Annotated in this window: 47 protein-coding genes and 3 pseudogenes (2 of these 50 running past the window's edge); 31 read left to right on the top strand and 19 right to left on the bottom strand. The window is 67.1% G+C overall.

What is annotated here, in order from left to right; translation table 11 throughout:
- The 5 genes from ACRCUN_RS15400 to ACRCUN_RS15380 form a co-directional block, all read right to left on the bottom strand.
- On the bottom strand, nucleotides 1–170 hold the 5' end (the start) of the coding sequence (locus tag ACRCUN_RS15400) for a dipeptide ABC transporter ATP-binding protein (RefSeq protein ID WP_462142495.1). 1456 nt of this gene lie to the left of the window's left edge; the window shows 170 of its 1626 coding nt (coding positions 1–170); it begins with the start codon at nucleotides 168–170; the stop codon falls past the left edge of the window.
- A gap of 108 nt (nucleotides 171–278) precedes the next feature.
- Nucleotides 279–1496 carry a GNAT family N-acetyltransferase gene (locus ACRCUN_RS15395; RefSeq protein WP_462142494.1) on the bottom strand — a complete coding sequence of 406 codons (1218 nt, stop codon included), beginning with the start codon at nucleotides 1494–1496 and terminating at the stop codon, nucleotides 279–281.
- The gene (locus ACRCUN_RS15390; protein WP_462142638.1) at nucleotides 1496–2845 is read right to left on the bottom strand and encodes an LLM class flavin-dependent oxidoreductase; all 1350 of its coding nucleotides are present in this window, start codon (nucleotides 2843–2845) and stop codon (nucleotides 1496–1498) included. The genes ACRCUN_RS15395 and ACRCUN_RS15390 overlap by 1 nt, the downstream gene beginning before the upstream one ends.
- A gap of 50 nt (nucleotides 2846–2895) precedes the next feature.
- A complete protein-coding gene (locus ACRCUN_RS15385; RefSeq protein WP_462142493.1) occupies nucleotides 2896–3168 on the bottom strand; it encodes an ANTAR domain-containing protein in 273 nt (90 codons plus the stop codon).
- A gap of 135 nt (nucleotides 3169–3303) precedes the next feature.
- Nucleotides 3304–5319 carry a glycoside hydrolase family 15 protein gene (locus tag ACRCUN_RS15380; RefSeq protein WP_462142492.1) on the bottom strand — a complete coding sequence of 672 codons (2016 nt, stop codon included), beginning with the start codon at nucleotides 5317–5319 and terminating at the stop codon, nucleotides 3304–3306.
- Nucleotides 5320–5435: 116 nt separating this feature from the next.
- Between ACRCUN_RS15380 and ACRCUN_RS15375 the strand changes: the two genes are divergently transcribed.
- From ACRCUN_RS15375 to ACRCUN_RS15355, 5 genes are all read left to right on the top strand, one after another.
- Nucleotides 5436–5660: a hypothetical protein gene (locus tag ACRCUN_RS15375; protein WP_462142491.1), complete on the top strand. Its 225-nt coding sequence runs from the start codon at nucleotides 5436–5438 to the stop codon at nucleotides 5658–5660.
- A 345-nt stretch (nucleotides 5661–6005) separates the two neighbouring features.
- Nucleotides 6006–7061 (top strand): sulfate ABC transporter substrate-binding protein, encoded by a 1056-nt coding sequence (locus tag ACRCUN_RS15370; protein ID WP_462142490.1) that lies wholly within the window; start codon nucleotides 6006–6008, stop codon nucleotides 7059–7061.
- The gene (gene cysT / locus ACRCUN_RS15365) at nucleotides 7058–7924 is read left to right on the top strand and encodes a sulfate ABC transporter permease subunit CysT (RefSeq protein WP_462142489.1); all 867 of its coding nucleotides are present in this window, start codon (nucleotides 7058–7060) and stop codon (nucleotides 7922–7924) included. The genes ACRCUN_RS15370 and cysT overlap by 4 nt, the downstream gene beginning before the upstream one ends.
- Entirely contained in the window at nucleotides 7921–8745 is an 825-nt protein-coding gene (gene cysW / locus ACRCUN_RS15360; RefSeq protein ID WP_462142488.1) for a sulfate ABC transporter permease subunit CysW, read from the top strand. Before cysT ends, cysW begins: the two co-directional genes overlap by 4 nt.
- A gap of 14 nt (nucleotides 8746–8759) precedes the next feature.
- On the top strand, nucleotides 8760–9824 hold the full coding sequence (locus ACRCUN_RS15355; protein ID WP_462142487.1) for a sulfate/molybdate ABC transporter ATP-binding protein: 1065 nt from the start codon (nucleotides 8760–8762) through the stop codon (nucleotides 9822–9824).
- A gap of 9 nt (nucleotides 9825–9833) precedes the next feature.
- Here the strand turns inward: ACRCUN_RS15355 and ACRCUN_RS15350 are convergent, their stop codons facing one another.
- From ACRCUN_RS15350 to ACRCUN_RS15310, 9 genes are all read right to left on the bottom strand, one after another.
- The gene (locus ACRCUN_RS15350) at nucleotides 9834–10103 is read right to left on the bottom strand and encodes a metal-sensitive transcriptional regulator (RefSeq protein ID WP_462142486.1); all 270 of its coding nucleotides are present in this window, start codon (nucleotides 10101–10103) and stop codon (nucleotides 9834–9836) included.
- A gap of 66 nt (nucleotides 10104–10169) precedes the next feature.
- Nucleotides 10170–11027: a sulfite exporter TauE/SafE family protein gene (locus ACRCUN_RS15345; protein WP_462142485.1), complete on the bottom strand. Its 858-nt coding sequence runs from the start codon at nucleotides 11025–11027 to the stop codon at nucleotides 10170–10172.
- Between the two features lie 4 nt (nucleotides 11028–11031).
- A complete protein-coding gene (locus tag ACRCUN_RS15340; protein ID WP_462142637.1) occupies nucleotides 11032–11607 on the bottom strand; it encodes a rhodanese-like domain-containing protein in 576 nt (191 codons plus the stop codon).
- Between the two features lie 2 nt (nucleotides 11608–11609).
- The gene (locus ACRCUN_RS15335) at nucleotides 11610–12812 is read right to left on the bottom strand and encodes an NAD(P)/FAD-dependent oxidoreductase (RefSeq protein WP_462142484.1); all 1203 of its coding nucleotides are present in this window, start codon (nucleotides 12810–12812) and stop codon (nucleotides 11610–11612) included.
- Nucleotides 12813–12829: 17 nt separating this feature from the next.
- The gene (locus ACRCUN_RS15330) at nucleotides 12830–14209 is read right to left on the bottom strand and encodes an MBL fold metallo-hydrolase (protein ID WP_462142483.1); all 1380 of its coding nucleotides are present in this window, start codon (nucleotides 14207–14209) and stop codon (nucleotides 12830–12832) included.
- A gap of 219 nt (nucleotides 14210–14428) precedes the next feature.
- Complete coding sequence (locus ACRCUN_RS15325; protein ID WP_462142482.1) at nucleotides 14429–15142, bottom strand: sirohydrochlorin chelatase; 714 nt, start codon at nucleotides 15140–15142, stop codon at nucleotides 14429–14431.
- Nucleotides 15143–15149: 7 nt separating this feature from the next.
- Entirely contained in the window at nucleotides 15150–15842 is a 693-nt protein-coding gene (locus ACRCUN_RS15320; protein WP_462142636.1) for a phosphoadenylyl-sulfate reductase, read from the bottom strand.
- Between the two features lie 14 nt (nucleotides 15843–15856).
- Nucleotides 15857–17545 (bottom strand): nitrite/sulfite reductase, encoded by a 1689-nt coding sequence (locus ACRCUN_RS15315; protein WP_462142481.1) that lies wholly within the window; start codon nucleotides 17543–17545, stop codon nucleotides 15857–15859.
- 113 nt (nucleotides 17546–17658) lie between these two features.
- Nucleotides 17659–17715, bottom strand: coding sequence for an Ms4527A family Cys-rich leader peptide (locus ACRCUN_RS15310; protein ID WP_353612280.1), 57 nt, complete (start codon nucleotides 17713–17715; stop codon nucleotides 17659–17661).
- 140 nt (nucleotides 17716–17855) lie between these two features.
- Here ACRCUN_RS15310 and hemW point away from each other — a divergent pair, with 140 nt between their 5' ends.
- Together hemW and ACRCUN_RS15300 are read left to right on the top strand one after the other, a co-directional pair.
- Nucleotides 17856–19058, top strand: coding sequence for a radical SAM family heme chaperone HemW (gene hemW, locus ACRCUN_RS15305; protein ID WP_462142480.1), 1203 nt, complete (start codon nucleotides 17856–17858; stop codon nucleotides 19056–19058).
- Nucleotides 19059–19126: 68 nt separating this feature from the next.
- Complete coding sequence (locus ACRCUN_RS15300) at nucleotides 19127–20479, top strand: salicylate synthase (RefSeq protein ID WP_462142479.1); 1353 nt, start codon at nucleotides 19127–19129, stop codon at nucleotides 20477–20479.
- Nucleotides 20480–20545: 66 nt separating this feature from the next.
- Here ACRCUN_RS15300 and ACRCUN_RS15295 read toward each other — a convergent pair whose 3' ends face one another.
- Nucleotides 20546–21241, bottom strand: a complete 696-nt coding sequence (locus tag ACRCUN_RS15295; RefSeq protein WP_462142478.1) for a hypothetical protein — start codon at nucleotides 21239–21241, stop codon at nucleotides 20546–20548.
- Between the two features lie 21 nt (nucleotides 21242–21262).
- On the opposite strand from ACRCUN_RS15295, the gene ACRCUN_RS15290 reads away from it, so the two are divergent.
- Nucleotides 21263–21880, top strand: coding sequence for a TetR/AcrR family transcriptional regulator (locus ACRCUN_RS15290; RefSeq protein ID WP_462142477.1), 618 nt, complete (start codon nucleotides 21263–21265; stop codon nucleotides 21878–21880).
- Here the strand turns inward: ACRCUN_RS15290 and ACRCUN_RS15285 are convergent.
- A complete protein-coding gene (locus tag ACRCUN_RS15285) occupies nucleotides 21867–23534 on the bottom strand; it encodes a (2,3-dihydroxybenzoyl)adenylate synthase (RefSeq protein WP_462142476.1) in 1668 nt (555 codons plus the stop codon). The genes ACRCUN_RS15290 and ACRCUN_RS15285 overlap by 14 nt on opposite strands.
- A gap of 72 nt (nucleotides 23535–23606) precedes the next feature.
- On the opposite strand from ACRCUN_RS15285, the gene ACRCUN_RS15280 reads away from it, so the two are divergent.
- The 8 genes from ACRCUN_RS15280 to ACRCUN_RS15245 are packed head-to-tail and all read left to right on the top strand — an operon-like array spanning nucleotide 23607 to nucleotide 43534.
- Nucleotides 23607–27140 (top strand): non-ribosomal peptide synthetase, encoded by a 3534-nt coding sequence (locus tag ACRCUN_RS15280; RefSeq protein ID WP_462142475.1) that lies wholly within the window; start codon nucleotides 23607–23609, stop codon nucleotides 27138–27140.
- Nucleotides 27137–27886, top strand: a complete 750-nt coding sequence (locus tag ACRCUN_RS15275) for a thioesterase II family protein (protein WP_462142474.1) — start codon at nucleotides 27137–27139, stop codon at nucleotides 27884–27886. Before ACRCUN_RS15280 ends, ACRCUN_RS15275 begins: the two co-directional genes overlap by 4 nt.
- Nucleotides 27876–29210 carry a beta-ketoacyl [acyl carrier protein] synthase domain-containing protein gene (locus tag ACRCUN_RS15270; RefSeq protein ID WP_462142473.1) on the top strand — a complete coding sequence of 445 codons (1335 nt, stop codon included), beginning with the start codon at nucleotides 27876–27878 and terminating at the stop codon, nucleotides 29208–29210. Before ACRCUN_RS15275 ends, ACRCUN_RS15270 begins: the two co-directional genes overlap by 11 nt.
- A complete protein-coding gene (gene mbtD / locus ACRCUN_RS15265; RefSeq protein WP_462142635.1) occupies nucleotides 29210–32206 on the top strand; it encodes a mycobactin polyketide synthase MbtD in 2997 nt (998 codons plus the stop codon). The genes ACRCUN_RS15270 and mbtD overlap by 1 nt, the downstream gene beginning before the upstream one ends.
- A 55-nt stretch (nucleotides 32207–32261) precedes the next feature.
- The gene (locus ACRCUN_RS15260; RefSeq protein WP_462142634.1) at nucleotides 32262–37640 is read left to right on the top strand and encodes a non-ribosomal peptide synthetase; all 5379 of its coding nucleotides are present in this window, start codon (nucleotides 32262–32264) and stop codon (nucleotides 37638–37640) included.
- Nucleotides 37637–42028 (top strand): non-ribosomal peptide synthetase, encoded by a 4392-nt coding sequence (locus tag ACRCUN_RS15255; RefSeq protein WP_462142472.1) that lies wholly within the window; start codon nucleotides 37637–37639, stop codon nucleotides 42026–42028. Before ACRCUN_RS15260 ends, ACRCUN_RS15255 begins: the two co-directional genes overlap by 4 nt.
- A complete protein-coding gene (mbtG, locus tag ACRCUN_RS15250; protein WP_462142471.1) occupies nucleotides 42025–43344 on the top strand; it encodes an NADPH-dependent L-lysine N(6)-monooxygenase MbtG in 1320 nt (439 codons plus the stop codon). The genes ACRCUN_RS15255 and mbtG overlap by 4 nt, the downstream gene beginning before the upstream one ends.
- The gene (locus tag ACRCUN_RS15245; RefSeq protein ID WP_067852036.1) at nucleotides 43322–43534 is read left to right on the top strand and encodes an MbtH family protein; all 213 of its coding nucleotides are present in this window, start codon (nucleotides 43322–43324) and stop codon (nucleotides 43532–43534) included. The genes mbtG and ACRCUN_RS15245 overlap by 23 nt, the downstream gene beginning before the upstream one ends.
- A 7-nt stretch (nucleotides 43535–43541) precedes the next feature.
- Here the strand turns inward: ACRCUN_RS15245 and ACRCUN_RS15240 are convergent, their stop codons facing one another.
- Entirely contained in the window at nucleotides 43542–43856 is a 315-nt protein-coding gene (locus ACRCUN_RS15240) for a type II toxin-antitoxin system VapB family antitoxin (RefSeq protein WP_067852038.1), read from the bottom strand.
- A 191-nt stretch (nucleotides 43857–44047) separates the two neighbouring features.
- On the opposite strand from ACRCUN_RS15240, the gene hrcA reads away from it, so the two are divergent.
- The 12 genes and pseudogenes from hrcA (at nucleotide 44048) to era (ending at nucleotide 53416) form a co-directional block, all read left to right on the top strand.
- Complete coding sequence (gene hrcA / locus ACRCUN_RS15235) at nucleotides 44048–45079, top strand: heat-inducible transcriptional repressor HrcA (RefSeq protein WP_462142470.1); 1032 nt, start codon at nucleotides 44048–44050, stop codon at nucleotides 45077–45079.
- Between the two features lie 30 nt (nucleotides 45080–45109).
- Complete coding sequence (dnaJ, locus tag ACRCUN_RS15230; protein WP_462142469.1) at nucleotides 45110–46258, top strand: molecular chaperone DnaJ; 1149 nt, start codon at nucleotides 45110–45112, stop codon at nucleotides 46256–46258.
- Nucleotides 46259–46262: 4 nt separating this feature from the next.
- Complete coding sequence (locus ACRCUN_RS15225) at nucleotides 46263–47012, top strand: 16S rRNA (uracil(1498)-N(3))-methyltransferase (RefSeq protein WP_462142468.1); 750 nt, start codon at nucleotides 46263–46265, stop codon at nucleotides 47010–47012.
- A gap of 110 nt (nucleotides 47013–47122) precedes the next feature.
- Complete coding sequence (locus tag ACRCUN_RS15220) at nucleotides 47123–47872, top strand: hypothetical protein (RefSeq protein ID WP_462142467.1); 750 nt, start codon at nucleotides 47123–47125, stop codon at nucleotides 47870–47872.
- A 245-nt stretch (nucleotides 47873–48117) separates the two neighbouring features.
- A complete protein-coding gene (locus tag ACRCUN_RS15215) occupies nucleotides 48118–48294 on the top strand; it encodes a hypothetical protein (RefSeq protein WP_462142646.1) in 177 nt (58 codons plus the stop codon).
- A gap of 156 nt (nucleotides 48295–48450) precedes the next feature.
- Nucleotides 48451–49161: pseudogene (locus ACRCUN_RS15210) on the top strand (PhoH family protein); the annotation flags it as partial.
- A pseudogene (locus ACRCUN_RS15205) lies at nucleotides 49150–49770 on the top strand (LAGLIDADG family homing endonuclease); the annotation flags it as partial. The pseudogenes ACRCUN_RS15210 and ACRCUN_RS15205, both read left to right, overlap by 12 nt.
- A 255-nt stretch (nucleotides 49771–50025) precedes the next feature.
- Nucleotides 50026–50364, top strand: a pseudogene (locus tag ACRCUN_RS15200) (PhoH family protein); the annotation flags it as partial.
- The gene (gene ybeY / locus ACRCUN_RS15195; protein ID WP_085148784.1) at nucleotides 50361–50897 is read left to right on the top strand and encodes an rRNA maturation RNase YbeY; all 537 of its coding nucleotides are present in this window, start codon (nucleotides 50361–50363) and stop codon (nucleotides 50895–50897) included. The pseudogene ACRCUN_RS15200 and the gene ybeY, both read left to right, overlap by 4 nt.
- Nucleotides 50894–52210 carry a hemolysin family protein gene (locus ACRCUN_RS15190; protein WP_462142466.1) on the top strand — a complete coding sequence of 439 codons (1317 nt, stop codon included), beginning with the start codon at nucleotides 50894–50896 and terminating at the stop codon, nucleotides 52208–52210. Before ybeY ends, ACRCUN_RS15190 begins: the two co-directional genes overlap by 4 nt.
- Entirely contained in the window at nucleotides 52203–52520 is a 318-nt protein-coding gene (locus tag ACRCUN_RS15185) for a cytidine deaminase-like protein (RefSeq protein WP_462142465.1), read from the top strand. Before ACRCUN_RS15190 ends, ACRCUN_RS15185 begins: the two co-directional genes overlap by 8 nt.
- Nucleotides 52517–53416 carry a GTPase Era gene (era, locus tag ACRCUN_RS15180; protein ID WP_462142464.1) on the top strand — a complete coding sequence of 300 codons (900 nt, stop codon included), beginning with the start codon at nucleotides 52517–52519 and terminating at the stop codon, nucleotides 53414–53416. Before ACRCUN_RS15185 ends, era begins: the two co-directional genes overlap by 4 nt.
- Before the next feature lie 3 nt (nucleotides 53417–53419).
- Here era and ACRCUN_RS15175 read toward each other — a convergent pair whose 3' ends face one another.
- Complete coding sequence (locus tag ACRCUN_RS15175; protein WP_462142463.1) at nucleotides 53420–54076, bottom strand: MmpS family transport accessory protein; 657 nt, start codon at nucleotides 54074–54076, stop codon at nucleotides 53420–53422.
- Between the two features lie 90 nt (nucleotides 54077–54166).
- On the bottom strand, nucleotides 54167–55729 hold the full coding sequence (locus ACRCUN_RS15170) for an amidase (RefSeq protein WP_462142462.1): 1563 nt from the start codon (nucleotides 55727–55729) through the stop codon (nucleotides 54167–54169).
- Between the two features lie 63 nt (nucleotides 55730–55792).
- On the opposite strand from ACRCUN_RS15170, the gene recO reads away from it, so the two are divergent.
- The 3 genes in view from recO to ACRCUN_RS15155 are tightly spaced (each overlapping or abutting the next) and all read left to right on the top strand, a layout consistent with a single transcriptional unit that may run on beyond the window.
- The gene (recO, locus tag ACRCUN_RS15165) at nucleotides 55793–56647 is read left to right on the top strand and encodes a DNA repair protein RecO (protein ID WP_462142461.1); all 855 of its coding nucleotides are present in this window, start codon (nucleotides 55793–55795) and stop codon (nucleotides 56645–56647) included.
- Complete coding sequence (locus ACRCUN_RS15160; protein WP_462142633.1) at nucleotides 56589–57476, top strand: decaprenyl diphosphate synthase; 888 nt, start codon at nucleotides 56589–56591, stop codon at nucleotides 57474–57476. The genes recO and ACRCUN_RS15160 overlap by 59 nt, the downstream gene beginning before the upstream one ends.
- On the top strand, nucleotides 57476–57671 hold the start of the coding sequence (locus tag ACRCUN_RS15155) for a hypothetical protein (protein ID WP_462142460.1). The gene runs 251 nt beyond the window's last position; 196 of the gene's 447 nt are visible here — the first part of the coding sequence; the start codon lies at nucleotides 57476–57478; the stop codon falls past the right edge of the window. The genes ACRCUN_RS15160 and ACRCUN_RS15155 overlap by 1 nt, the downstream gene beginning before the upstream one ends.

The following is a 57671-nucleotide window of genomic DNA, read 5'->3' as shown; positions in this document are numbered from 1 at the left end:
GCGAGCAGTGAAACGCTTTTGCCGGAACCGGATTCGCCGACGATGGCTGCGGTCTGCCCGGGCTCGACCGCGAAACTGATCGACTCTACCGCCCGCACCACTCGCCGCCCGCGAGCGCGGTTCCCGGTGTGAATTGTGACGGCGAGATCGGTGACGTCAAACAGCGTCATCTTGTGTGTGTCGCCTGGACAGCACCGTTCTCATGTGACCATATTCGACCAGGAGTCGTTGCTGGACAACGATTTCGATCAGTCCGAAGTTTATCCCCAACCGCAACGTCAGAAGTAGATGCCGGTGTGTGGTTGCAGCGCAACCGAGAACAGCCGGTCGGCAGCGGTCAGCGCGTCGGCGTCGTTGACCCGGACGAGACCACTCAGCGCGAGGGTGCGCCAGGGCGTCGCGCCAAGTAGGGCCGCGGCGACCGCCTCGACTCCGGCTTCCAGCTGGGCACAACCGCCGACCGACTCCGCGCCGCCGGCCGAGATCGCGTAGGTGCCCGAATTCTCCTGCAACAGTGAATCATGCACCTTCAGTGTGACGGAACCGGCGTCGTTGTAGCTGCGTCCGCCGAGCGCGGCAGGCACGTCGACGATCCGCAGCCATGACTCGTCGCGCGTAGCGGCAATTCTGGCCGCGCGCCGGTCGTCGAGGAGCCAGGGGAGTGGATCGTCGACCGGCAGCATCTGGAAGATCAGCCGATCGATCAAGTCGAGATCGATCAGATAGCGCAACAATCCCAGATACGCCTCGTCGGTGGGAGCGAAGAAGTCATCGACTTGAACCGTGCGCTGCTCGCTCACGAACCACCCGTCGGTGTCGATGGGATGGTACCGGGCGAATCCCGTCTCCGACCCTGGATCACCATGGACAACAACGTAACTAGGACCGTTCGACGTCTCGGAGCGCAGTCGCTGCGATTCCCACCAGACCGGTGGGCGGTCAATGGTGCCCGGCCGCTCGGGCCGGTTGGCGGCATAGATCTGGGGCAGCAGCTGCCAGGACTCATCCGGGTCGATCAGCCGTGTCGGCCCGCCATGCCCGACACCGGATCGCAGAGTGGCCCGCCTGGTCAGCAGCTCGGCGGTGTTCGAGAAACTTGCGACCGCATACCCGAACCGGCCGTAGATGGTGGCTTCGGACGCCCGCAGGGTCGCCACGACCTCGCCCCGATCACGGATGTCGCGCAACTGGTGGCTCAGTAGCTCGGTGGCGACACCGCGTCGGGTGTGGGACGGCAGTACGCCGACATGGGTGACGGCGGCATGCCCGACGAGCTTGCCGCCGGGCAGGGTCAGCGAGCTGCTCGCAGAGTCCGTGGTGCCGGCCAACGTGCCGTCGACGAAGGCGCCGAACGTTCTTCCCGGTTCCAGAATTCGGCGGATCCGGCCCGCCGGCAAGCCGGACAGCCGGGGAAAGCCGACCATGGCGGCGCGAAACACGTTGAGCGCGGCCGTCAGCTCCTCCTCACTGTCGAGGACCCTGATGCCGGTGCTCATCACACGTTCACCCCGCGAGTCAGGCGCGCGTCGCGATACCGCGCGGCGAAGTGGTCGTCTCGAACCCGAGCGGTGCCCTGCACTCGCTCGCGCAGCGTCGTTGCAGTCGTGGGCCGGGGTCGCACGCGACCGCGCCGGTCCAGTTCGGGCACAACCAGCTCGGCGAAATCGCGGTAGCTGTCGGGATTGACGATGTGCAGAAGGTTGATTCCATGCGTCCCGGTGTCGGCCAACCACTGCTCCAGTTCGTCAGCCACCGAGACCGGCGTGCCGACCAGCGTGTGACTGCGTCCGAATCCGGAGGATGGCGCCAACGCCTGGCGCAGAGTCCACCGCCGGTCGGCATCGGCGAACATCGACAACAGGGAGCGGTTGGAGTCGGTCTGGTGACTGTCGATCACGCTGTCGAGATCCTGACCCGCGAAGTCGACGCCGGTGCTCGCCGAGTAGTGGGCCAGTGCACCTTCGACATCAAAATATTGTTGGTAGTCGGCAAGTTTGGCGCGGGCACCTGCGGTCGTATCGTCCACGACAACCGACAGGGCACTGATGAAGCTCAGCGAGTCCGGATCGCGACCGTAGTCAGCTGCCAGGGCCCTGATGGTCTCTACATTGCGCCGGATACCGCCGGCGTCGGCGCCGGCCACGAATATCACTTCGGCATGCTTGGCCGCGAACTGCAGACCGCGCGGCGATCCGCCGGCTTGCAGCAGCAGTGGTGTGCGCTGGGGGCTCGGCTCGGATAGATGTGCGTCCCTGACGGTGAAATACCGTCCGTTGTGGTCGATCTGGCGGACCTTGGCGGGATCGGTGTAGACGTTGCGCTCACGGTCGCGTACCACGGCCTCGTCTTCCCATGACGCCTCCCACAGTTTGTAGACGACCTCGAGGAATTCGTCGGCTCGCTCGTAGCGCTCGTCGTGGGGAATCTGTCGTTCCAGACCGAGATTTCTTGCAGCGCTGTCGAGTTGCGACGTCACGATGTTCCACGCCACCCGCCCCTCGGTCAGATGATCGAGCGTCGTGAACTTGCGCGCCAGTAGATACGGGTGCTCGTACGTCGTCGAGACCGTCACGCCGAATCCCAGGTGCGTGGTTGCCGCGGCCATGGCCGATACCAGCAGCAGCGGGTCGCTCACGGGGGACTGCGTGCCGGTGCGTAGCGAGACATCGGCGTTGCCGCCGTAGGTGTCGAGTAACCCGAGCGCGTCGGCCAGGAACAAGGTGTCGAAGCGCCCGCGGTCGAGGATCTGGGCCAGCTCGACCCAGTAGGCGATGGTGTTGTAGCGGTGGGTCTGATCTCGGGGATGACGCCACAACCCGTAGTTGACATGCGAAACCGCGTCCATCGAGAAACCGTTCAGGATGACCGGTTTGTCGACGGCGGAGTGCCGGCCCGTCACCGGGTGACGGCGGGTGTCCGCCGCGTCTGCGCCAGCAGTTCACCCCACGCGTTGAAGGCTTCGGCGTACTCGGCGGACGACCCAGACCGGCCGCCGGCCAGATCCACGAGACCCCGCGCGATGCTTCCTATTCCGATACCTGTGCGCTGCACCACCCGCACCAGCTCCCGGAACGCTTGATCGGGCGTGCAGCCACGTAACGCGACCAGGACGCCGATCGCGGTGTCGATCGTGGTGCGGGAGGTGTCCGCGGTGTGAGAGTGGATCATGCTCCGATGCTGCTTGTTCGGCAGACACAATCACAGATATTGGCGCACCGTGATTTTCCGCCGAGCAGCAGACGCGTAGGTACCCAAAAATGGCGATTTTCGGGTGCTTTGGCGTCTGCTCGCCGGAAAGCGGGGCTACATCGGGGCGTTCGCGGGCACGAATACGCCCGAGCTGTCGGCTTCTTCCTCGGCCCGGATCACGTGCACGACTGCGTTGATCAAGGCCAGGTGGGTGAACGCCTGCGGGAAGTTACCGAGATGGCGACCGGTGCGCGGCTCGATCTCCTCGGCGTACAGATGCAACGGGCTGGCGAACGACAGCAACCGCTCGCACAGGTGCTTGGCGCGGCTCACCTCGCCGATCTCGACCAGGGCCGAAACCAACCAGAACGAACAGATCGTGAACGTGCCCTCCTCGCCCGAAAGACCGTCGTCGGTCTCGTCGGTGCGGTAGCGCAGTACCAGCCCTTCCTCGCTGAGTTCGTCGGCGATTGCCAGCACGGTGGCCCGCACCCGCGGATCGTCGGGCGGGAGGAACCGCGTAAGCACGGCCAGCAACAGCGACGCGTCGAGTGCGTCGTCGCCGTACCGCTGGGTGAGCACGCCACGCGAATCGACACCGCGCGCCAGCACGTCGGCCTTGATCTCCTCGGCGATCGCTCGCCACTGTTGGGCGTAGCTCTTCTCGCCTTGCAGCTCGGCCAGCTTCGACCCGCGGTCCAATGCCACCCAGCACATGATCTTGCTCGAGGTGAAGTGCTGGGGCTCGCCCCGGACCTCCCAGATGCCGCGGTCGGGTTCCTTCCAGTGCTTGATGGCCTCCTCGACCTGATTCTTGAGCACCGGCCATAGCGCTTCGGGAATCTGCTCGCGCGACTTGGCGTGTAGGTAAACCGAATCCAGCATGGTGCCCCAGATGTCGTGCTGGCGTTGGTTGTAGGCACCGTTGCCGATACGAACGGGCCGGGAGTTGTCGTATCCCGACAGGTGATTCAGCTCCTCTTCGACGAGCGTGCGTTCACCGCCGACGGCGTACATAACCTGCAGCGGATGGCGTTCGCCGTTGTTGGCGCCGGACACATCGGCGATGAACGAGAAGAAGTCGTCGGCCTCGCGGTCCAGCCCGAGTGTGTACAGGCCCCACAGCGCGAACGTCGTATCGCGCACCCACGCGTAGCGGTAGTCCCAGTTGCGTTCACCCTGCGGGGTTTCCGGCAACGAGGTGGTCGGAGCCGCCAGGATCGCGCCGGTCGGGGAGTACGTCAGGCCCTTGAGGGTCAGTGCACTGCGCTGCAGATACGACCGCCACGGATGGTCGGGGAAATCGCCGACATTGATCCATTGCCGCCACGACTCGCTCGTCTTCCACATCTTGTCGGCGGCTTCTTCGTAGGTCTGGGGAGCCGGATGCTTCGACCAGCTCAGCGCGACGAACACGTTGTCGCCTTCGGTGAGACGCGTGCGGGCTCGTGCCTCGCGACCCTCGATGCCGATGCGCAGGTTTGTGGTGAGCCGCAGGGTCGGGTGCGAATCGGGGTTACGGGCGGCCCGCGCGATCGCCTCGCCATACGCCGGGCCGGAGTACTCCCAGTTGGCGCTGACGCGGTGGTAGTCGAAGGCCGGTTCGCAGTTCATGACGAGTTCGACGGTGCCGCTCACACAGCGCACCGTGCGCAGCAGGATGTGCTCGGCATCCCAGTCCATGGGGGTGCGGCGGTGGGTCCGAGACCGGGTCTCGATGTCATGCCACGGCCCCATCACCAACGCGTCGCGCACGATCAGCCAACCCGTATGGGTCTGCCACGTGGTCTCGAGGATCAGGCTGCCGGGCAGATAGCGCCGTGCCGCCGGGACGCTCACCCCGTAGGGGCCCAACCGGAAGTGGCCGGCGCCGCGGTCGAGGATCGCTCCGAACACGCTCGGCGAGTCCGGCCGCGGCACGCACAACCATTCCACCGACCCGGCCGACGAGATCAGGCACGTGTTCTCGCAGTCGGACAGAAAGCCGTAGTCGGCGATCGGCGGAAACGGGTTCCGCAGCGACCCACTGGCCGAGTACGGGACCGGAGCCGTCACGGTCAGCGGGGCCTCGGGCGCCTTCTGAACGGCCGCTTCGGTGGTACCGGTGGGCTCGGTGTGTTGCAGAACCATTCGGACATCATGATCTGCGGATACGTTGCTCGTCTACCCGAGTGTCACGTGTCGAAGGTTACTGACCGGCACGGGATGAATCCGGCCACGCACAAGCCATCGCATACGCTTTCGACATGGGCGCAATCCTCAGCTGGTGGGACGGCGTCGAGCTGTGGCTGACAGGCCTGCCATTCGTCGTCCAGACCGCTGTGGTGATGCCTGTGGTTTTGGCCCTCGCGTACGGTGCCGCGGTGGTGCTCGACGGTGCTCTCGGCCAAGGCACGGCAGGTGTCCGCAGATTACGGCGGGCGGGCGCCGATAAATCCGACGAACTGGCCGATGCGGTGATGACCGAATGACCGGCATGCCGCGTTCCCGCGTGACCCTTGTGCTGGTGATTCTCGTTGTCCTGGTCATCGTCATGTGGTTCCTGACCCGCTGACCCGATCGCTCGGCGGGCAGCGGCGCCAGACTCTGTTATTCTTCGCGCCATGCAAGCAGTGTCCGGCACCTCGAAGAGCCACGATGTGGCTCTTCGTGCCGTGGTTTCATGCACTGTTGCAGACGTTGACTGTTGTCGCTGACTCCAACCCGTCCGCGGTTTGGGGTTGGTAGCGCGGTCGCTGTTGCCCGAGCACCGAATCCGTACGTCTTTCCGCTGTGACGGACCACCACTGTCCGTAAATCGCTAGGAAAGGTCACCAGTGCCCACCAAGAAGCTCGATATCAGCAAGTTCTGGCGGCACGTCGCCAGGAACTCGGCCGTGCTGGCCGCTACCGGGGTGCTCGTCGTGGGGTGCGGCGGCGGATCAAGTGACGTCGCGGGAGGCGACGGCGATGCCGGCGGCGCGGAAACCACCCTGACTCTCGTCGCGTACGCGGTCCCCGAGCCGGGCTGGAGCAAGATCATCCCGGCCTTCGCGGCGACCGAAGAGGGCAAGGGCGTCGCAGTGACGACGTCCTACGGCGCCTCGGGAGACCAGTCCCGGGCCGTCGTCGACGGCAAGCCGGCCGACATCGTCAACTTCTCGGTGGAACCCGACATCGCCCGGCTCGTGAAGGCCGGCAAGGTGGCCGAGGACTGGAACGCCGGCAACACCAAGGGCATCCCGTTCGGCTCGGTTGTTTCGCTCGTGGTCCGCAAGGGCAACCCCAAGGGCATCAAGGACTGGGACGATCTGCTGCAGCCGGGCCTCGAGGTCGTGACGCCCAGCCCGTTGAGTTCGGGCTCGGCCAAATGGAACCTGCTCGCTCCGTATGCGGCCAAGAGCAACGGCGGCAAGGACGCCGCGGCGGGCATCGACTTCGTCAACAAGCTGGTGACCGAACACGTCAAGACCCGTCCGGGTTCGGGGCGGGAAGCCACCGACGTATTCCTGCAAGGCACCGGCGACGTGCTGATCAGCTACGAGAACGAGGCGATCAACGTCGAACGGCAGGGCAAGCCCGTCGAACACATCAACCCGCCGCAGACATTCAAGATCGAAAACCCGGTCGCGGTCGTCAACACCAGCGCCCACGCGGACGCAGCAAACGCGCTGAAGAACTTCCTCTACACGCCCGAAGGACAGAAGCTGTGGGCGGAAGCCGGTTTCCGGCCCGTTGACCCGGCTGTTGCCGCCGAGTTCACGGAAGATTTCCCGACGCCGGAGAAGCTGTGGACGATCGCCGAACTCGGCGGCTGGAGTGAGGTCGATCCCGCGCTGTTCGACAAGGACAACGGGACGATCACCAAGATCTACAAGCAGGCGACCGGATGACAGCTGCGGCTGAGACCGACTCAGCGTCCGCGACCGCGCCGGGAGATCGCGCTCCCGGCGCGCGTCGTGGACGCTACGGTACGACCTCGCTGCGGGTCGGCGCCGCGTCCATCTGGCTGAGCGTCATCGTGCTGCTGCCCCTGGCCGCCATTCTGTGGCAGTCGGCAGGCGGTGGCTGGGACGCCTTCTGGCTGGCGGTCACATCCAACGCGGCGATCGAGTCGTTTCGGGTGACGCTGACCATCTCGGCCGGCGTCACTATCGTCAACCTGGTCTTCGGTCTGCTGGTCGCGTGGGTGCTGACCCGCGACGACTTCCCGGGCAAGCGGATCGTCGATTCGGTCATCGACCTGCCCTTCGCGTTGCCCACGATCGTTGCCAGCCTGGTGATGTTGGCGCTCTACGGGCCGGCCAGCCCGGTCGGGCTGCATCTGCAACACACCAAGTGGGGTGTCGGGGTCGCCCTGCTGTTCGTCACACTGCCGTTCGTGGTCCGTTCGGTCCAGCCGGTGCTGCTCGAACTGGACCGCGAGGTCGAGGAGGCGGCCGCTTCGCTAGGCGCCTCCAATCAGGTGATCTTCACCAAGGTGATCCTCCCGGCTTTGTTGCCGTCGCTGCTGTCGGGCGCCGGGTTGGCGTTCTCGCGGGCGATCGGCGAGTTCGGGTCGGTCGTGCTGATCGGCGGCGCGGTTCCCGGCGAGACCGAGGTCTCGTCACAGTGGATCCGTACCCTCATCGAAAACGACGACCGCACCGGCGCCGCAGCGATATCGATCGTGCTGCTGGTCATCTCGTTTGTTGTGTTGTTCGTGTTGAGGGCGGTTGGTTCGCGGGCGGCCAAACGTGAGGAGCTTTCGGCATGACATTGTCACCGTGGGTGCGCAATCTGCTGCGGTATCTGGCGCTGGCCTACATCGCGGTACTGGTCATCGTCCCGGTGGGGCTGATCCTGTGGCGCACGTTCGCCCCCGGACTCGGCGCGTTCTTCGCCTCGGTCGGCACGCCCGCGGCCATCTCCGCACTCCAGCTGTCCCTTCTGGTGGTGGCCATCGTCGTGCCGCTGAACGTCCTGTTCGGTGTGCCCACTGCGCTTGTGTTGGCGCGCAACAAGTTCCGTGGCAAGAGTGCGTTGCAAGCGGTCATCGACCTGCCGTTCGCGGTGTCACCCGTTGTGGTCGGTGTCGCGCTGATCCTGCTCTGGGGATCGGCCGGGTTGTTCGGGTTCGTCGAGAGCAACCTCGGGTTCAAGATCATCTTCGGTTTTCCCGGCATCGTGCTGGCGAGCATCTTCGTGACGGTCCCATTTGTGATCCGCGAGGTCGAGCCTGTCCTGCACGAAATCGGCACCGACCAGGAGGAGGCCGCCGCCACCCTTGGTTCCAGTTGGTGGCAGACGTTCTGGCGGATCACCCTGCCGTCCATCCGGTGGGGGCTCACCTACGGCATCGTGCTGACCATCGCGCGCACCCTCGGGGAGTTCGGCGCGGTGATCATGGTGTCGTCGAATCTGCCTGGCACATCGCAGACCCTGACCCTGCTGGTGGCCGACCGGTACAACCGCGGCACCGCCGAATCGGTGTACGGCGCATACGCCATCTCGACCTTGCTCATGGCTGTCGCCGTGGTCGTTTTGGTGGTTCAGGTGGTTCTCGACCGGCGCCGAACCTCGGCTGAACAGTCTTAGAAGGAGTGACAGCTGTGACCCAATCGGGAACCGCCGCGATCGTGGTACGCGGCGCCAACAAGCGCTACGGCGACTTCGCCGCGTTGGACAACATCGACTTCGAGGTGCCTGCGGGCTCGCTGACCGCCCTGCTCGGGCCGAGCGGCTCCGGCAAGTCGACACTGCTGCGGGCAATCGCCGGCCTCGACCAGCCCGATACCGGCACCGTCACCATCAACGGCCGCGACGTGACGGGGGTCCCGCCGCAGCGGCGTGGCATCGGGTTCGTGTTCCAGCACTACGCCGCGTTCAAACACCTCTCGGTGCGCGACAACGTGGCCTTCGGTCTCAAAATCCGCAAACGCCCGAAGGCCGAGATCAACGAAAGAGTCGACAACCTACTGGAGGTGGTGGGGCTCAGCGGTTTTCAGACGCGCTACCCCAACCAACTCTCCGGCGGCCAGCGTCAGCGAATGGCATTGGCCCGCGCGCTCGCCGTCGACCCGCAGGTGCTCCTGCTCGACGAACCGTTCGGCGCGCTCGACGCGAAGGTCCGTGACGACCTGCGCACCTGGCTGCGCCGCCTGCACGACGAGGTTCACGTCACGACGGTGCTCGTCACGCATGACCAGGCCGAGGCACTCGACGTCGCCGATCGCATCGCGGTGCTCAACAAGGGACGTATCGAGCAGGTCGGATCACCCACGCAGGTCTATGACGAGCCGGCCAACGCGTTCGTCATGTCCTTCCTGGGTGCGGTTTCGGAACTGAACGGGATCCTGGTGCGCCCCCACGATATTCGCGTCGGCCGTAATCCGGAGATGTCGATCGCGGCGGGCGACGGCACCGCGGAGGTGACCGGAGTGCTGCGCGCCACGATCGACCGCATCGTGATGCTGGGCTTCGAGGTCCGCGTCGAGCTGATCAGTGCGACGAACAATGCGCCGTTCACCGCACAGATCACCCGCGGCGATGCCGAGGCGCTCGGGCTCAAGGAAGGCGACGCCGTCTACGTAAGGGCCACGCGCGTGCCGCAGATCGCCGGCGACGTCCAAGTGGTGGTGCGCACCGACGAAGACGAGGCATTGACGACCACCTGACGACTTTCCTCAGGCGAGGGCGAGGAACAGTTTCTCCAATTCGGATACGTCGATAGGTTCGGCGCCCTCGGCACGTTCGTCGGTGATGCACTCGCGCAGCCCCGTGGCGATGATCTTGAATCCGGCACGGTCCAGTGCCCGCGACACCGCGGCGAGCTGTGTGACAACGTCTTTGCAGTCGCGGCCCTGCTCGATCATCGAGATGACGCCCGCGAGTTGTCCCTGTGCTCGCCGAAGCCGATTGAGAACAGCGGAGATGGCCTCCTCGTCACCGACCATGGTGTCCGCCTTTCGTAGTCGTAGTCGTGGTTGACCGGATCGTACCCGCGGGGGTATCCCGAGCCGTCATGTCGCGGGAGCGGGTGGGCCGAACAGGCGCTGCACGGGACACCACTCGTAGCGCCTGCACACGAAGTAATAGAACGCGCCGAGCACGGTCGCGGCACCGGCGACCAACCCGACGACAGGATGAAATTCCTCCGCCAGGATGATCGAGGCCATCGCCAACACAAACCAGCCGAACGCCCGGCGCAGCGTGTCAGGATCGACGCGTGTGGTCAGCCGTGCGCCGACGATACTTCCCGCGACGGCGGCAACCGTGACCACTGCGGCAAGCGTCCAATCGATCGATACGGTGCTCAATTGCCCGGCGAGGCCGGCGAACGAGTTCATGGCGATGACGATCAACGAGGTGCCCACCGCGATGGGCATCGGCAGCCCGCCGAGGAGGGCGAGCGCGGGCACCACGACGAATCCGCCTCCCGCGCCGAGAGTTCCGGTCACCATGCCGACAACCAAGCCCATCAGCAAAGTCTTGACCGCGGGCGCCCGTACGGGCGCCGTGCATGCCGGGCGACGGTTGAGCATGGCCACGGCGGTTGCGATCATCACGACGGCGAAGGCGGTCATCAGCACCGAGCCGGGCAGGAGATGCCCGACCAGTCCGCCCGCATACGCCCCGGCCATGCCGGCCACGCCGAACAACAGACCCGCGCGCCACTGCACGTGGCCGGCCCGCGCGTGGGAGACGGCGCCGATGATGCTGGTGATCCCCACGACCAGCAACGATGTGGTGATCGCCTGCCTGGCGTCCAGGCCGGCCACGTACGCCAGCAGCGGCACGGTGAGGATCGAGCCGCCCCCGCCGAGCAGGCCGAGGGACACTCCGACCAGAACCGCCAGCGGCAGGGTCAACGCGAGCATGGTGTCAGCCGCCCTTGGTGGCAAGCTGCGAAACGATCGACGTTGCGTCGCAAACCGATCCGCGGTTGTACGGCAGCCGCGCCAGCAGCATGCCCATCGCGCACGTGTTCGTCAGGGCAGCGGTGGTCAAACCGGCACCGATGCCGGCGGCCACCCATTTCATCTTCGGTCTCACCACGCTGCCGAGCAGGCTCGCCAACACGACCGATCCGGCCACCAGCCGGACCTGGCGTTCCAGATCCCAGCGCTGAGCGCCGTGCCGAACGTCGAATCCGCCGCTCTGCCATGCGGTCATGCCGCCCTGCAGAATTCGTACGTTGGTCAAGCCGGCCGCGTGGAGAGCAGCCCCGGCGGCCGCGGCGCGCTGTCCCGATCGGCACACCAGCACGACATCCTCATCGAGGTGACGAGCGATCTCATCCCGATGCTCCCGCAGCAGATCCAGCGGCACGTTGTAGGCGCCGGGGATGTGTGCTGACTCGAACTCGGCCGGTGTGCGGACGTCGATCAGGCGTGGACCGCCGTTCGAGGACTGCAACTCGCGCAGCTCGGCGCAGTGAATGGTGGGGGAGACGGACATGGTCACGCGAGGCCCTTGAGCATGAGATTCCAATACATGAACGGCAATCCGTACTTCTTCAGGTACCAGTAGGCACGGTGTGGTTTGACGGGATCGAGGACGGGTAGTGACGGCTGCAGCTGCATCGAGTAGTCGAACTCGGCAAGCAGCATGTCCTTCGACGAGGTGACGATGGGGCAGGACGCGTAGCCGTCATACGATGCCGGCAGCGGGCGACCCGCGAGGACTGCATCCAGGTTGTCCACCACAACCGGTGCTTGTTTGCGAATGGCCGCACCGGTTTTCGAGTTGGGTGACGATCCGGCATCGCCGAGCGCGAACACGTTCGGGTAGCGGACGTGTTGCATGGTGTGCTTGTCGATATCGACGTAGCCGTTCGCATCCCCCGTGGACAACGGGCTTGCCTTCACCCAGTCGGGTGCCGACTGGTGCGGGACGACGTGAAGCAGGTCGTAGGGCAACGTGATGTCGGCGCCGTCGTCAGTGACGGCGCCTATCACCGCCTTCCGGCTCGCGGAGTCGAGCTGACGTAGCTCGGAGCCGGTATGTAACTGGATGCCGTAATCGGCGATGACGGCCTCCAAATTGGTGGCGATGGCGGGGATACCGAAGATCCGTGGCGTCGGGACCACGAGGTGCACGTCGATATCGTCAAGGACGCCTTTCCTGCGCCAGTAGTCGCAGGCCAGGTAGGCGATTTTCTGCGGTGCCCCGGCACATTTGATCGGCCCCGACGGCATGGTGAACACCGCGGTACCCGACGTGGTGTTCCGGATGAAGTCCCACGTACGCGGGGCGAGATCGACACGGTAGTTCGACGAAACGCCGTCCTCGCCCAAGGTGTCTTCCAGGCCGTCGGTCCGGTGCCAATCGAGTTGGACGCCGGGGCACACCACCAGCACGTCGTAGGAGTACCTCGAACCGTCTGTGCACGTTACGGTATCGGACTCCGGGTTAACCTGTGCCACAGCGTTCTTGATCCACGCCGCGCTTTTCGGCATCACCGACGACTCGGTCCGGCCGGTCTGCGCTGCACGGGCCTGCCCACCACCGACGAGCGTCCATAACGGCTGGTAGTAGTGCATGCCGGACGGTTCGATGACCGCGACATCGGTATGGCCGTTGCGCAGTAGCCGCGCCGCGACGGTGATGCCTGCGGTGCCGCCACCGATGATCAGAATTTCGTGTTTCGTTGCGTTGCTCATCTGTCGGATCCCGTCCCTCAGGCCGTCTGAGTGCTCGCGGCCCAGGCGTTGTAGCCGCCCAGGATGTCACTGACGTCGGTAAATCCCCGCTCGCGCAACAGGCTCGCGGCGACCGAAGATCGGTATCCGCCTGCACAGTAGACGACCGTCGGACGGTTGGCGTCGAGTTCGGTGACCCGGTCCGGCAGTTGGCCGACGGGGATGTTGACCGCGCCCGGGACCATTCCGGCCGCCGCCTCACCGGGGTTGCGCACGTCGAGGATCTGCAGGTCGGCGACCTCGGCGGATCGCTGCGCGAAGGCCTCGGCGGTGAGCCGCGATGCCACCTGCACCTGGTCGCGATGTTCGAACATCGTCTGCTCGGGTGCGGCGAGGTAACCGCTGACACGGTCGAATCCGATGCGGGCCAAGCGATTCTTGCCCTCCAACTCCTCCCCGGCCTCGGTGACCAGGACGATGTCGGCGTCAGGTTTGACCACCGACCCGGCGAATTCGGCATAGCGCCCCGCCAGGCCGATGTTGATGGCGCCCCGCAGGTGGCCCTGGGCGAACTCCTCCGGGCTGCGGCCGTCGATCAGCACGGCGCCGCCGGCAAGTGCCGTGGCCGCTTGGTCGTAATCCATCGGCTGTGGCATGGCCGTTTCGTCGAGCAGTTCCCGATCCTTGCGGTTGAGGACCGCGTCGTGGACGAAATAGCTTGGGGCAGGCGGTTGTCCCGCGGTGACAAGGTCGACGAACGATTCTTTGTCGGCGGCCCGCAGCGCGTAGTTCGTGCGTTTCTGGTCACCGATGGTTGACCACAGTTCGGTGGAGAGGTTCTTGCCGCACGCCGAGCCTGCGCCGTGCGCGGGATACACCCTGGTGGCGTCGGGCAGTGTCATCAGCTTGTCGCGCAGGGAGTGATAGAGCTTGTCGGCGAGTTCGTCTCGCGTGAATCCGATGGACGCCAACAAATCCGGCCGGCCGACATCGCCGATGAACAGGGTGTCGCCGGTCAGCACGCCGTAGGGGACCGCGTCGTCGGCACGCTCGTACACCACGATGCTCATCGATTCCGGTGTGTGGCCGGGGGTGTGGCGGAACTCCAGCCTCACCTCGCCGAGCGAATACCGCTGTCCGTCGTCGACTCCCATGAAGTCGAACTCGGGTTGTGCGACCGAGGAGTACACGATCTTCGCGCCGCTCGCCTCGGCGAGCTCAAGGTGGCCCGACACGAAGTCGGCGTGGAAGTGAGTCTCGATGACGAGCTCGATCCGGAGGCCGAGTTCCTCGGCGTCCGCCAGATACTCGGCGACGTCGCGTTGCGGGTCGACAACCACCGCGCGGCCCGTCGTTTCATCGCCGATCAGGTACGACGCGTGTGACAGACACTCCAGGTAGTACTGGATGAACTTCATTGTTCGGCTCCTCGGCTCGGTTCTTGATACCCCTGGGGGTATATCTACGAATCCAAATATACCCCCACGGGTATGTGGGTCAAGGTGGTGTGATGTGACCTTGGTCCCTGGCGTCGAGTTCTATGTCAGGGTCGTCAAAAGCTGCCGCGACACGACAGAGCACAGCCCTGGCGTTGAGTTCGACGCCAGGGCTGCGTGAAGAAAGGAATGCCCCGAGGGCTACGCGGCAAAGCCGGCGCTACGCGCGGCGAGTGCCTCTTCATAGCGGTCGAGCACCGTCGCCGCCACCAATCGGTGCGGGCCGAGCGGTTCGGCCACCGGAATGCCTTGGCTGCCTGCGTAGTCGGCGACTCGGTCGGTGATGCGGCCGTGGGCGAGGAACCACGGCGCGATCACGAAGTGCTCGGCGCCGCTGGCGCGCAACTGCTCGACGGCCTCGGGCACCGACGGAGTCTGACCGGTCGCGAACGCGACCTGCACCCCGGCCCACCGAGTGCCCTCGGCCAAGCTGCCCGCGAGCGTGGCAGTGCGGGCGTTGGCCGCCGCATGCGACGAGCCCACCCCGGTCAGCACCACGCCGAGCCCGGCATCGAAACGTGAGACTCCCAGTGCGGCAAGGCGTTCCCGCACCACCTGAAGCAGTCGCGGATCTTCGCCGAGCACGGCGGCCTGGTGTACGTCGGCGCCGGACCGGGCGATAAGGCCGGGGATGTCGGTACGGGCGTGAAACGCGCTGGCCAACAGCAGCGGTGTCACCACCGAGCCGGGCGCGACGTCCGCCAGGACGTCGGCCAGGTTCGGCGAATTCTGCTCACAGAACGCCACCCGGACATCGGTGTCGGGCAGCAGGCGGCGCAGATGGCCGGCGATTGCATGCGCATTCGCCGACGAACGCGGATCCGCGCTGCCGTGTGCGGTGAGCACGAGCGTCACAGCAACCTCACGAGGCGTGCAGCCCGCATTCCGTCTTGGACTGGCCGGCCCAACGACCGCTGCGCGGATCGGCGCCCGCGAGCGGCTTGGTCGTGCACGGTGCGCAGCCGATGGACGGGTACCCTTCGTAGACAAGGGGATTGACGAGGATGCCGTTGGCATCGATGTAGGCCTGCATGTCGTCGTCGGACCACGCCGCGATCGGGTTGATCTTCACGAGGCCGAACGCGTTGTCCCAGCTGATCAACGGCGCGTTCGCGCGGGTCGGCGCCTCGACCCGGCGGATACCGGTCACCCAGGCTTTGTAGCCGCTGAGGGCCTTGCTCAGCGGCTCGACCTTGCGCAGCCGGCAGCATTCGCCGGCGTTGCGTGCGAACAGATCCTTGCCGAGTAATGCGTCCTGCTCGGCGACACTGCGCTCGGGCCTCACGTTCACCACGTTGATGTCGTAGACCGCCTCCACGGCGTCACGCGTCCCGATCGTCTCGGCGAAGTGATAGCCGGTGTCGAGAAACAGCACGTCGACACCGGGGCGCACCTTGGCCGCCATCTCCACGAGCACCGCGTCCTGCATGTTCGAGGCCACCACATAGTTTCCACGGAAGTGCTCGTCGGTCCAGCGCAGCAGCTCCTCCGCGCTCGCGCCGGCGAGTTCCTCAGCGCCCCGTTCGGCCAGTTCGCGTAGCTCGGACTCCATCATCGTCGTCAAAGCACTCACCTCAAATCAGCTTCGTCGGCCCGTACGGCCCACTGGGCGAAACGCTCACCGGACTCGCGTTGTTTCACGAAGTTGCGAACAACCCGGTCGATGTAGTCGCCGAGCTCAGTGGAGAGCACCTTGTGCTGGCGCAGCTTGCGGCCGAACCCGCTGTCCAGGCCGAGGCTGCCGCCCAGGTGCACCTGGAAACCTTCGACCGGCCCGTCACCGTCATCGATCATCTGGCCCTTGAAGCCGATGTCGGCGACCTGGATTCGCGCGCACGAGTTCGGGCAGCCGTTGATGTTCACGGTGATCGGCACGTCGAGCTGCGCGTTGATGTCCTCGAGCCGCTTCTCCAGATCGGGGACCAGCGACTGAGCGCGCTTGCGGGTCTCGGCGAAGCTCAGTTTGCAGAACTCGATGCCGGTGCATGCCATCAGGTTGCGTCGCCAATGCGATGGCTGCGAAGGCAAGCCGAGCGCGTCCAAGCCGTCGCGCAGCTCGTCGAGCTTCTCGTCGGGGACATCCAGGATGATCAGCTTCTGGTACGGCGTGAAGCGGATCCGGTCCGAACCCGCCGCCTCGGCGAGGTCGGCGACCTTGCTCAGGATGGTGCCCGAGACCCGGCCCGCGATCGGCGCGACACCGACGGCGTTCAGCCCGTTCTTGAGGCGCTGCACGCCGACGTGATCGATCGGACGGGCCACCGGCTCGGGGGCAGGTCCGTCGATCAGGGGACGCTTCAGATACTCGGTCTCGAGAACCTCACGGAATTTTTCGGTGCCCCAGTCCTTGACCAGGAACTTCAGCCGGGCCTTGGACCGCAGGCGGCGATAGCCGTAGTCGCGGAAGATGCTGACGACGCCCTCCCACACCTCGGGCACCTCATCGAGCGGCACCCACGTGCCCAGCCGCTGGCCGAGCATCGGGTTGGTGGACAGGCCACCGCCGACCCACAGGTCGAAACCGGGTCCGTGCTCGGGGTGGTTGACCCCGATGAACGCGACGTCGTTGACCTCGTGAACGACGTCCTGCAGGCCCGAGATCGCGGTCTTGAACTTGCGCGGCAGGTTGGAGTACTCCTTCTTGCCGATGTAGCGCCGCACGATCTCGTCGATCGCCGGGGTGCCGTCGATCACCTCGTCGAGGGATTCTCCGGCGAGTGGCGAGCCGAGCACGACGCGCGGGCAGTCGCCGCACGCCTCGGTCGTCTGCAGCCCGACGGCGTCAAGGCGCTTCCAGATCTCCGGCATGTCCTCGACCCGGATCCAGTGGTACTGGACGTTCTCGCGGTCGGAGATGTCGGCGGTGTCGCGCGCGAACTCGGTAGAGATGCCGCCGAGCGTGCGAAGCGCCGCGACCGAGAGCGCACCGCCGTCGCAGCGCACCCGCAGCATGAAGTACGAGTCCTCGAGCATGTCGGTGTTCTCGTCACCGGTCCAGGTGCCGTCGTAACCGGGCTTGCGCTGGGTGTAGAGGCCCCACCAGCGGAAACGGCCGCGCAGGTCACCCTTGTCGATGCTCTCGAAGCCGTTCTTGGCGTAGATGTTCTCGATGCGGTCCCGGACGTTGAGCGGGTTGTCGTCCTTCTTGGCCTGCTCGTTGGGGTTGAGCGGCTCGCGATAGCCCAGAGCCCACTGTCCTTCGCCGCGCGGACGCTTGGCGGGACGCGCGGCTTTGGCCGGTGCCTTGGGGGTTGTCACTGTAGGTGCTCCTTCGCGGAGGAGCTGGCTTTAGGCCGCGCTGTTCACCGGTGGCTGTCCGGCGGCGCAGATCCGGCGGCCAGCTGGAAGTACAGGTGGGCAGGTCTACGGGATCAAGGCAGACAGCAACAGCTACAAACACGCTTGAAATCGACATGCCGCCGAGCCACCAGCGAAACGCGGGTGGTGCTGTTGTTGGCGGAAGTCACGCGGCCATTGTGCCACGATTGTCCCCATACCTTCTAACCGGGCCATATTTGCGCTCACGGTGAGCAAAAGTCGCCGCTGGACAGTCTGGGAAAATCGTTACATGACCACCCGGACCGCGCCGTCAGGCCAGCCCGATCTGGCGCCCACTGGGACACGCTCTTCACACGAGCGCTCATCGGCGGGACGACCGTTCGGCATCTACATCCACGTGCCGTTCTGCGCCACCCGCTGCGGCTACTGCGACTTCAACACGTACACACCCACCGAACTCGGCGGATCGAACCCCGAGGGCTGGATGGCCGCACTGCGCGTCGAGCTGGGGCTGGCCGCGGCACGGGTGGGGGCGGTGCCGGTGCAGACCGTGTTCGTCGGCGGCGGAACGCCCTCGCTGCTCGGCAGTGCCGGGTTGGGCGCCGTCCTTGGCGCCGTCCGCGACAACTTCGACCTGGCCGCCGGTGCCGAGGTGACCACCGAGGCCAACCCTGAATCCACCTCGCCGGAGTTCTTCGCGGCGCTGCGCGAGGCCGGCTATACCCGGCTCTCGCTCGGGATGCAGTCGGTGGCACCGCATGTGTTGGCGGTGCTGGACCGCACCCACTCACCGGGCCGTGCGCCGGCCGCCGCGGCAGAGGCCAGGGACGCGGGCTTCGAGCACGTCAACATCGACTTGATCTACGGCACACCGGGAGAGTCCGACGACGATCTGCGGCGTTCGGTCGACGCCGCGGTGCACGCCGGCGTCGATCACGTATCCGGCTACGCCCTGGTGGTGGAGGACGGCACTGCACTGGCTCGGCGGGTGCGCCGCGGCGAGATCGCCGCACCCGACGACGACGTTCATGCGCATCGTTACGAGTTGCTGGATACGCAACTCTCGGACGCGGGGTTCGAGTGGTACGAGGTGTCGAACTGGAGCCGTCCCGGCGGTGAGTGCCGGCACAACCTCGGCTACTGGGACGGCGGCGAATGGTGGGGCGCCGGTCCCGGCGCGCACGGGTTCCTCGGAGCGACCAGATGGTGGAACATCAAGCACCCCAACGCCTATGCGCAAACGTTGGCCGACGGACAGTTACCGGTCGCCGATTTCGAAGAGCTCGACCCGCAGGCGCGCCACCTCGAGGACGTGATGCTGCGCCTGCGGCTGCGGCGCGGGTTGGCCTGCGGAGATCTCACCGCTGCCGAGCGCGCCCGCCTGGCCGGTCTGGTGGCCGACGGCTTGGTCGATGCGGCCGGCGAGCGCGTTGTGCTCACCGACCGGGGGCGGTTGCTGGCCGATGGTGTGGTGCGCACCTTGCTGGATTAACGGGGATCACACCGCGCACGACGGTGTAGTGCGCCTGGTTTACCTAGGTTAGGCTACATTTACTTCCCGTGACGAAGGTCAGTATCGAGACGAGTTCCGACAACGCCGAGTCGATCGAGCTTTCGCTGCCGACCGGTATGAACCCCGTTGACCTGGTGGCTGAACTGGCCCGGGTGCTGCCCGAGCGCGACGGCGAGGACTACGTCGTCTACGAGCGCGACGGCGAGTGGACGCTGGCACTGGGTGTGCGGGCCGTCGTCGAACTCGATTCCGACGAGCTGCGGGTGATTCAGGACGGCGTGGTGCAGCGGCAGGCGTGGACCGGGCGCCCTGGCGCCGCACTCGGTGAGGCCGTCGACCGGTTGCTGTTGGAAACCGACCGGCTGTTCGGGTGGGTGGCATTCGAGTTCGGCACCTACCGCTTCGGATTGCAGGCGCGACTGCAGCCGGGCACTCCGCTGGCCCGCATCCTCTGGCCCCGTACACAATTCGTGGTGTCGGAGGGTCGGATCACGTCGATCGGTGCCGACGACCGCCAGACCGAGGCGCTGCGCGCGGTCCTCGACAACGGCGTGAGCACGACACCGGCGGCCACTGCGGTCGACGTCCGAGAGGACTCGTCCAATTACCGCGACCGGGTCGCTGCGGCCATCGGCGAAATCAACAGCGGTCAATACCAGAAAGTGATTCTGTCGCGGCGCTTCGATGTGCCCTTCGCCGTGGACTTCCCGGCCACCTACCGCGTTGGCCGGCACAACAACACTCCGGCCCGCTCATTCCTGCTGCACCTCAGCGGAATACGGGCGCTGGGCTACAGTCCCGAACTGGTCGCCGCGGTACGTGCCGACGGCACCGTGTTGACCGAACCCCTGGCCGGCACCCGCGCCCTTGGACGTGGCGCCGACAACGACCGGGCTGCCCGCGACGACCTCGAGTCGAACCCGAAAGAGATTGTCGAGCACGCTATTTCGGTCCGTACATCGGTGTCGGAGATCGCCGAGGTGGCCGAGCCGGGCACCGCGGTGGTGCTGGACTTCATGACCGTGCGCGAGCGCGGCAGCGTGCAGCATCTCGGGTCGACCGTCGGCGGGCGGCTGCAGCGCTCGATGGACCGCATGGACGCGCTGGAGACCCTGTTCCCGGCCGTCACCGCCTCGGGCATTCCCAAGGCCGAGAGCGTCGACGCGATCCTGCGACTCGACGAGGCGCCCCGCGGCCTGTATTCCGGTGCGGTAGTGGCTTTCTCGGCTGACGGCGGCATGGATGCGGCTTTGACGCTGCGCGCCTGCTACGAGGCCGACGGCAAGACCTGGCTGCGGGCCGGTGCCGGCATCATCGGCGACTCGACCCCTGACCGGGAGTTCGAGGAGACCTGCGAGAAGCTCACGACTCTCGCGCCGCACCTGGTACCGCGAGCCTGAGTTTTACCGCGGTGTGCCGAGCCCGGGCGCCACTCTGGCGTGACAATCGGCAGCGTGGCCGCACCGTCACAGCCGCAGCAACTGGAAGCTGTAGACGACGATCCAGGATGCCCAGCCAAGCCAGCCGATGAGGCCGATCGGCGCGATGCGGCTCGCGCCGCCGGCGTTGTACGGGCTGGCGGCCGACGATATGAACAACAGGGCCGCGCTCGCGTAACCGAGCCATGCGTGCCACGGCGCGATGAATCCGGTGTCAGCTCCCGCGGCGGTGAAACCAAGCAGTGCGATCGCCAGAAACACCTGGTTGAAGCCGAACAGCACATTGCTCAGGCCCCACAGCCCCGCCGTCGCACTCCGATCCTGACTCGCGGCCGCGGCCATGCCGAAGCGCAGTGCCTCCACGCAGCTGAAGGTCGCGTTCTGCATGATCACTCCGGCGAAGCCCACCAAAGCCCACGCTCTGGCATCACCACCGCCATCCCACAGCACCGCGAGTAGCCCGGCGGCGAACACCGTCGTGAACAGCCACATCGCCGGGGCCAGTACCGACGGCTTCTTCAAAGCGTCGCCGACCGTGGCGAATGACTCTGTCACGTCGCCAATGTTTTTGCCCGCCACCGGCATCGGCAGTCCGCCGCGCACGTAGATGAGGTTGACGACGACCGCGACGAGGACGAACCCGATGCCGCCGAGACCCGCCGCAACGGTGAATTCCATGTCGACCCCCAAATTAGATTTACACTCCTTATATTGAATGATCATCGACACAAATGGAAGGCGGTCATGGCTGAAAGGCGTCGTTACGACTCACTGCGGCGGCTTGCGAAGGCCAAGCAGACGCGGGCCGAAATCGCGGACGCGGCCCGGCGGCTGTTCGTCACGCGGGGCTGGGCGACGACGACCGTGCGCGATGTCGCGCGGGCGGCCGAGGTGTCCGTGCCCACCGTGTACGCGGCGTATCAGAACAAGGCCGGCCTGCTGTGGGCGCTGGTCGACGCCGCGGATCTGTCGGCCGGCTTACCGCAGATGCTCGATGAACTGGAGTCCGGCGCGACCCCGGAGGCACATCTGGCCGCGATGGCCGGATACGACCGGCGGCTGTTCGAGCGGGCCGGCGACCTCATCGCTCTCATCCGCGACGCGGGCCGGACCGAGCCCGACCTGGCGGTCCTTTACCGCCAAGCCCGCCAGGCCGCAGACCAGACCCGCATCCAGGTGTTCTCCGGATGGCCCGACGGCACGCTAGGCGCCGGCCTGGACGTGGCGGAGGCCGTCGATATCTACGCCGCCCTGTGCAACATCGACGTCTACGCGACGCTGACGGTTGAACGCGGCTGGCCGCCCGACCGCGTCGAGCGCTGGTGGAGCGAAGCGCTCGCGCGCGAACTCATCGGTCGGTGAGCTGGCGCAGGATCGCCTTCTTGTCGATCTTGCCGACCGCGGTCGTCGGCAGGCTCGGAACCGGGACCAGGACGTCCGGCTTCGCATGTGCCGCGACACCGCGCTGCTCCAGATGCGTGTGTAGCTCGGCGAGCGTCACCGGCGGACCGGAGAAAACGACGACCGCACAGACCTTTTCGCCCAAGAACTCGTCGGGCAGCGGCACTGCGGCCGCCGACCAGACCGACGGATGCGTCAGCAGGTGCTCTTCCAGATCGAGCGCCGACACGTTCTCGCCGCCACGCACGATCACGTCTTTGACCCGGCCGGTCACTTCGATGTAGCCGGCCAGCGGACCGTCGGCGAACCGCCGGACGCGATCACCGCTGCGGTAGAACCCGTCCGGGCTGAACGAGCGCTCGTTGGCGCTCTCGGCGTTGAAGTAGCCGTTGATCGTGTACGGCCCGCGCACCAGAAGCTCGCCCTCGGCGCCGGGCGCGACCTCGTTGCCTTCGTCGTCGACGATGCGGATCTCGTCATCGGCCGACAATGGCCTGCCCTGCGTCGATTCGAGCACCTCGGCCGGATCGCCGATCCGGGTGTAGTTGAGCAGGCCCTCGGCCATCCCGAACACCTGCTGCAGACCCGGTGTCAACGCGGTACGGACGAGCCTGGCGTCCGGTGCGGCCAGTTTGGCGCCGCCGACTTGCAGCAGCCGTAGCGACTTGGGTGCCAGCGGCTCCCAGTCGCACGCCTGCGCCCACAACTTGGCGAGCGCGGGAACCAGGGCGGTCACGGTGACGCCGTGGCGGTCGATGGCCGCGAACGCCGATTCCGGGCTCGGGTCGGCGGTGAACACTGTGGTGGCGCCGACGCTCAACGCCCCGAGTAGGCCCGGGCAGGCGAGCGGGAAGTTGTGGGCCGCGGGCAGTGCGACGAGATACACGTCGTCGCCGGTCAGCTCGCACAACGCGGCGCTTGCGGTGCAGTTGTAGACGTAGTCCTGGTGCGTGCGGGGGATCAGCTTCGGCGCACCGGTGGTGCCGCCGGACACCAGGAGCAGTGCCGGCGACGCCGGATCGAGAGCGATTACGGGCGGCACGTCCGACGATTCACGAAACACCGCCGACCAGGAAAGGAATTCGGCGGGTTCACCGTCGACGAGCACGTGGCGCACACCGGGGTGCGACTTGACGAGCGCGCGCGCCATCTCCCGATAGTCGAATCCGCCCGCCGTATCGGCGATGACCAACCCTACGGCGTCGCCGACGTCGACGAAGTGCGTGAGCTCGGCGAGCCGATGGCCCGGCAGGCACATGATGGGGATTGCTCCGGCGCGCAGCAGGCCGAACAACGCGACGGCGAACTCCGACGAGTTGGGCAGTTGCACGAGCACACGGTCACCGGGCCGGATCCCGAGGCCTGCGATTCCGGCGGCGGCGCGGTCGGCGAGGGCGTCCAATTCGGCGTAGCTGTAAGACGTCCCGGCATCGGCGACGGCGACGCGATCCGGCCACTCCGCGGCGGCGTCGCGCAGCACCGAATCAAGTAGCCGGTCGGTCCAATACCCCGCCGTCCGGTAGGCCTCGGCACGCTCGGCCGGGCAAGGCGTGAATCCCTGCAGCAATGTCGACTGAGCTGCGGATTCGGATGGCTGGGGAGTGGTCAGAGTCACGACGAGGCACCTCGGGGTAGGCGTATTCGGTCACCCGAATATAGGGTAGCCTCCACGAAGTTAGGACAGCCTGTGCTAATCGTTCGGGAGGCCATTGTGGGCGACGTCGCCGTTGCGAATTCGCAGACCATCAGGGAGGCGGTGGCCGACCTTCTCGGTGTGGACGGCAACGCCGTCGATCCCGACGCCGATCTGATCGGTCAGGGCCTTGACTCCATTCGCATGATGTCACTTGCGGGCCGCTGGCGTCGACAGGGAATCGACATCGATTTCGCGTCGCTGGCCGCGACACCGACGGTGTCGGCGTGGGCCGAGCTGGTGGCCGCACGCACGGCGGCCTCGAATCCCGTTGCTGCCCAGTATGATTCGCCGCACCCGACACGTGATTCCGGTGCCGACCCTGATGCCGGGGAACCCTTCCCGCTGGCGCCGATGCAGCACGCGATGTGGGTCGGGCGCGAAGGCGATCAGCAACTCGGCGGGGTGGCCGGCCACCTTTATGTGGAATTCGACGGCGACGGCGTGGATCCCGAGCGTCTGCAGCGTGCGGCCACGGCGCTCGCCGAACGGCATCCGATGCTGCGGGTCGAGTTCCTGCCGGACGGCACGCAGCGCATCGCCGCGCCGGCTCGCCAGTATCCCGTCACGGTCGAAGACCTGCGCGACGCGTCGCCCGACCAGGTCGCCGAGCGGCTGTCGGTGATCGAGCGCGCCAAGTCCCACCAGCAACTGCACGGTGAGGTTTTCGAACTCACCCTGTCGCTGCTGCCGGGCGGTGCCACCCGGCTGCACGTCGACCTCGAGATGCAGGCCGCGGACGCCATGAGCTATCGCACCCTGATGGCCGATCTGGCCGCGCTGTACAACGGAGCGCAACTGCCGCCCCTCGGCTACACCTACCGCGAATACCGGCTGACGTCTCCGGAGGCGTCCGCCGCGCACGAGGCCGACCGGAAGTGGTGGGCCGAGCGGATCGCCGACCTGCCCGACCCGCCGAGGCTGCCGGTGGTGCCCGTCGCCGAACAGGCCGACCCACACCACACCACGCGTCGCCACCACTGGCTGGATCCCGAGACCCGCGACGCGCTGTACGCCGCGGCACGCAAGCGGGGTATCACCCCGGCGATGGCGCTCGCGGCATCGTTCGCCGACGCCCTGGCCGGCTGGTCGGCCGATTCCCGGTTCCTGCTCAACGTGCCGCTGTTCGGCCGCGAGCAGCGCCACCCCGACGTCGACAAGCTCGTCGGAGACTTCACATCGTCGCTGCTGCTCGGCATCGATCTGGGCGGCACCGCAAACGCGACCGAGCGCGCCAGGGCCGTGCAGGAGACGTTCCACGCCGCCGCGGGACATGCGAACTACCCGGGGTTGTCGGTGTTGCGCGACCTCGGCCGTCATCGCGGCACCCAGGTGCTGGCCCCGGTGGTCTACACGAGCGCGCTGGGCCTGGGCGAGCTGTTCGCGGCCGAGGTCACCGAAACCTTCGGCAAGCCCGTCTGGATCAACTCGCAGGGCCCGCAGGTCCTGCTCGACGCGCAGGTCACCGAATTCGACGGCGGCGTGCTGGTGAACTGGGATGTGCGCGAGGACGCGTTCCGGCCCGGGGTGATCGACGCGATGTTCGCGCGCCACATCGCCGAGTTGCGCAGGCTCGCCACCGACGACACGTCATGGGAGGCGCCGTCGCTGCCGCTGCTGAGCGCATCGCAGCGCGCAGTGCGGGACGCGGCGAACGCGCGGACCGCCGCGCCGACCGGCTATGCGCTGCACGAGGGATTCTTCGCCCAGGCCGCGGCCCGGCCGGATGCCGTTGCGGTGATCGGGTCGGCCGGTGAGCTGACCTATGCCCAGCTGCGTGAGCAGGTGCTCGCCGTCGCGGCCGCGCTGCGGGTCGCCGGTATCCGCACCGGTGAGAGTGTCGCGGTGATGGGCCCCAAGGGGCCCGACCAGATCACCGCGCTGCTCGCGATCCTGGCCGCCGGTGCGGTCTACGTACCGGTCGGTGTCGATCAGCCCGCCGAGCGGGCCGAGCGGATGCTGAAGAACGGCGACGTCCGGATGGCGCTGTTCTGCGGCGACGGGCCGCCCACCTGGTTGCCCGCACTGACCGTTGCCGAGGCCATCCGCGTCGGCTCGCGCGCCGACGAAATCGAGCCGGCGGCAACCGATCCCAACGAGCTGGCCTACATCTTGTTCACATCGGGTTCCACCGGCGAGCCCAAGGGCGTCGAGGTCACCCACGACGCCGCGATGAACACCATCGAAGCGCTCAACGGATACTTCGATGTCGGCCCGGCCGACAGGGTGCTGGCGCTGTCGCATCTGGAATGCGACCTGTCGGTGCTCGATGTGTTCGGCACGCTGACGGCCGGTGCGGCGATCGTGGTCGTCGACGAACGTGAACGCCGCAACCCGGATCACTGGTTCGAGCAGATCAACACGCACGGCGTCACGGTCCTCAACTTCCTGCCCGGCTGGCTGGAGATGCTCGTCGAGGTCGCGGGTTCGGCAAAGACCGGACTAGCGTCCGTGCGGGCGGTGCCCACCGGCGGTGACTGGGTGCGCACGACGATGGTGCGCAAGCTGCAGGCACTGGCACCGGGTGTGCGGTTGGCCGGTTTGGGTGGGGCAACCGAAACCGCCGTGCACGCAACGCTTTACGAGGCTGCCGAGCTACCCGACGAGTGGGCGGCCGTTCCGTACGGCAAACCGTTCGCCAACAACGCTTGCCGCGTGGTCAACGCCGCGGGCGAGGACTGCCCGGACTGGGTGCCGGGTGAACTGTGGTTCGCCGGACGCGGCATCGCGCGCGGCTACCGCGGCAGGCCCGATCTCACCGCCGACCGGTTCGTGACCTACTGCGGCCGGACCTGGTACCGCAGCGGGGATCTCGCGCGGTACTGGCCTGACGGCACGCTGGAATTCGTGGGTCGCGCCGACCACCGCGTCAAGATCAGCGGCTACCGCATCGAACTCGGCGACGTCGAGGCCGCATTGCAGCGACTGCCCGGGGTGCACGCCGCCGTCGCGGCCATCGTCCCCGTCTCCGGAACCGATATGCTCGCCGCCGTCATCGGACGCGACGAGACCACCACCACGGTGGCCGATCTGCGTGCCGGGCTTGCGGAACTCGTTCCGCCGCACATGGTCCCGCGACACTTCGAGCTCGTCGACCAGATCCCGTTCACCGCGGGCGGCAAGACCGACCGCCGCGCGGTGGCCAGGATGCTGGCCGAGGCGGTCGACGGTGCACAGCGCAGCAGTTCCCGCGCGCCGTCGACGGTGCTGGAGCGCGCCCTGGCCACGATCATGGCCGAGTTGCTGGCCGCGACGGAACTCGGTGTCGACGAGGACTTCTTCGAACTCGGCGGCGATTCGGTGCTGGCCACCGCGGCCGTCGCGCGTATTCGGGATTGGCTGGACACGCCGACCGTGATGGTGCCCGACGTCTTCGCGACCAGGACGGTCGAGAAGCTCGCGAGCCGGCTGACGGCGCGGGAGGCGGGGAGTGATCGCCTCGACCAGGTCGCCGAGCTCTATCTGGAGGTTGCCAACATGGACGACGCCGACGTGATGTCCGCACTCGACACCGCCGCGACATCGTGACCGGATCGGATACGCAGCTCACGTTCAAGCCCTGGATCAAGCGGTATCCGGGCGACGACCCGGCGGCCAAACCGACGCTGGTGTTCCCGCACGCAGGTGGAGCTGCCGTGGCCTACCGATCACTGGGGAATGCTCTGGCGGCAGCGGGTTCCGACGCCTACGTGATGCAGTACCCGAAACGCGGCGACCGAATGGCACATCCCGCGCCGGGCACGGTCGACGCCCTCGCGCGTGATCTGTTCGAAGCGGGGGACTGGTCGCAATTGGGCCCGCTGCGGCTGTTCGGACATTGCATGGGCGCCGTGGTGGCCTTCGAGTTCGCGCGGGTCGCCGAGCTCAACGGCGTCACGGTGGACGCGCTGTGGGTTTCGGCGAGCGAGGCGCCATCGGCGGTGGCCGCGTCGCCTGCGCTGCCGATGGCCGAATCGGAGATCATCGCCGAGATGGTCGATCTCGGTGGCACCGATCCGCAGTTGCTCGCCGACGAGGACTTCGTCGAACTGCTGCTCATGGCGGTGCGTGCTGACTATGAGGCCTTCAACCGTTACGCGTGCGACACCGACGTGACGATCGCGGCCGACATCTACGCGGTCGGCGGCGAACGTGATCACCGCATCAGCGAGGGCATGTTGCGGCGCTGGGAGATTCACACCGGCGGCGCGTTCACGCTCTCGATGTTCGACGGCGGCCACTTCTTCATCAACGAGTACACCGAGGACGTGGCGGAGCTTGTCAATGAGCTCTAGCGGCCAGGTGCCCCACCCCGATGCCACCGACCCGGTGGTGATCGTGGGGATGGCACTGGAAGCGCCCGGCGGTATCGACACCGCTGACGATTACTGGGCGTTGCTGTCCGAACAGCGCGAGGCACTCGGTCGGTTCCCGGCAGACCGCGGTTGGGCGATCCGTGACCTGCTGGAGGGATCACGCCGCGACGGGTTCAAACCCATTCACGATCTCGGTGGATTCCTGTCCAGCGCAGCGGCATTCGACCCCGCGTTCTTCGGAATCTCACCGCGCGAGGCGGTCGCGATGGACCCGCAGCAGCGGGTCGCGCTGCGCATGGCGTGGCGAGCACTGGAGAACAGCGGCATCAATCCCGACGACCTCGCGGGCCACGACGTCGGCTGCTACATCGGCGCGTCGTATCTGGAGTACGGTCCCGAACTCGCCGAATTCTCCCACCACAGCGGCCATCTGATCACCGGAACATCGCTGGGCGTGATCTCGGGGCGCATCGCGTACACGCTCGACCTGGCGGGGCCCGCGCTGACCATCGACACATCGTGCTCGTCGGCGCTGACCGCTTTCCACACCGCGGTCGGGGCGGTGCGGGCCGGCGACTGCGACATGGCCCTGACGGGCGGGGTCTGCGTGATGGGCACGCCCGGGTACTTCGTGGAATTCTCCAAGCAACACGCGTTGTCCGACGACGGACACTGCCGTCCCTACAGTGCACACGCCAGCGGCACCGTGTGGGCCGAAGGCGCCGCAATGTTCGTATTGCAACGTAGATCGGCTGCGATACGCGACCATCGCCGCATCCTGGCTGAGGTTCGCGCCACGACCGTCAACCAAGACGGCCGGACCACCGGGCTGACGGCACCGAGTGGCGCCGCGCAGCACCGGCTGTTCAGCAAGGCGATCGAGCAGGCTGGGGTGCGGCCCGAGGACGTCGGCATGATCGAAGGCCACGGCACCGGAACCCGCCTCGGCGACCGCACCGAACTGCGATCGCTGGCGCAGACCTACGGGGCCACCGATCCCGGCGCGGGCGCGCTGCTGGGCTCGGTGAAGTCCAATGTGGGCCATTCGCAGGCCGCCGCCGGTGGACTGGGCCTCGCCAAGGTTCTGATCGCGGCGCAGCATGCGGCGATCCCGGCCACCCTGCACGTCGATGAGACTAGCCGGGAAATCGACTGGGAATCACAGGGTTTGCGCTTGGCGACCAAGTTGACGCAGTGGCCTGCGGTGAACAACGAGCGGATCGGCGCGGTGTCAGCGTTCGGGATGAGCGGAACGAATGCACATGCGATCGTCGCGGTGCCCGATGAGGGTGAGGCCGCGTGATGGTGGCCCTACCCGACGGACGTCTTCCCGTTCTGCTCAGCGCGCATGTCGAAGATCTTCTGGCCAAGGACGCCGCGGCGATCCTCGCGTACCTGGACACGCACCCGGCCGCCGACGTGACAGATGTGGCGGCCACCCTGCTGACGACCCGACGACTGCGGCGCCACCGCGCGGCGATCCGGGCCGCCGACCGCGCGGAACTCACCGAAGCGCTGCGGGCTCTCGCCGACGGCAGCGAGCATCCGCTGATGATCCGGTCCTCGGGAAACCCGACGCAGCCGGGCTCGGCATCGCGGATCGCCTTCGTGTTCCCCGGGCAGGGCAGCCAGTGGCCGTCGATGGGCGTGGAGGCCTACGGCCGACTGCCGGAATACCGGGCCGAGGTCGACCGGTGCGCCGGGGAGTTCGCCGCCTCAGGAGCGGCCTCGCCTCTGGACTACCTGCTGGCCGACCCGCATGCCGGGGTCACCACCAACGACTTCTCGCAGATCCAGATTCAGGGTGCGCAGTTCGTGCACGGCGTCGCGCTGGCGCGGGTCTGGCGGTCATGTGGGGTATTGCCCGACATCACCGTCGGCCACAGCCTCGGCGAGATCGGCGCGGCGTACGTGGCGGGCAGCATCACGCTGACCGAGGCCGTCGCGGTGGTCATCGCCCGCGCCACCGTGCTCGAACGGCTCACCGGCCCGTATCGCGTTGCGGTACTCGGCATCACGCCGGACGAGGCCGCCGAGGTGGTTGCGGCGACACCGGGCTGGCTGGAGGTCTCCGTCGTCAACTCCCCGTCGTCGGTAGCGGTTTCGGGGGAGACCGCGGCTGTCACGGCGGCGGTGCGCACCGTCGCGGAGCGGGGTGCGTTCGCCAAGGAAATCGAGATGTGGTTCCCCGCGCACACCACGGCACTCGACTCAGCGCGTCCCGAGCTCGAATCGCTGCTCCCCGCCGGGCAATTCGCCGATACTCCGGTGCAGTTCATCGGCTCGGCCACCGCCGATGTCGTGACGGCAGGCACCGACTTCGCCGACTACTGGTACACCAACCTACGCAGCACTGTCCGGTTCGATCGGGCGGTGACCAAAGCAGCCCGCCGCAAGGCGCGAATCTTCGTCGAGCTGTCAGCGCATCCGGCACTGCTGTTCGCCATGGGCGACCTCCTCGACGAATCGGCCGACCTGTCCGGCGGACCGGTCGTGATGGTGGGCTCGGGCCGCCGCGATGAACCGCTGACTGACCGTCTCTCCGCCAACATCGTCTCGGTGGCACTGGCCGATCCGGGCTACCGCTGGGACGATCTGCTGCCCGGTCGGCCAATGCCGTTACGGGACTTCCCGTTCGCTCCCATGCGCACCGAGCATCTGTGGGCGCACCCGGATCCGCTGGAACCGGTCGCCGGTCTGACGATCGCCGTCGAGGACTGGCAGGAGATGACGCAGCCGGTCCGCAATGGTGCGCGCCGGGCCGCGGTACTGGAACTCGAAGAAGGTACGGACGTGGCTGCGGCGCTGCGATCCGCGGTCGACCGCCACGACGGTGTGACCGCGGCCGAACCGGCGGACGCGGACCTGCTCATCGTCGTCGCACCCACGCCGGCCGGATCCGACGTGGTCGAGACCGCCGAGGAGCTGAGCCGGCGCATCGGGGACGGACTGCTGCGGTACGTCGACGCGATCACGCCGAACACCCGCGACGTCTGGCTGGTCACCGTAGGCGAATCGACCGACCGCGCACCGCTGCCCGCGGCGATGGCACTTGCCGCGATGCACCGCAGCATCGGCTTCGAGCACCCCGACCAGAACTTCGGACAACTCGACGTGCCGGGCGGCCTTGACGACGCTGCCGCGACGGCGGCCGTCACCGCACTCCTCGGTGAGGCCGGCGATATCGCGGTGCGCGACGACGGCTCTGGCCCCACGCTGTGGCGGCGCTCGATGCGCCACGAGTCGTCGGGCGAGGCATCGTGGTCGGCCGACTCCGGGATCCTCGACAACGTGGTGATCACCGGCGGTGCCGGTGCGGTCGGCCTGCACTATGCCCGCCGGCTCGCCGAGCTCGGTGCCCGGCGCATCGTGCTCCTGAGCCGCCGCGGACTCGACGACGGTCGCCTCGCGGAGCTGGCTGCACACCACGACGTCGAAATAGTGGCGCCCCGCTGCGATCTCACCGACACCGCACAGGTTTCGGCCACCGCCGCCCAACACGCCGGCAGCGCAGCATCGTTGGTGATTCACGCGGCGGCCGCGGCCACGATAACGCCGAGCCGGGAGTTGACGGCGCAGGCGACGTCGGAGACGTTCGGGGCCAAGGTGGCCGGAATCGCCAACCTCGTCGAGACGTGGCCACTGCGCGAAGACACCCGGATCGTGTTGTGCTCGTCGGTATCCGGGTTGTGGGGTGGCCACGGCCATGCCGCCTACGCCGCTGCGAACCGGTTGCTCGACGTCATGGCAGCACAGCTGCGTGCCCAGGGCCGCCGCTGCACTGCCGTGCGCTGGGGGCTGTGGCCGGGTGCCGGGATCATCGATGCCGAGGAGATCACCCGGGTCGAGCGGGCCGGCCTCATGGCCATGGCGCCCGACCTGGCAGTGGAAGCGAGCCTGCGCGATTACCGGGCCGATCCGCTGATTTTCACGGCGGAACCCGCGCGGCTTGCGACATTCTTGGGCGGCTGGCCGGATGCGGAATCGACCGCTCAGCGCTCGGCCGGCACCAACCGCGCCGCCACAGTCTCGATCGACACGGCCGGCATGGACACCACCGGCGCGGTGCGCGTCGCGTTAGGGTCTGTGCTGAAACTGTCCGACACATCGGGACTGGATCTCGACGCGTCGTTGCTCGACCTCGGAGTCGACTCGCTGCTGGCGCTCGACCTGCGCAAGAAGCTCAAGAAAGCCACCGGGCAGTCTGTGCCGCTGGCCACCATTCTCGGCGGCGTCACCGCCACCGAGTTGATCGAGCACCTGGAAAGACCTGAAAAGGAAGCATTTTCGCGTGACTGATATTGCAGCTGCCGAATCGGGCACGACCCGCACCTCCGACGCTCGCCTGGAGTTGATGCGGCGCAAGCTCGCCGAGCGCGGTCTGGCGTCCGCTGTCGGGCACGCCGATGATGCCGTACCGGCAGTCGACCCAACGGCCCTCTCGGACGGCCAGCGCCGGATGTGGTTCGTGCAGGGCTTCGACCCCAGCGGCGTGCTGCTCAACGTGAGCCTGTCCTACCGGCTCACCGGAGAGGTCGACGCCGAGCGCCTGCACAACGCACTCAACGCGGTAGCTCAGCGCCACCCGATTCTGCGGACGACCTACCGAGCCGACGAGAACGGCGAGCCGCGCGCGACGGTGCACGAGGATTTGACACCCGCGTGGACCACGCACGATCTGTCCGACAAGTCCGAGCGCGCGCGCAAGCTGCGGCTAGAAGTGCTGGCCCAGCGCGAGTTCGGCACGGCCTTTGACCTCAGCACGGACTCGCCGTTGCGAATCACCCTGATCAAGACCGGTCCGGCAGAGCACGTGATGTTGCTGGTAGCCCATCACATCGCCTGGGACGACGGCTCGTGGCGCGTGTTCTTCACCGACCTGACCCGGGCCTACTCCGGTGTCGCGCTGCCCGAAACGCCACGTGCCGTTGCCGCTCCTGCCGACACCGCCGGCGAGGATCTGGCCTACTGGCGCGAGGTGATGGCGAATCCGCCTGAGCCACTTGAGCTTCCCGGGCCAGCTGGGTCCATCGTGCCGACGGGCTTTCGCTCGCAACGCACCACGCTCCCGCTTTCGGCCGATACGGTCGAGAAGGTTTCGGCGTTGGCGCGCGAGACCGGCGCCACGCCCTACATGGTGCTCCTGGCGGCATTCGGCGCGCTGATCAAGCGCTATACCCACACCGACGACTTCCTGGTGGCCACGCCGGTGCTCAACCGGGAGACCGACGAGACGATCGGCTACTACGGCAACACGGTCGCGATGCGCATGCGGCCCGATGGCGGCGCGGGCTTCCGCGATCTGGTCGTGCAGACGCGCGACACCGCGCTCGGCGCGTTCGCCCACCAGCGGGTCAATCTGGACCGCGTGGTGCGCGAGCTCAACCCGGACCGGCGGCACGGCGCCGAGCGCATGACCCGCGTGAGCTTCGGCTTCCGCGAACCCGACGGCGGTGGCTTTAGCCCCGACGGCGTGACGTGCGAACGTGCGGAACTGCGCGGACATTTCACGCAGTTGCCGCTCGGTTTCATGGTCGAGTGGGACCCGACGGGCGCGGTCGTCGAGGCCGAGCACCTGACCGAGGTGCTGGACGCCGACTTGGCCGCCCAGATGCTGCGGCACTTCAAGGTGTTGCTGGACAACGCACTGGCCGAACCGGACCGGCCGCTGTCGCGCCTGGAGCTGTTCACGGCCGAGGACGCCGATTGGATGCGATCGGTCGTCGCCGGTGAGGAGTTCGCCACCCCGGCAACCACATTGACCGCATTGGTGTCCGAGCAGGCGGCCCGCACACCCGACGCGACGGCCGTGGTCTACGAGGGGCGTCACTACAGCTACCGCGAGATCAACGAGTCGGCCAACCGATTGGCGCACTGGCTGATCAAGCAGGGTATCGGTACGGAAGACCGCGTTGCGGTGCTGCTGGAGAAGTCGCCCGAGCTCGTCATCACCGCGGTGGGGATCCTCAAGGCCGGTGCGGTGTATCTGCCGGTCGACCCCACGTATCCGGAGGACCGCCTCACCTACATCCTTGAGGATTCCGACCCGAAAATAGTGCTGCGCGAACCGGTCACCGGACTGGAGAACTATCCTGCCACCGACCCGACCGACGCCGAGCGGGTCCGGCCGTTGCACCCGGACAACACCGCCTACCTGATCTACACCTCGGGTTCGACCGGGCTGCCCAAGGGCGTGCCGGTTCCGCACCGACCGATCGCGGAGTACTTCGTGTGGTTCGGCGGCGACTACAACGTCACCAACGACGACCGCCTGCTTCAGGTCGCCTCACAGAGCTTCGACGTGTCGATCGGTGAGATCTTCGGCATGCTCGCCGCGGGTGCCCGCCTCGTCATCCCGAAGCCCGGCGGTCTGGCCGACATCGGCTATCTCACCGAGCTGTTGCGCAACGAAGGCATCACCTCGATGCACTTCGTGCCGTCGCTACTCGGACTGTTCCTGTCCCTGCCCGGGGTGAACGAGTGGCGCACGCTGCAGCGCGTGCCGATCGGCGGCGAGGCGCTGCCGGGCGAGATCGCCGACAAGTTCCACGCGACGTTCGACTCGCTGTTGCACAATTTCTACGGCCCGACCGAGACCGTGCTCAACTGCACGAGGTACAAGGTCGAAGGTAAACAGGGTGCGCGCATCGTGCCCATCGGCACCCCGAAGATCAACACCACGATCCACCTCCTCGACGATGCGCTGCAGCCCGTACCGGTCGGTGTGATCGGCGAAATCTACATCGGCGGAACGCATGTCGCTCACGGCTACCACCGCAGGCCCGGGCTGACCGCCGAGCGGTTCGTGGCCGACCCGTTCAATCCTGGTGGCCGGCTGTATCGGTCGGGGGATCTCGCGCGGCGCAACGCCGACGGCGACATCGAGTTCGTTGGCCGCGCCGACGAACAGGTCAAGATCCGGGGATTCCGCATCGAACTGGGCGAGGTGTCGGCGGCCATCTCGGTCGACCCGTCGGTCGGCCAGGCCGTCGTGGTGGTCAGCGATCTGCCGACCATCGGCAAGAGCCTGGTCGCCTACATCACGCCCGCCGCCGATGCCGAGCGCGTCGAGATCGACCGGATCCGGGCCAGGGTCACCGCCGCGTTGCCCGAGTACATGATCCCCGCGGCCTACGTGGAGCTCGACGAGATCCCGATCACCGCGCACGGCAAGATCGACCGGCGGGCGCTGCCCGAACCGGAGATCAAGTCCGCCACCGTGTTCCGCGAACCACGCACTGACACCGAGCGCGCCGTCGCGACTCTGTTCGCCGAACTGCTGGATCGCGACCGGGTAGGCGCCGACGACTCGTTCTTCGATCTCGGCGGGCATTCGCTGCTGGCCACGAAGCTCGTCGCGGCGGTGCGGGCGCGGTTCGGCGTAGACGTCGGCGTGCAAGACATCTTTGAACACGCCACGGTGTCGGGTTTGTCCGCGCATGTCGAGTCGCTGCTTGCCTCTGGCGCCACGACCGGACGGCCCGCGATCGTCGCGGTGCCGCACGACGGACCCCTTCAGATGTCGGCCGCTCAGCTGCGGCAGTGGTTCCAGTTCCGCATCGACGGCCCCAACCCCGTCAACAACGTGCCGTTCGCGGCGCGGCTGACCGGGCCGTGCGACGTCGATGCCCTGATCGCGGCAGTCAACGACGTGGTCGACCGGCACGAGATCCTGCGCACCACCTACCGCGAAATCGACGGTGCGCCATACCAGATCGTGCACGCGAGCGCACCGCTGACCGTGCGACGGGCCCGCGGCACCGGGGAAGAGTGGCTGCAAGGCGAACTCGACGCCGAACGCAAGTACTGCTTCGACCTCGAGGCCGACTGGCCCATCCGCGCCGCGGTGCTGTCCACCCCCGATGCGCACGTACTGTCGCTCGTCGTCCACCACATCGCCGCCGACCACTGGTCGGGTGCGGTGCTGTTCACCGACCTACTGACGGCCTACCACGCCCGCCGGGCAGGACAGCCGGTCGAGCTCGCCCCGCTGCCCGTGCAGTACGCGGATTTCGCGGCCTGGCAGGCTGAGCTGCTGTCGGGCGAGGACAGCTCGGTCGACGAACAACGCGAGTATTGGACCAAACAGCTGGCCGGTCTGTCCGAAGACAACGGTCTGGAGCCCGATTTCCCCCGACCCCCGGTGCCCACCGGTGAGGGTGAGGCGTTCGACTTCAGCATCGACGCGGCCACCCGTGACAAGTTCGTCGAGCTCACCCGCGAACTCGGCGTCACCGAGTTCATGCTGTTACAGGCAGCGGTCGCGATCGCGCTGCACAAGGCAGGGCAGGGCAACGACATACCGCTCGGCACGCCGGTGGCCGGACGCACCGCGCCCGAACTCGATGCGCTGATCGGCTTTTTCATCAACATCGTCGTGCTGCGCAACGACCTGTCCGGCAACCCGACGCTGCGCGAAGTGCTGCGGCGGTCGCGGGAGATGGCACTGGCCGCGTACAAGCATCAGGATCTGCCGTTCGACCGGGTGGTCGATGCGGTGAGCCCCGTGCGATCGCTGTCGCGCAACCCGCTCTTCGGCGTCGTCGTGCACGTGCGAGAGGATCTGCCGACCGGCCAGGTGATCGATTCCGGCGATGGCGGTGAAACCCGTTTCACCGCATTGGAACCCACGTTCGACGTGGCACACGCCGACCTGTCGCTGAACTTCTTCGCCGAAGCGGGCGCAGGTTACAAGGGCACCGTCATCTACCGGACCGAGCTCTACGAGGCGGCGACCGCGCAACGCCTCGTGGGCTGGCTGAAGCGCATCGTCGAAGCATTCGCAACCAACGCCGACGTGACGTTGCGCGACATCGCCGTCATCGATGAGGCCGAACGCGCGCGAGTGGTCGACGACTGGAGTCGCAAGGCGGTGCCGCCTGCCGGATTGCCGCAGACGCAGGGGGCGACGAACGTCTACGTCCTCGACGAATGGCTTGACCCGGTGGCCGTCGGCGTCGTCGGAGATGTCTATTACGCGGGCGGCGCGGTGGACGAGGCAGCTGGCAAGGCAACGGGTGCCAGCGCAAAGCGCTTCGCGCCCAATCCCTTTGGTACCGGCCAGCTGTACCGCACGGGGGACCGCGCCCGCTGGACCGCCGACGGCCGGCTTGAGCCCATCGTGGCGGGCGAGCCCCGGCTGCAGGCAGCACTGGAGGCCGTCGACGGTGTCGTCGCAGCGGCCACGCGGACCTGGGCGGGGCGCGGTGCGCCGATTCTGGCCGGCTATGTGGTGCTCGACCCAGCAGTAGCGGACCGGGCCGCATTCGTCGAAACCGTGCGGGCTGGGCTGCCCGAGGAACTCGCCCGTGCGGCGATCACGGTGGTCGACGACATCGCCCCGGACACCCTGACCCGGCCCCAGGTCGGCAGCACGGCGCCGAGCGAGCCGCCGAGCACACCGACCGAACAAGCCTTGGCCGCCATGCTCGTCGAGTTGCTCAGCGTGAGCGAAGTGGGTCGCTACGACGACTTCTTCACGCTCGGTGGGGACAGCATCCTGGCAGTGCAACTCGCGGCGCGGGCGCGCGACGCCGGTATCGCGATGACGGCACGGATGGTGTTCGAGCATCCCGAACTGGCCGACCTGGCCGCGGCCGTCGACGCCGCAGTGGACACCGGGGACACCTCCGGCGACACCCGCCACGCCCCGATGGCTGCGTCCGGCCTGTCGGCCGACGAACTCGCGGCGCTGACCGCCGGCTGGGGACAAACCCAAGACGGGACACCATGACATCAACCGGAACACCGCCCGGTGTCGACGACGTCCTGGCGCTCAGCCCCCTGCAACAGGGGCTGTACTCACTGGCGGGTCTGACCGAGGGCGACGAAAGCGCCGACCCGTACGTGATCGCCATGGCCGCCGACGTCGAGGGCCACGTGGACGCCGCGCTGCTGCGGGCGTGCGCCGAGGCGATGCTCGTGCGTCATCCCAACTTGCGGGCCAGCTTCTTCCAAGGCAACCTCAGCCGCCCGGTCGCCGTCGTCCCGACTGCGATCGAGCTGCCCTGGCGGCACGTGACCGCCACTGCCGATGAGGCCGTCGCGATCGAAGCCGAGGAGCGCGGCAGGCGATTCGATCTCGGTCGGGGACCGTTGATCCGGTTCCTGCTCATCGAAAAGCCCGGGCTGCAGTGGCGTCTGGTCGTCGTCGCCCATCACATCGCGATCGACGGCTGGTCGTTGCCGGTGTTCGTCGGCGAGTTCATCACGCTGTACGCAGCCAAGGGTGACGTGACCGTCTTGTCGGATTCGCCGCGCCCGTACCGCGATTACATCGGCTGGCTGGCCGGCCGCGACCAGGAGGTGAGCCGCGCCCGCTGGCGTGTGCACCTGGAAGGCCTCGACGGTCCGACGTTGCTGTCACCGGCGCTGGCCGGCCGGGAAGCGCAGCCGGGACTGCCCGCGCGCACCGAGGTGACCCTCGACGAGCAGCGGTCGGCAGCGATCTTCGACGCCGCCCGAGCCAGGGGCGTCACGGTCAACACGTTGTTCCAGATGGCCTGGGCGGCGGTCCTTTCGGCATTCACCGACCGCACCGATGTGGTGTACGGCGTGACGGTGTCCGGCAGGCCCGACGAATTGTCGGGCGTCGAGACGATGGTCGGGTTGTTCATCAACACGGTTCCGCTGCGGGTCCGGGTCGACCCGTCCGAGCGGGTCGGGCGCCAGTGCATTGCGCTGCAGCGTGAAGCCGCCGAACTCCGCGACCACAGCTATCTGAGCCACACCGAGCTGCGATCGCTCGGCGGTATCGGCGAGCTCTACGACACGTTGCTGGTGTACGAGAACTTCCCACCCGGTGGTCTGGTGGGCAGCGACGAATTCAACCTCGACGGTGCGGTGTTGCGACCCTCGGCGTTGGAAAGTCTGTCGCATTTCCCGGTGACCATCGCCGCACACCCCACGCACGGCCGACTCACGGTCCTCGTCGAAACCCTCGACGGCGCACTGGGAATGCTCGACCCCAGGACACTGGGCCAGCGGGTACTGGCCGTCGTCGAGCGTCTGCTCGAGGGCTGGGATCGGCCACTGCGCGAGGTTGCCGTCACCCTCGACGACGAAGCCCGGGCGGCTGTCCCGGTCGATGCGACCCGGCCGCGGGGCGGCTTTCACACCGCCTTCACCGACGCGGCCGCACAGCGCCTCGGCTCGATCGCATTGAGTTGGGACGGCGGCGAACTCAGCTACCGCGAGCTCGACGAGGCCGCCGACCGGTTGGCTGCCGAGCTCAACCGCCGCGGCGTGCGCGCCGAGACTCCGGTGCCGATCCGGCTGGGCCGCGGACCCGGTTACGTCGTCGCGATGCTCGCCGTGCTCAAGGCGGGCGGGTTGATCGTGCCGCTCGATCCCGCGATGCCGGACGAGCGTGTGCACGAGGTCGTCCGCCAGACGAAGGCCACGCTCATCGTCGACGACGAGTTGCTCGCGGCTGCCGATTCCACGTCCGAGCCGCCTGCCGACTACCGGCCCGCACACGTGCACCCCGGCCAGGGCGCCTACATCGTCTTCACCTCGGGTACGACGGGTAAGCCCAAGGGAGTCATCGGAACTCACCAGGCGCTCCTGTCCTATGCCGCCGACCATGCGCGACACGTGCTGCGGCCCGCGGCCGAACGGGTCGGCCGTCCGCTTCGGGTGGCCCACGCATGGTCGTTCACGTTCGACGCGGCGTGGCAACCGTTGGTCGCGCTGCTCGACGGGCACAGCGTCCACATCGTCGGCGACGACGTGCAGCGTGACGCCGAAGCGGTCGTCGAGACCATCGGGCGCTACGCGATCGACATGATCGACACCACGCCGTCGATGTTCACCCAGCTACGGGCGGCCGGCCTGCTCACCACGGTGCCGTTGGCCGTGCTGGCGCTCGGCGGCGAGGCGATCGACACCGCGGCCTGGCACGCGATCCAGGCCGAGTGCGAACGCACCTGGATGTCGGCGCACAACTGTTACGGCCCGACCGAGACGACGGTCGAGGCGGTGGTCGCGGCGATCCCCGACCACCCGCAACCCTGCATCGGCCATCCCACCGATTCGACCGCGGCCTATGTGCTCGACAGCTGGCTGCGTCCGGTTCCCGACGGTGTCGCCGGTGAGTTGTATCTGGCGGGTGGACAACTCACCCGCGGTTACATCGGCAGGCCGGGGGAGACCGCGGGTCGGTTCGTCGCCGACCCGTTCAATCCGGGCGCGCGGATGTACCGGACCGGCGACTTGGTGCGCCGAAACCCCAGTGGTGCGATCGAGTTCTTGGGCAGGAGCGACGATCAGGTCAAGATCCGCGGCTTCCGGGTCGAGCCGGGCGAGGTGGCTGCGGCGCTGCATCGCCACCCGGGCGTCCGTCACGCCCACGTGGCGGTCCGGCGGCACCGAAGCGGACCGCGCCTGACCGCGTACGTCGTCACCGACACCGCGGTGGCCGAGCTGCGCCGCATGCTGACCGCCACGCTGCCGAGATACCTGGTGCCACACCACATTCTGCTGGTCGACGAGATCCCGCTGACCACCAACGGCAAGGTCGACGATGGCGCGCTGGCATCCGTCGATGCCGGGCGGCAATCCGATCGGTTCGAGGGGCCGGCGACCGACACCGAGAAGGTGGTCGCCGAGGTGCTGGCCGAGGTGCTCGACACCGCGCACGTCGATGTCACCGCCGACTTCCTCGACCTCGGCCTCGACAGCATCGTGGCGTTGTCGGTCGTACAGGCGGTCCGGCGCCGCGGCCTGGTGCTGCGGGCGCGGCTCATGCTCGACTGCTCGACGGTTCGCGAGCTGGCCGCGGCGATCGACTCCGACGAGATCGGCGTCGAGGAGTTCGAGGACGAGTCGGGTCCGATCCCGTTGTTGCCCAACGGATGTTGGCTCTATCAATACGGTGATCCGCGCCGCCTCGCGCAGACCGAGGCGTTCCGGCTGCCCGATGGCGCCACCCGCGATCAGCTGGAAGCCTTGCTGCGCAACATCATCGACGGGCACGAGGTGTTGCGGACCCGGCTGGACCGCGTCACCAGGACGCTCGTCGCGTCACCGCCGCGAGACGTCCTCACGGAGGTCGCGGTTTCGGGTGATCTGACCGCGGCCGTGTCCGAACAGGCCAAGCTCTCGGTCGAGCGCATCGATCCTCAACAAGGTTCGATGCTCGACGCGGTGTGGCTGCGCCACCCCGACACCGGCGGCGGTGTGCTGATCCTGACCGCCCACGTGCTGGCTCTGGATCCCGCGTCCTGGCGAATCATGGTGGGTGAGCTCGAAACGACCTGGCACGCACTGGCTTCCGGACGCAAGCCGGCACCGGTGCGGGAGCACACGTCGTTGCGGCAATGGTCACGACTGCTGGCCGAACGGGCGCTCAAGCTCGACACCTGTGACTTCTGGCAGCGCCAATTCGTCGGCGACGACCCGAACATCGGTGCGCGACGCGTCGACCCGGCCACCGACCGGATGGGCGCCATCACGATCGAGATGATGTTCGCCGAACCCGACGTGACCGCGCGCGTGCTCACCGGACCGGTGCCGGTGACCGAGGTGCTGGCCGCGGCGACGGCTCGCGCCATGACCAACTGGCGCAGACATCGCGGGCAGCCGACACCGGCCCCGCTGTTGGCGTTGGAGACCTATGGCCGGTCCGATGCGGTGGTGTCGGCCGGGCTCGGCGAGGACGCCCGTGAGATCGACACCGGCGACACCGCCGGACTGTTGAGCATGATCTATCCGCTGCGGTTGACGTCCGACGATGCGCGCGGTGTCGCCGACCTGGTGGCCGCCATCCCGGGTGACGCGATCGACTACGGGCTGCTGCGCTATCTGCGTGAGGACACCGCCGAGCGGCTTGGCGCCAACCCGGAGCCTCAGGTGCTGCTCAACTATCTGGGCCGGATCGAACTGGATTCGGCAGACCATGCCCTACTGCAAGACCGGGCTCTGCTGGCCGGTGTCACACCGGTTCCCGAGCCCAACGTCGCGGTGCGCCACGAACTGACCATCATGGCCGCGGTGATCGACCGCGACGGGGCGGCGGTGCTCGGCGCGCAGTGGCGAACGCTGCCAGACATCCTGTCCGCTGCCGATGTCGCCACCTTGCAGGCGATGTGGCTGGACGCGTTGCGAGAGGTGATCGAGTGAGTGCCACAACCGGGACCCTTGCCGTCATCGGCGCCGGCCCGAAAGCCATCGCCGTCGCGGCCAAGGCTGCCGAGCTTCGGGCGATGGGCGTGCCGGCGCCGGAGGTCGTCGTCGTCGAACGTGCCGGTGTCGCAGCCAACTGGCAGGCCGTCGGCGGCTGGACCGACGGACAGCACCGCCTTGGCACCAGCCCCGAGAAAGACGTCGGCTTCCCGTACCGCTCGTCGCTCGTGCAGCGCCGCAACGCCGAACTCGACGAGCGCATGATGCGCCACAGCTGGCAGTCCTATCTGATCGACATCGGGCAGTTCGCGGAGTGGATCGATCGGGGCAGGCCGGCGCCGACGCATCGCCGGTGGAGCCAGTACCTGAACTGGGTGGCCGACAACATCGGCATGGACGTGGTGTCGGGCGAGGTGACCGAGATCGGCGTCGACGACGATCAGCAGTCATGGGTGCTGCGGACCCACGAGACCACGGTGACCGCGGGAGCGGTCATGGTGACCGGGCCCGGGCAGGCCGAGAAGGCCATCCTGCCCGGCAATCCGCGCGTGCTGTCGATCGCCCAGTTCTGGCACCGAGCGGCGGCTCAGGAACTCATCTCGGCCGAACGGGTGGCTGTCATCGGCGGTGGTGAAACCGCGGCAACCATGCTCAACGAGCTGTTCCGCCATCGGGTTTCGACGATCACCGTGATCTCGCCGCAGGTCACGCTGTTCACGCGTGGCGAGGGTTTCTTCGAGAACGCCCTGTACTCCGATCCCACCCACTGGGCGGGTCTGACGTTGGCTGAGCGTCGTGACGCGATGAACCGCACCGACCGCGGGGTGTTCTCGGCGCGGGTCCAGGAGGCATTGCTCGCCGACGACCGGATCCGGCATCTGCGCGGCCGGGTCGCACACGCCGTGGCGCGCGACGAGAAGATCCGGCTGACGCTGCAAACCGACCGGGGCAGCGAACGGTTGGAGACGGTGCACGGGTTCGACCTCGTGATCGACGGATCGGGCGCCGACGCCCTGTGGTTCGTCCCGTTGCTCGCCCAGGACGCCCTCGACATGCTGGAACTCGGTCTCGGCTCGCAGTTGACCGGCGACACCCTGCAGGAGTCGATCGGCTACGACCTCGCGGTCACCGGCGTCACGCCCAAGCTGTTCCTGCCGGGGCTCGCGGGCCTGAACCAGGGACCCGGTTTCCCCAACCTCAGCTGCCTGGGACTGCTGTCCGACCGGGTGCTGGGCGCCGACCTCGGAATTGACCCGGCCATGGCCGCCGCTCGAACGATCAGGAGTACCGATGAGCAGCAATCCCTTCGATGACGAGAACGGCACGTTCTACGTGCTGGTGAACAACGAGGAGCAGCACAGCCTCTGGCCGGCGTTCGCCGACGTTCCGGCCGGCTGGCGAGTGGTCTTCGGTGAGAGCACGCGCGCCGACTGCCTGGCCTACGTGGAAGAAAACTGGACCGACCTGCGGCCCAAGAGCCTGCGCGACGCGATGGCCGACTGAGCGGTCGTCACGCCTGCGCAGGCACGACGGCGTCCATGTCGAACAACCGCGCGTGCAGGATCGTGCGGTTTCGCAGGGCTGCGCGAACGGCCCGGTGCAGGCCGTCTTCGAGATAGATGTCGCCACGCCACCGCACCGCGTGCGGGAACAGGTCGCCGTAGAACGTCGAGTCCTCCGACAGCAGCCGGTCGAGCGCCAGTACGGTCGTCGTCGTCACCAACTCGTCAAGGCGTAATTGCCGGGGCGGTATGCGAGACCAATCCCGGTAGGTCAGCCCATGCTCCGGATACGGTTTGCCCTCAAGTACGCCTTTGAAAATCATCGCAGGCTCACTTGCTGGACACCCGTGCACGGTTTCGGCATCGGCATGGGTGCTAAGGCTAATACTCGCGGGCCGATTTGCCACCGGTCGAATTTGTGCCGTCGTGGCTTTGTCGGCCCGACACGGTCGGTAAAGGTCCTGCTGGTAACCGTAAAATGAGTGCAGCGTAGCTCCGAAGGGCAGGTGAACACGTGAGTAGTGCCGACGACCGTCGTTTCGAAGTGCTTCGCGCAATCGTTGCCGACTTCGTGGCCACCAAGGAGCCGATCGGCTCCAAAACCCTGGTCGAACGGCACAATCTCGGCGTATCGAGCGCGACAGTCCGCAACGACATGGCCGTGCTGGAGGCCGAGGGGTACATCACCCAACCGCACACCAGCTCCGGCCGGGTACCCACCGAGAAGGGCTACCGCGAATTCGTCGACCGGATCGACAACGTCAAGCCGCTCTCGTCGTCGGAACGCCGCGCGATCCTCAACTTCCTGGAGTCCGGCGTCGACCTCGACGACGTGCTGCGCCGGGCCGTGCGGCTGCTCGCCCAGCTGACCCGCCAGGTCGCGATCGTGCAGTACCCGACGTTGTCGACATCGACGGTGCGCCATCTCGAGGTGGTGGCACTGACCCCGGCGCGGCTCCTGCTCGTCGTCATCACCGACACCGGCCGGGTGGATCAGCGGATCGTCGAACTCGGCGACGCGATCGACGACCACGGGCTCGCGAAACTGCGTGAAATGCTCGGCCAGGCACTGGAAGGCAAACCGCTCACGGCGGCGTCGGTGGCGGTGTCCGACCTGGCTACGCATCTCAACGGCAGCGACGGTTTGGCGGACGCGGTCGGGCGGTCGGCGACCGTCCTGGTCGAAACGCTCGTCGAACATGCCGAGGAACGGCTGCTGCTCGGCGGCACCGCCAACCTGACCCGCAACACCGCCGACTTCGGCGGCTCGCTGCGCTCGGTGCTGGAGGCCCTCGAAGAACAGGTCGTGGTGCTACGCCTACTGGCCGCCCAGCAGGAGGCAGGCAAGGTGACCGTGCGCATCGGTCACGAAACCGAGGCCGAACAGATGGCAGGTACGTCGGTCATCAGCACCGCCTACGGCAGTTCCGGCAAGGTGTACGGCGGGATGGGTGTGGTCGGTCCCACTCGAATGGACTATCCGGGAACTATCGCTAATGTCGCTGCGGTTGCTCTCTACATCGGCGAAGTTCTAGGCAGCCGGTAACCCCGGCACGAAAGGTCAGGCAAGGTCAGCGTGGCACGCGATTATTACGGCCTGCTCGGAGTGAGCAAAGGCGCGAGTGATTCCGAGATCAAGCGCGCCTATCGGCGGTTGGCACGTGAGCTGCACCCCGACGTCAATCCCGACGAGGAAGCCCAGAGCAGGTTCACAGAGATCCAGGTTGCCTACGAGGTGCTGAGCGATCCGGAGAAACGCCGCATCGTCGACATGGGCGGCGACCCGATGGAGACGGTCGGCGGCTCGGCCGGAAACGGATTCGGCGCCGGTTTCGGTGGTCTCGGCGACGTTTTCGAGGCGTTCTTCGGCGGCGGAACGGCCTCACGCGGACCGATTGGCCGTGTGCGCCCCGGCGCGGACTCGCTGCTGCGGATGCGGCTGGATCTCGAGGAATGTGCGACCGGGGTGACCAAGCAGGTGGCTGTCGACACCGCCGTGTTGTGCGACCTGTGCCATGGCAAGGGCACCAACGGCAAGTCGACGCCCGTCACGTGCGACACGTGCGGTGGTCGCGGCGAGGTCCAGACCGTGCAGCGATCGCTGCTCGGTCAGGTCATGACATCCCGTCCCTGCCCGGTGTGCGGCGGCGTCGGCGAAGTCATCCCCGATCCGTGTAACCGCTGCGGCGGCGATGGCCGGGTGCGGGCCCGCCGCGAGATCAGCGTCAAGATTCCGGCCGGTGTCGGCGACGGCATGCGGGTGCGGTTGGCCGCCCAGGGTGAGGTCGGGCCCGGCGGCGGGCCGGCGGGTGACCTGTACGTCGAGGTTCACGAGAAGCAGCACGACACGTTCGTCCGCGACGGCGACGATCTGCACTGCACGATCTCGGTGCCGATGGTCGACGCCGCGCTCGGCACGACGGTCAGCGTCAACGCCATCCTCGACGGCCCCACCGAGCTCACCATCCCGGCCGGTACGCAGCCCGGCGCGGTGACCACACTTCGCGGGCACGGCATGCCGCATCTGCGCTCGGGAGTTCGCGGCGATCTGCACGCCCACATCGACGTCGTGGTACCGACTCGACTCGACCACGCCGACATCGATCTGCTGCGCAAGCTGAAGGAGAACCGCGCCCGCGACACCGCTGAGGTGCGCTCGACGCAGGCTGCCGCGAGCTCGGGTGGCTTGTTCAGCCGGCTGCGCGAGACGTTCTCCGGCCGCTGACGCCGTGAGCGCAGCGCTTTTCTACGTCGACGCGCTGCCCGACGCGGGCGAACTCGCCATGGTCGACGGCGACGAGGGCTTTCACGCTGCCAACGTCCGCCGGATCCGCGTCGGTGAGCAGATCGACTTGAGCGACGGTGCGGGCACGCTCGCGCACTGCGTGGTCGAGGCCACCGCCAAGGGCACGCTGTCGGCGCGGGTGACCGAGCGGTTGTCGATACCAGCCGCCAATCCGGCCGTGACGGTTGTGCAGGCACTGCCGAAGTCCGACCGCTCGGAACTCGCCATCGAACTGGCCACCGAGGCGGGGGCGGATGAGTTCGTCGCATGGCAGGCGGCGCGGTGCGTTGCGCGCTGGGACGGGCCGAAGGTGGACAAAGGCCTGCGCCGCTGGGCTGCGGTCGCGCGGTCGGCGGCGCGGCAGTCCCGGCGTGCCTACATCCCCGGCGTCGACGGCGTGCTGTCCACGGCAGACCTGGTAGGCCGGGTGACCGACGCGGTTGGCGCCGGTGGCCTGGTGCTGGCCCTGCACGAGTCGGCCACCGAGCCGATCACCGAACTACCGCTGGCACAAGTGGATTCGCTGACGTTGATCGTCGGCCCGGAAGGTGGGATCGCCGATGAGGAGATCGCCGCGCTGAGCGGGGCCGGGGCACGGGCGGTGCGGCTGGGACCGTCGGTGTTGCGGACCTCGACGGCCGCGGCGGTGGCGCTGGGAGCGATCGGCGCGTTGACGCCGCGCTGGCAGTTCTAGCGCGTCCAGCCCGGGCGCAAATCGGCGTCACCGGCTGCCCCTGCCACGCCTTAGGCTGGCTTGGCCAGCCTGCTGTTCTGGGGTGGACAGCACCCGAGGAGGATCCGAAAGTGAGTTTGCCGCCCCAAGGTCCGCCGTATCCGTACGGTTCGCAGCCACCGTACGGGCGGCAGCTCCCGCAGTGGCCGCCTCCGCAACCGCCCCACTGGGCGGGGCCCCCGGGTATCCCACCGCCGTCGCCGTACGGGCAGCCAGGGCAATGGGCGCAGGCCGGTCCGCCACCGAAGAAGTCAGGAACACCCAAGCTGTTGATCGCGATCGTGGCCATCGCGGTGCTCGCGATTGCGTTCATGGCATACGGCGTTTTCTCGGTGGCCTCCGAGGGCAAGGTCCGGACCGCCCATTCGGCGAGCGATTTTTCGACCGTGTGCGAGGGTGACTCGCTGAGCAATGCCGCGGACTACCGCGAGCCGTACAACATCGCGGCCTTCTACGAAGGTCTCGGGATCGTCGACACCGCCTGGCTACCGGTGAAGGGCAACGAGTGGGCGGTGTCGGACGATTACCCGGACATCAATGTCGTCGCCTGCCTGGAGCGCAAGCTCGGCAGCGACGTGAAATCCACCACCTGTGAGGGCGATGACGGCGGGGACACGATCACCATCGATTACTACTCCGTCGAATACGAGCTCGAGTTCCGCGAAGCCAAGACCGGCAAGGTGATCAAGAGCGGGGACACGGTCTCCGGTACGGCCGGTGACTGTCCCTTCCTGGCCACGTACGACAAGAGCTCTCGGAAGATGTATGCGATGCCCGACGCCGATGCTGTCGCGGCCGCGCTGTCCGATTTCGCGGGCTGACGCCGGTAACCAGGCCCGATTTCGACGTGCGGGTCGTGGATTAGGCGCACCGAAAGCCCTGGTGTCGAAATCGGAGTGGGTGAGAGGTCACTTCCTGCCAACAGCCGGTCAAATGCTGCCAGTGGAATTACCGCGCTGACCTCTGTGTTCAACGAGATAGATCGGCACAACGGAGCGCCGGTACAGCGTCCGAACCGCGACATTCGCGCCACGGCTCGAACATCACTCGCAGATACGAAAGAAGCATGAACATCATGAAGAAGTTCGGATTCGCCACTGTCCTCGCCAGCGGACTGGCCGCTGCGGTTCTGGGCCTGGCCGGCCCCGCGCAGGCCGACGTGGGCCATCACGACTGGGTCAACAACATCGGCCCGCACGTGACCGTCCCGCAGGTGGACACCTCGGTTCACCAGAGCCACTGACCGACAGCGCAGGCTCAAAGGGCACCCCACGCGGGGTGCCCTTTGCCGTTGCGGCCTTAACCGTTGGGCCGCGTCGTTGACCAGCGCTAAACTCAGAACAGCAGTACGGCCACCAGAGCCGTCACGAGAACACAGAAAGCAGGCACGAAACCCCACGTGACGCCCCGCGACACGACCGCTGACTCGTCGGCCGCCGCTTCCGGATCGGTCCGCAGCAGCATCACTGTTCCGCCCGACATCATCGTGGGCCTGCTCGGCTCGGCCGACGAGAATCTGCGGGCCATCGAAAACCTTCTGACTGCCGATATCCACGTGCGCGGCAACGAAGTCACCTTCTCCGGCGAGCCGGCCGACGTTGCGCTCGCCGAGCGCGTCGTGGCCGAGCTCATCGCTGTCGCCTCCAGCGGACAATCGGTGACACCGGATGCGGTTCGGCACAGCGTCGCGATCCTCACCGGCACGGGTGAGGAGTCGCCCGCCGAGGTGCTGACGCTCGACATCCTGTCGCGGCGCGGCAAGACCATCCGGCCCAAGACGCTCAACCAGAAGCGCTACGTCGATGCGATCGACGCGCACACCGTCGTGTTCGGAATCGGGCCAGCAGGCACCGGTAAGACGTATCTGGCGATGGCGAAGGCCGTCAACGCATTGCAGACCAAACAGGTCAACCGCATCATCCTCACCCGACCCGCGGTGGAAGCCGGTGAACGCCTTGGCTTTCTGCCCGGCACGCTGAGCGAGAAGATCGACCCGTATCTGCGCCCGCTGTACGACGCGCTGCACGACATGATGGATCCCGAGCTCATCCCAAAGCTGATGAGCGCCGGGGTGATCGAGGTCGCGCCGTTGGCGTATATGCGTGGTCGTGCGCAGCCGTTGTTCGCCAAGGTGTTGACGCCCAGTGGCTTCCGGCCGATCGGCGAACTGAAGGTCGGGGACTTCGTGATCGGCTCGAACGGCTGCCCGACTGAGGTCACGGGTGTCTACCCGCAAGGCTTCAAAGAAATCTACCGAGTCCAGACGCAGGACGGAGCATCCACGCTGGCCTCCGGTGACCACCTATGGTCTGTCTACACGCGCGACGATCGACGCCGTGGAAAGCCGGCCCGGGTCCTGGAGACCAAGGAGATGATCGGCAATCTCCGTGCGGCCCACTATCACCGATACGAATTGCCGCTGCTGAGCGCTCCCGTGGTCTTCGAGTCGAAACCTGTTCCTATGGATCCGTATGCGCTCGGCCTGTCAGGGAAGAAGTCCGACGCCAAGTTCATTCCCGCGGACTATCTGTTCAACTCGGCAGACGTGCGACTCGCGGTCTTGCAGGGCCTGCTCGACACCGATGGGGGCCCGGTCACCCAAGAGGGCCGGACCTGCCGTATTCAGTACACGACCATTTCGGATCAGATGCGCGACGACGTTGCCTTCATCGTGGAGTCGCTGGGTGGCGTCGTGTACGCACGTACGCGGAAAGCCGAGGGCCGCAAGCCTGGGATGGCTCGCGGTCGCGAGGTCCATCACCGTTCCGATGCACACATCCTCGACATCCGCCTTCCTGCAGGGGTCGTGCCCTTCCGGCTCTCGCGCAAGGTTGCGAAGTACGACGCGACCGGTGGCGGCCGCCCGATGCGGTTCATCGAGCGCATCGAACCCGCCGGCACCGAGGAAGCCGTGTGCATCAGTGTGGCGGCCGAGGACTCGCTGTACGTCACCGAGGATTTCCTGCTCACCCACAACACGCTCAACGATGCCTTCATCATCCTCGACGAAGCGCAGAACACCACCGCCGAACAGATGAAGATGTTTTTGACCCGTCTCGGGTTCGGCTCGAAAGTCGTTGTAACGGGCGATATTACGCAGGTCGATCTGCCCGGCGGGGCGATGTCCGGATTGCGGGCGGCCATGCAGATCCTCGACGGTATCGAAGACATCCACTTCGCCGAACTCACAAGCGCGGACGTGGTCCGGCACCGCCTGGTGTCGGAGATCGTCGACGCCTACGCACGCCACGAGGAGCCGGCGATGCTCAACCGGGCCCAGCGGCGGTCGTCGAGCGGACGGCCCAGACGATGAGCATCGAGGTCTCCAACGAGTCGGGGATCGACGTCTCCGAATCCGAATTGATCAGTGTCGCGCGGTTCGTCATCGCCAAGATGGACGTGCATCCCGCGGCCGAGCTGTCGATGGTCTTACTCGACAGCGCGGCGATGGCCGACCTGCACATGCGATGGATGGACCTGCCCGGCCCGACCGACGTCATGAGCTTCCCGATGGACGAGCTCGAACCCGGCGGCCGCCCGGATTCACCCGAGCCCGGCCCGGCGATGCTCGGTGACATCGTGTTGTGCCCGGAGTTCGCCGAGCAGCAGGCCGCAAAGGCCGGCCATTCGCTGGGCCAGGAATTGGCCCTGCTCACGGTGCACGGCGTGCTGCATCTGCTGGGGTACGACCACGCCGAACCGGACGAGGAGAAAGAGATGTTCGCCCTGCAGCGTCAGCTGCTGGAGGAATGGGTCGCCGATCAGGTGCAGGCCTACCACGCCGACCGACAGAGCGATAAAGATCGGCAGCTGTTGGACAAATCCCGATACTTCGACCAACCGTGAGCGGGCTCTTACCCCTGTTCGGCGCGATCGTCCTGGTCGGTTTCGGCGGTCTGTTCGCCGCTATCGACGCCGCGTTGTCCACGGTGTCGATCGCCCGTATCGAGGAATTGACGCGGGATGAACGGCCGGGTGCGGCCCGGCTGGGCAGAGTCGTCGCCGAACGCCCGCGCTACATCAATCTCGTGGTGTTACTGCGGATTACCTGCGAGGTGAGCGCGACCGTGTTGCTCGTCGCGTTCCTCGACGGGCATCTGGGCGTGAGTTGGGGCCTGTTCGCCGCGGCGGCGATCATGGTGGTGACGAGTTTCGTGGCCATCGGTGTCGGCCCCCGGACCGTCGGCAGGCAGAACGCCTACACCATCGCGTTGATGTCTGCGCTTCCGCTGCAGGCCATTTCGGTGCTGCTCACCCCGATCAGCCGGCTGCTGGTGTTGATCGGCAACGCGCTCACCCCGGGCCGTGGTTTCCGCAACGGCCCGTTCGCATCCGAGATCGAGCTGCGTGAGGTCGTCGATCTGGCGCAGCAGCGCGGTGTGGTGGCCGATGAGGAACGCCGGATGATCCAGTCGGTGTTCGAGCTCGGCGACACCCCGGCGCGCGAGGTCATGGTCCCGCGAACCGAGATGGTGTGGATCGAAAGTGACAAGACCGCCGGTCAAGCGACATCGCTGGCGGTCCGTAGCGGGCATTCGCGCATCCCGGTGGTCGGGGAGAACGTCGACGACATCGTCGGCGTGGTGTATCTGAAAGACCTTGTGCAACAGACCTACTACTCGACCAACGGGGGGCGTGACACCACGGTCGCGCAGGTCATGCGGTCGGCGGTGTTCGTACCGGACTCCAAGCCGCTCGACGAGTTGTTGAACGAGATGCAGCGCGACCGCAACCACATGGCGCTGCTGGTCGACGAATACGGCGCGATCGCCGGCCTGGTGACCATCGAGGATGTGCTCGAAGAGATCGTCGGTGAGATCGCCGACGAATACGACACCGATGAGGTCGCGCCCGTGGAAGAGCTGGGGGAGCGGGAGTACCGGGTGTCGGCGCGATTGCCGATCGAGGATCTCGGCGAGCTGTACGGACTTGAGCTGGACGAGGATCTCGACGTCGACACCGTCGGCGGCCTCGTGGCGTTCGAGCTCGGGCGCGTGCCGCTGCCCGGCGCCGAGGTGTCCTGGGACGGACTGCGTTTGCGCGCCGAGGGCGGGCCCGATCATCGGGGCCGCGTGCGAATCAACACCGTGCTGGTCTCGCCGACGGAGTCCCCTGACGAGAATTCGCGTACGCGAGGAGGAGATCACCCGGATGACTGAACTCGACGCCGAGGACGCCAAGCTCGTGGTGCTGGCCCGCGGAGCGATGGGCCGCGCCGAAGCGGCTGCCGGGGCCGCCGTGCGCGACCAGGACGGCAGGACATACGCCGGTGCGCCCGTCGCGCTCGCCGCTCTGCAACTGACCGCGCTGCAGGCAGCGGTTGCGGCCGCGGTGTCGAGTGGCGCGACGGGGCTCGAAGCGGCGGTGCTGGTCGGCGGTTCCGCCGACGACGCGGGGGTGGCGGCGGTTCGCGAACTCTCGGCTGATGCCACGGTGATCGTCACGGACCGGGCCGGCACGCCGGTATGAGCGAGTTCCGTTCCGGCTTCGTCTGTTTCGTCGGCCGGCCGAATACGGGGAAATCGACGCTGACGAACGCCCTCGTCGGTAGCAAGGTCGCGATCACCTCGAATCGTCCGCAGACCACGCGCCACACCATCCGCGGCATCGTCCACCGCGAGAACTTCCAGATCATCCTCGTTGACACCCCCGGCCTGCACCGGCCACGGACCCTGCTCGGGCAACGCCTCAACGATCTCGTCAAGGACACCTACTCCGAGGTTGATGTCATCGGGATGTGCATTCCCGCCGACGAAGCTATCGGTCCCGGCGACCGGTGGATCTATCAGCAGATCCGCGCCGTCGCACCCAAGACCACGCTGATCGCCATCGTCACCAAGATCGACAAGGTGCCCAAGGACCGCGTGGCCGCGCAGCTGCTTGCGGTCAGCGAGCTGGTCGGTCCCGACACCGAGATCGTCCCCGTCTCGGCGACTTCAGGTGAGCAACTCGACGTGCTCACCGATGTCCTCGTCGCCCAGTTGCCGCCGGGACCGGCGTATTACCCCGACGGCGAGCTCACCGACGAGCCAGAAGAAGTGCTGATGGCCGAGCTCATCCGCGAGGCCGCGCTCGAAGGCGTTCGCGATGAGCTGCCCCACTCCCTGGCGGTCGTGATCGAGGAGGTCGAGTCCAGGGAAGGGCGTGACGACCTGATCGACGTGCACGCCATCCTCTATGTCGAGCGCGACAGCCAGAAGGGCATCGTCATCGGCAAAGGCGGCGCCCGGCTCCGCGAGGTCGGCACCGCGGCGCGCACGCAGATCGAAAAGCTGCTCGGCACAAAGGTTTATCTCGACCTGCGGGTCAAGATCGCCAAGAACTGGCAGCGTGACCCGAAACAGCTGGGGCGCCTGGGCTTTTGAGGTTCAGGGTCGGCTGAACACGCAGTGCGCGCCGCCGCCGATCGGCTGTTCGGCGACCACTTCGTTGTCCAGGGTTATCCGGCAGCCTTGTTCGCCGGTCTTGCCGACCGCGACCACCTGCAACAGCCCGACGTCCGGTCCGACCGTGGTGGTGCTCTTCCACGGAACCTGCGTGTTTTCGGTCGCCTTCCGGCCGCCCGGATCGACGTCGATGGAGTACACGGTGCCCGATCCGGTGATCTCGAAAACCACCGTTGAATCTCCGCCCGCCTGTGGTGTCGGCTTGGGTGCGTTGGCCTGCTTACGTGACGAGGCGGCAGCGTTGTCGTCGAACATCTGCTGGCGGAAATCGGGTGTGACGCAGATCGTGTCGCCGTCGAACGCCTCGCGCCACACGTAACCCTGAGCGCAGCTTTCCGGACCGTAGGCGCCGTTGGGATCTTTATGGGCTTTCGGGTTGGCATTCTGCTGGGCGACAGTCGAACGGATATCGGGCGTCACGCATACGGTGTCGCCAGACCGGGCCTCGCGCCACACGTAGCCCTGAATGCAGGTGTCGGGCCCGTAGGGGAGGGGCTCGGCTTGGGCTGGTGCGGGCACGGTGACGGCAGTGGCGGCGAGTGCGACGACGGCGAAGCGGGCCGGGTAGCTGGTGGACATGATCGCGCCTCCATATCGTGGGGGCATCCCGTTGATGCCGCCATGACACGAACGCTAGGAGCGCTCGGCCTGACCGGCGCGCGTAGTCGACTACTCGTTCTCGTTTGCCATGGCCAGCCGTCCCGGCGGCTGGCGAAGTGCGTTGACCGCCGCGACCGCCTGGGACACGTCGTAGTCCTCGGGTGTCTCGCCGTTGACCTTCTGCACGCGGTGACTGTCGGGGGTGTTCCACCAAACCGTGGGTTGTTTGGCGGCCCAACCGGTGATGGCTTCGAGCTCGGCCGCCAAGGAGATCAGCATGGGCTCGCTGTTGGCGGGGCCCATGAGCTGAATTCCGATCGGCAATCCTTCCGAGGTTAAGCCGGCGGGCACGCTGATCGACGGCCAGCCCAGCAGGTTCCACGGCCAGGTCATCGGGCAGGCCTGGATTGCCCTGCGTTCGGTGGCATACCAGCCCAGCCGGTCGAAATCGTGGGTGAGGGGCGGCGGTTGCGCCGTCGTCGGGGCGATGACGACGTCGACCAGATTGAAGATCCAGCCCATGCGCCGCTGCACATGCGCTTCGTGAGCTCGCGCCTTGCGCAGCACGTTCTCGGACAGCAGGCGGCCGATGCGCATGTTTGCGACGGTGCGGTCGTCGTACTCGATGTCACCGAGCCGGTAAGACCAGTCCAGTAGGCCGGCGGTGGACCGGGACAGAAAGTCCCACGACATCCGGACGCTGTACTTGGGGTCCTTCGCGACGACGGTGTGACCCAGCTGCCCGAGTTGGTCGGCAACCGTCTGCACCGCGGCGCGGATGTCGGGGTGCAGCTTCGCCCGGAAGCCGGTGAACGGCAACTTCGTCGACATCGCCACCCGCAGTGGGCCCGGGGCACGTCCGACGTAGTCGGCGGCCTGGATCGGCGGCGGCTTGTGCAGATCACCGTCGGCGTTGCCGGACGCGGCGTCGAGCACGAGGGCCGCGTCGGTGACCGTGCGGGCCAGCACACCGTTGACGGTGATGCCGTTGAACGCCTCGGGCAGCGGCCAGGTCGAGATGCGACCGCGCTGGGGTTTGATCCCGACCAGATGGGTCCACGCGGCCGGGATGCGCACGTTGCCCGCACTGTCCGAGCCGATGGCCGCGGCCACGAGGCCCGCCGCGACCGCTGCCGCGCTTCCGCCCGACGAGCCACCCGGGCTATGTTTGCTCGACCACGGGTTGCGGGTGTGGCCGAAGCCCGGCCCGCTCGTGAACGGCCATTGCCCGAGTTCGCACGTGTTGGTTTTGCCGACGATGACCGCGCCCGCGGCTCGCAGTCGACGGACGACCTCGGCGTCCGCGGTCGCGACGCGTGCGTTCCCATTCGTGCCGTAGCGGGTCGGAATACCTGCGATGTCGATGTCATCCTTGACCGCGATGGGGATCCCCAGCAACGGAAGCTGTTTGCCGGCTGCGCGATCTCGGTCGGCCCGGGCGGCATCGGCCATGGCCTGTTCGGTGAGCACAACGCGGAACGCGTTGAGGGTGGACTGGCTTGCGGTGATCGCATGCAGCGATCTGCGTACCAATTCGTCAGAGGTGATGGCGCCGCTGGCGAGTTGGTACAGCTGGTTCGTCAGGGTCGGGAAGAGCGTGGTGGCCGAGTCGCAAGTCGTAGATTTCCCCATCACTTTCGAGAATATCGGCGGTGCATAACGGAACTTGTCAGGCCATGATGCGAGACTGTCACGATGCGGCTGTATCGTGACCGGGCGGTCGTGCTGCGCCAGCACAAGCTCGGCGAGGCCGACCGGATCGTCACCCTGCTCACCCGCGACCACGGATTGGTGCGCGCGGTGGCCAAGGGCGTGCGACGGACCCGCAGCAAGTTCGGTGCACGGCTGGAGCCGTTTGCCCACATCGATGTGCAACTGCACCCGGGCCGCAATCTCGACATCGTCACCCAGGTTCAGGCCATCGATGCGTTCGCGGCCGACATCGTCAGCGACTACGGCCGCTACACCAGTGCGTGCGCGATGCTGGAGACCGCCGAGCGGCTCGCCGGGGAGGAGCGGGCGCCGATGCCTGCGCTGCATCGGCTGACCGTTTCGGCTCTGCGCGCGATTGCTGACGGGTCCCGTGAGCGCGAGTTGGTGCTCGATGCGTATCTGTTGCGGGCGATGGGGGTTGCCGGCTGGGCTCCGGCGCTGACGGAGTGCGCGCGATGCGCCGCACCCGGCCCGCACCGGGCGTTCCACGTCGCGGCGGGCGGCAGCGTGTGTGTGCACTGTCGGCCCAGCGGTTCGGCCACCCCGCCGCAGGCCGTGCTCGAGTTGATGTCAGCACTGCACGACGGCGACTGGGAGTACGCCGAGACGACATCGCCAGGGCACCGCAGCCAGGCCAGTGGCCTCATCGCCGCGCATCTGCAGTGGCATCTGGAGCGTCAGCTACGCACATTGCCTCTGGTCGAGCGCGTGTACCGGATCGATCGCACGGTCGCCGATCAGCGGGCGGCGCTGGTCAGGCAGGATATGGCGCATGGCTTTGAAGCGGGACGGGAAGCGGGACAAGACCACCTACCCACAGCTGCCCCCGGCGCCTGACGACTATCCGACCTTCCCGGACAAGTCGACCTGGCCGGTCATCTTCCCCGACATCCCGGCCGGCACCAACGGCCGCTTCGCCCGCCCGCCGCAGCACACCTCCAAAGAGGCTGCTCCGCAGATCCCGGCCGATCAGGTGCCCAACCACGTCGCGGTGGTGATGGACGGCAACGGACGCTGGGCCACACAGCGCGGGCTGGGCCGCACCGAGGGCCACAAGATGGGCGAGGCCGTCCTCATCGACATCACGTGTGGTGCGATCGAGATCGGCATCAAGCATCTGACGGTGTACGCGTTCTCCACCGAGAACTGGAAGCGCAGCACCGAGGAGGTGCGCTTCCTGATGGGGTTCAACCGCGAGGTGGTGCGGCGGCGTCGCGAAAACCTCAACGACATGGGTGTGCGGATGCGCTGGGTCGGCTCGCGGCCCAAGATGTGGCGCAGCGTCATCAAGGAGTTCGACATCGCCGAGCAGATGACGGTCGATAATGACGTCATCACCATCAACTACTGCGTGAATTACGGCGGGCGCACCGAGATCGTCGAGGCCACCAGGGCACTCGCCGAGGAAGCGGTGGCCGGCAAGATCAGCCCGAGCCGGATCACGGAAGCCTCGTTCGCTAAACACCTGCACCGCCCCGACATCCCCGACGTGGACCTTTTCATCCGTACCTCCGGCGAGCAGCGGGCCAGTAACTTTCTGCTGTGGCAGGCCGCGTACGCCGAGTTCGTATTCCAGGACAAGCTCTGGCCGGATTACGACCGGCGTGATCTGTGGGCGGCGTGCGAGGAGTACGTGAACCGCAACCGTCGCTTCGGCAGGGCCTGATGCCCGATCTTCTGCATCGGTTGTCCTCGGTGCTCGGCGAGGTGATGTCCGTCGTCGAGGAGGAGGACGACGCGCTGACCGTGACGGTCGACGGGTCGGTGGCGTCGGTGCGGGTGGTCGCGATTGCCGAGGACCTGGAGATGGTTTCGCTGACCCAGCCGTTGGCCTGGGATCTGCCGCTCAACAACAAGATTC

Source organism: Mycobacterium venezuelense, assembly GCF_054919535.1.
This window is presented reverse-complemented; position numbering and strand designations above follow the sequence as displayed.

Bases quoted from the DNA above. Each gene is read 5' to 3' on its own strand.
- ACRCUN_RS15395 (WP_462142494.1), bottom strand. From the start codon at position 1,496: ATGAGCACCGGCATCAGGGTCCTCGACAGTGAGGAGGAGCTGACGGCC.
- ACRCUN_RS15390 (WP_462142638.1), bottom strand. From the start codon at position 2,845: ATGGACGCGGTTTCGCATGTCAACTACGGGTTGTGGCGTCATCCCCGA.
- ACRCUN_RS15385 (WP_462142493.1), bottom strand. From the start codon at position 3,168: ATGATCCACTCTCACACCGCGGACACCTCCCGCACCACGATCGACACC.
- ACRCUN_RS15380 (WP_462142492.1), bottom strand. From the start codon at position 5,319: ATGGTTCTGCAACACACCGAGCCCACCGGTACCACCGAAGCGGCCGTT.
- ACRCUN_RS15375 (WP_462142491.1), top strand. From the start codon at position 5,436: ATGGGCGCAATCCTCAGCTGGTGGGACGGCGTCGAGCTGTGGCTGACA.
- cysT (WP_462142489.1), top strand. From the start codon at position 7,058: ATGACAGCTGCGGCTGAGACCGACTCAGCGTCCGCGACCGCGCCGGGA.
- cysW (WP_462142488.1), top strand. From the start codon at position 7,921: ATGACATTGTCACCGTGGGTGCGCAATCTGCTGCGGTATCTGGCGCTG.
- ACRCUN_RS15350 (WP_462142486.1), bottom strand. From the start codon at position 10,103: ATGGTCGGTGACGAGGAGGCCATCTCCGCTGTTCTCAATCGGCTTCGG.
- ACRCUN_RS15345 (WP_462142485.1), bottom strand. From the start codon at position 11,027: ATGCTCGCGTTGACCCTGCCGCTGGCGGTTCTGGTCGGAGTGTCCCTC.
- ACRCUN_RS15340 (WP_462142637.1), bottom strand. From the start codon at position 11,607: ATGTCCGTCTCCCCCACCATTCACTGCGCCGAGCTGCGCGAGTTGCAG.
- ACRCUN_RS15335 (WP_462142484.1), bottom strand. From the start codon at position 12,812: ATGAGCAACGCAACGAAACACGAAATTCTGATCATCGGTGGCGGCACC.
- ACRCUN_RS15330 (WP_462142483.1), bottom strand. From the start codon at position 14,209: ATGAAGTTCATCCAGTACTACCTGGAGTGTCTGTCACACGCGTCGTAC.
- ACRCUN_RS15320 (WP_462142636.1), bottom strand. From the start codon at position 15,842: ATGATGGAGTCCGAGCTACGCGAACTGGCCGAACGGGGCGCTGAGGAA.
- hemW (WP_462142480.1), top strand. From the start codon at position 17,856: ATGACCACCCGGACCGCGCCGTCAGGCCAGCCCGATCTGGCGCCCACT.
- ACRCUN_RS15295 (WP_462142478.1), bottom strand. From the start codon at position 21,241: ATGATCATTCAATATAAGGAGTGTAAATCTAATTTGGGGGTCGACATG.
- ACRCUN_RS15290 (WP_462142477.1), top strand. From the start codon at position 21,263: ATGGCTGAAAGGCGTCGTTACGACTCACTGCGGCGGCTTGCGAAGGCC.
- ACRCUN_RS15270 (WP_462142473.1), top strand. From the start codon at position 27,876: ATGAGCTCTAGCGGCCAGGTGCCCCACCCCGATGCCACCGACCCGGTG.
- mbtD (WP_462142635.1), top strand. From the start codon at position 29,210: ATGGTGGCCCTACCCGACGGACGTCTTCCCGTTCTGCTCAGCGCGCAT.
- ACRCUN_RS15260 (WP_462142634.1), top strand. From the start codon at position 32,262: ATGCGGCGCAAGCTCGCCGAGCGCGGTCTGGCGTCCGCTGTCGGGCAC.
- ACRCUN_RS15255 (WP_462142472.1), top strand. From the start codon at position 37,637: ATGACATCAACCGGAACACCGCCCGGTGTCGACGACGTCCTGGCGCTC.
- ACRCUN_RS15245 (WP_067852036.1), top strand. From the start codon at position 43,322: ATGAGCAGCAATCCCTTCGATGACGAGAACGGCACGTTCTACGTGCTG.
- ACRCUN_RS15240 (WP_067852038.1), bottom strand. From the start codon at position 43,856: ATGATTTTCAAAGGCGTACTTGAGGGCAAACCGTATCCGGAGCATGGG.
- ACRCUN_RS15215 (WP_462142646.1), top strand. From the start codon at position 48,118: ATGAACATCATGAAGAAGTTCGGATTCGCCACTGTCCTCGCCAGCGGA.
- ybeY (WP_085148784.1), top strand. From the start codon at position 50,361: ATGAGCATCGAGGTCTCCAACGAGTCGGGGATCGACGTCTCCGAATCC.
- ACRCUN_RS15185 (WP_462142465.1), top strand. From the start codon at position 52,203: ATGACTGAACTCGACGCCGAGGACGCCAAGCTCGTGGTGCTGGCCCGC.
- era (WP_462142464.1), top strand. From the start codon at position 52,517: ATGAGCGAGTTCCGTTCCGGCTTCGTCTGTTTCGTCGGCCGGCCGAAT.
- ACRCUN_RS15175 (WP_462142463.1), bottom strand. From the start codon at position 54,076: ATGTCCACCAGCTACCCGGCCCGCTTCGCCGTCGTCGCACTCGCCGCC.
- ACRCUN_RS15170 (WP_462142462.1), bottom strand. From the start codon at position 55,729: ATGGGGAAATCTACGACTTGCGACTCGGCCACCACGCTCTTCCCGACC.
- recO (WP_462142461.1), top strand. From the start codon at position 55,793: ATGCGGCTGTATCGTGACCGGGCGGTCGTGCTGCGCCAGCACAAGCTC.